Annotated in this window: 53 protein-coding genes, 1 tRNA gene and 1 pseudogene (1 of these 55 only partly in view); 34 read left to right on the top strand and 21 right to left on the bottom strand. The window is 68.7% G+C overall.

Going from position 1 to position 56,298, the window contains the following annotated elements; all coding sequences use genetic code 11:
• The 3 genes from modC to MKL11_RS17130 form a co-directional block, all read left to right on the top strand.
• A protein-coding gene (gene modC / locus MKL11_RS17140) for a molybdenum ABC transporter ATP-binding protein (RefSeq protein ID WP_243945399.1) crosses the window boundary here: on the top strand, positions 1–418 show its 3' end. It extends 689 nt beyond the left edge of the window; only the last 418 of its 1,107 coding nucleotides appear in the window; its start codon lies off the left edge, out of view; the stop codon is at positions 416–418.
• A 74-nt stretch (positions 419–492) separates the two neighbouring features.
• Positions 493–987 carry a TadE family protein gene (locus MKL11_RS17135; RefSeq protein ID WP_243945397.1) on the top strand — a complete coding sequence of 165 codons (495 nt, stop codon included), beginning with the start codon at positions 493–495 and terminating at the stop codon, positions 985–987.
• Positions 984–2,633 carry a TadG family pilus assembly protein gene (locus MKL11_RS17130; protein WP_243945396.1) on the top strand — a complete coding sequence of 550 codons (1,650 nt, stop codon included), beginning with the start codon at positions 984–986 and terminating at the stop codon, positions 2,631–2,633. Before MKL11_RS17135 ends, MKL11_RS17130 begins: the two co-directional genes overlap by 4 nt.
• A 162-nt stretch (positions 2,634–2,795) precedes the next feature.
• Here MKL11_RS17130 and MKL11_RS17125 read toward each other — a convergent pair whose 3' ends face one another.
• The gene (locus tag MKL11_RS17125) at positions 2,796–3,398 is read right to left on the bottom strand and encodes a PAS domain-containing protein (RefSeq protein WP_243945394.1); all 603 of its coding nucleotides are present in this window, start codon (positions 3,396–3,398) and stop codon (positions 2,796–2,798) included.
• 534 nt (positions 3,399–3,932) lie between these two features.
• On the opposite strand from MKL11_RS17125, the gene MKL11_RS17120 reads away from it, so the two are divergent.
• The 4 genes from MKL11_RS17120 to MKL11_RS17105 all read left to right on the top strand — a co-directional run bounded on the left by MKL11_RS17120 (position 3,933) and on the right by MKL11_RS17105 (position 6,828).
• On the top strand, positions 3,933–4,838 hold the full coding sequence (locus MKL11_RS17120; RefSeq protein ID WP_243945392.1) for an alpha/beta hydrolase: 906 nt from the start codon (positions 3,933–3,935) through the stop codon (positions 4,836–4,838).
• Between the two features lie 10 nt (positions 4,839–4,848).
• Positions 4,849–5,628, top strand: a complete 780-nt coding sequence (locus MKL11_RS33405; RefSeq protein WP_243945390.1) for an AraC family transcriptional regulator — start codon at positions 4,849–4,851, stop codon at positions 5,626–5,628.
• 107 nt (positions 5,629–5,735) lie between these two features.
• Positions 5,736–6,203: a DUF1348 family protein gene (locus MKL11_RS17110; RefSeq protein ID WP_243945388.1), complete on the top strand. Its 468-nt coding sequence runs from the start codon at positions 5,736–5,738 to the stop codon at positions 6,201–6,203.
• A 43-nt stretch (positions 6,204–6,246) separates the two neighbouring features.
• Entirely contained in the window at positions 6,247–6,828 is a 582-nt protein-coding gene (locus MKL11_RS17105; protein WP_243945386.1) for a TetR/AcrR family transcriptional regulator, read from the top strand.
• 9 nt (positions 6,829–6,837) lie between these two features.
• On the opposite strand, the gene MKL11_RS17100 is transcribed toward MKL11_RS17105, so the two are convergent.
• The 4 genes from MKL11_RS17100 to MKL11_RS17085 form a co-directional block, all read right to left on the bottom strand.
• Positions 6,838–7,998 (bottom strand): M20 aminoacylase family protein, encoded by a 1,161-nt coding sequence (locus tag MKL11_RS17100; RefSeq protein ID WP_243945384.1) that lies wholly within the window; start codon positions 7,996–7,998, stop codon positions 6,838–6,840.
• On the bottom strand, positions 7,995–9,272 hold the full coding sequence (locus MKL11_RS17095; protein ID WP_243945382.1) for a GNAT family N-acetyltransferase: 1,278 nt from the start codon (positions 9,270–9,272) through the stop codon (positions 7,995–7,997). Before MKL11_RS17095 ends, MKL11_RS17100 begins: the two co-directional genes overlap by 4 nt.
• A 136-nt stretch (positions 9,273–9,408) precedes the next feature.
• A complete protein-coding gene (locus MKL11_RS17090) occupies positions 9,409–9,846 on the bottom strand; it encodes a hypothetical protein (protein ID WP_243945380.1) in 438 nt (145 codons plus the stop codon).
• A complete protein-coding gene (locus MKL11_RS17085) occupies positions 9,843–10,679 on the bottom strand; it encodes an ArsA-related P-loop ATPase (RefSeq protein ID WP_243945378.1) in 837 nt (278 codons plus the stop codon). The genes MKL11_RS17090 and MKL11_RS17085 overlap by 4 nt, the downstream gene beginning before the upstream one ends.
• Before the next feature lie 1,052 nt (positions 10,680–11,731).
• Here MKL11_RS17085 and MKL11_RS17080 point away from each other — a divergent pair.
• Complete coding sequence (locus MKL11_RS17080; RefSeq protein WP_243945376.1) at positions 11,732–12,784, top strand: hypothetical protein; 1,053 nt, start codon at positions 11,732–11,734, stop codon at positions 12,782–12,784.
• A gap of 7 nt (positions 12,785–12,791) precedes the next feature.
• Here the strand turns inward: MKL11_RS17080 and MKL11_RS17075 are convergent, their stop codons facing one another.
• On the bottom strand, positions 12,792–13,523 hold the full coding sequence (locus MKL11_RS17075; protein ID WP_243945374.1) for a MarC family protein: 732 nt from the start codon (positions 13,521–13,523) through the stop codon (positions 12,792–12,794).
• 52 nt (positions 13,524–13,575) lie between these two features.
• Positions 13,576–14,310 (bottom strand): methyltransferase domain-containing protein, encoded by a 735-nt coding sequence (locus MKL11_RS17070; RefSeq protein ID WP_243945372.1) that lies wholly within the window; start codon positions 14,308–14,310, stop codon positions 13,576–13,578.
• A 181-nt stretch (positions 14,311–14,491) separates the two neighbouring features.
• Between MKL11_RS17070 and gloB the strand changes: the two genes are divergently transcribed.
• The 11 genes from gloB to lpdA all read left to right on the top strand — a co-directional run bounded on the left by gloB (position 14,492) and on the right by lpdA (position 27,741).
• The gene (gloB, locus tag MKL11_RS17065) at positions 14,492–15,268 is read left to right on the top strand and encodes a hydroxyacylglutathione hydrolase (RefSeq protein WP_243945370.1); all 777 of its coding nucleotides are present in this window, start codon (positions 14,492–14,494) and stop codon (positions 15,266–15,268) included.
• Between the two features lie 350 nt (positions 15,269–15,618).
• The gene (locus MKL11_RS17060; RefSeq protein WP_243945368.1) at positions 15,619–16,194 is read left to right on the top strand and encodes a TetR family transcriptional regulator; all 576 of its coding nucleotides are present in this window, start codon (positions 15,619–15,621) and stop codon (positions 16,192–16,194) included.
• 428 nt (positions 16,195–16,622) lie between these two features.
• Positions 16,623–17,585, top strand: coding sequence for a malate dehydrogenase (gene mdh / locus MKL11_RS17055; RefSeq protein ID WP_243945366.1), 963 nt, complete (start codon positions 16,623–16,625; stop codon positions 17,583–17,585).
• Between the two features lie 116 nt (positions 17,586–17,701).
• Positions 17,702–18,901 (top strand): ADP-forming succinate--CoA ligase subunit beta, encoded by a 1,200-nt coding sequence (gene sucC / locus MKL11_RS17050; RefSeq protein WP_243945364.1) that lies wholly within the window; start codon positions 17,702–17,704, stop codon positions 18,899–18,901.
• A gap of 560 nt (positions 18,902–19,461) precedes the next feature.
• Positions 19,462–20,346 (top strand): succinate--CoA ligase subunit alpha, encoded by an 885-nt coding sequence (gene sucD, locus MKL11_RS17045; protein WP_243945363.1) that lies wholly within the window; start codon positions 19,462–19,464, stop codon positions 20,344–20,346.
• A 158-nt stretch (positions 20,347–20,504) separates the two neighbouring features.
• Complete coding sequence (locus MKL11_RS17040) at positions 20,505–23,495, top strand: 2-oxoglutarate dehydrogenase E1 component (RefSeq protein WP_243945361.1); 2,991 nt, start codon at positions 20,505–20,507, stop codon at positions 23,493–23,495.
• Positions 23,496–23,588: 93 nt separating this feature from the next.
• Positions 23,589–24,911 (top strand): 2-oxoglutarate dehydrogenase complex dihydrolipoyllysine-residue succinyltransferase, encoded by a 1,323-nt coding sequence (gene odhB / locus MKL11_RS17035; protein WP_243945359.1) that lies wholly within the window; start codon positions 23,589–23,591, stop codon positions 24,909–24,911.
• A gap of 44 nt (positions 24,912–24,955) precedes the next feature.
• On the top strand, positions 24,956–25,207 hold the full coding sequence (locus tag MKL11_RS17030) for a DUF4160 domain-containing protein (RefSeq protein WP_243945357.1): 252 nt from the start codon (positions 24,956–24,958) through the stop codon (positions 25,205–25,207).
• Entirely contained in the window at positions 25,204–25,494 is a 291-nt protein-coding gene (locus MKL11_RS17025; RefSeq protein WP_243945355.1) for a DUF2442 domain-containing protein, read from the top strand. The genes MKL11_RS17030 and MKL11_RS17025 overlap by 4 nt, the downstream gene beginning before the upstream one ends.
• Positions 25,495–25,516: 22 nt before the next feature.
• Entirely contained in the window at positions 25,517–26,272 is a 756-nt protein-coding gene (locus MKL11_RS17020) for an SDR family oxidoreductase (RefSeq protein ID WP_243945353.1), read from the top strand.
• A gap of 68 nt (positions 26,273–26,340) precedes the next feature.
• A complete protein-coding gene (gene lpdA / locus MKL11_RS17015) occupies positions 26,341–27,741 on the top strand; it encodes a dihydrolipoyl dehydrogenase (protein ID WP_243945351.1) in 1,401 nt (466 codons plus the stop codon).
• Positions 27,742–27,764: 23 nt separating this feature from the next.
• On the opposite strand, the gene MKL11_RS17010 is transcribed toward lpdA, so the two are convergent.
• From MKL11_RS17010 to MKL11_RS17000, 3 genes are all read right to left on the bottom strand, one after another.
• On the bottom strand, positions 27,765–28,628 hold the full coding sequence (locus tag MKL11_RS17010) for a response regulator (protein WP_243945343.1): 864 nt from the start codon (positions 28,626–28,628) through the stop codon (positions 27,765–27,767).
• A 146-nt stretch (positions 28,629–28,774) separates the two neighbouring features.
• Positions 28,775–29,743: a tyrosine recombinase XerC gene (locus tag MKL11_RS17005; RefSeq protein ID WP_243945342.1), complete on the bottom strand. Its 969-nt coding sequence runs from the start codon at positions 29,741–29,743 to the stop codon at positions 28,775–28,777.
• 57 nt (positions 29,744–29,800) lie between these two features.
• Positions 29,801–31,339, bottom strand: coding sequence for a sensor histidine kinase (locus MKL11_RS17000; RefSeq protein ID WP_243945340.1), 1,539 nt, complete (start codon positions 31,337–31,339; stop codon positions 29,801–29,803).
• A 181-nt stretch (positions 31,340–31,520) separates the two neighbouring features.
• On the opposite strand from MKL11_RS17000, the gene MKL11_RS16995 reads away from it, so the two are divergent.
• Entirely contained in the window at positions 31,521–31,844 is a 324-nt protein-coding gene (locus MKL11_RS16995; protein ID WP_243945337.1) for a YnfA family protein, read from the top strand.
• A 7-nt stretch (positions 31,845–31,851) separates the two neighbouring features.
• On the opposite strand, the gene MKL11_RS16990 is transcribed toward MKL11_RS16995, so the two are convergent.
• Positions 31,852–32,424 (bottom strand): peroxidase-related enzyme, encoded by a 573-nt coding sequence (locus MKL11_RS16990; protein ID WP_243945335.1) that lies wholly within the window; start codon positions 32,422–32,424, stop codon positions 31,852–31,854.
• 141 nt (positions 32,425–32,565) lie between these two features.
• Here MKL11_RS16990 and ruvC point away from each other — a divergent pair, with 141 nt between their 5' ends.
• On the top strand, positions 32,566–33,189 hold the full coding sequence (gene ruvC / locus MKL11_RS16985) for a crossover junction endodeoxyribonuclease RuvC (RefSeq protein ID WP_243945333.1): 624 nt from the start codon (positions 32,566–32,568) through the stop codon (positions 33,187–33,189).
• A 28-nt stretch (positions 33,190–33,217) separates the two neighbouring features.
• Here ruvC and MKL11_RS16980 read toward each other — a convergent pair.
• Positions 33,218–33,301: transfer RNA gene (locus MKL11_RS16980), tRNA-Tyr, on the bottom strand.
• 409 nt (positions 33,302–33,710) lie between these two features.
• Between MKL11_RS16980 and MKL11_RS16975 the strand changes: the two genes are divergently transcribed.
• The 4 genes from MKL11_RS16975 to MKL11_RS16960 all read left to right on the top strand — a co-directional run bounded on the left by MKL11_RS16975 (position 33,711) and on the right by MKL11_RS16960 (position 36,925).
• Positions 33,711–35,564 carry a DEAD/DEAH box helicase gene (locus MKL11_RS16975; RefSeq protein ID WP_409565873.1) on the top strand — a complete coding sequence of 618 codons (1,854 nt, stop codon included), beginning with the start codon at positions 33,711–33,713 and terminating at the stop codon, positions 35,562–35,564.
• Between the two features lie 22 nt (positions 35,565–35,586).
• Entirely contained in the window at positions 35,587–35,910 is a 324-nt protein-coding gene (locus MKL11_RS16970) for a hypothetical protein (protein ID WP_243945322.1), read from the top strand.
• Between the two features lie 339 nt (positions 35,911–36,249).
• Entirely contained in the window at positions 36,250–36,417 is a 168-nt protein-coding gene (locus MKL11_RS16965) for a hypothetical protein (RefSeq protein WP_243945320.1), read from the top strand.
• Between the two features lie 100 nt (positions 36,418–36,517).
• Positions 36,518–36,925 (top strand): DUF3597 domain-containing protein, encoded by a 408-nt coding sequence (locus MKL11_RS16960; RefSeq protein WP_243945318.1) that lies wholly within the window; start codon positions 36,518–36,520, stop codon positions 36,923–36,925.
• A gap of 40 nt (positions 36,926–36,965) precedes the next feature.
• Here the strand turns inward: MKL11_RS16960 and MKL11_RS16955 are convergent, their stop codons facing one another.
• Together MKL11_RS16955 and MKL11_RS16950 are read right to left on the bottom strand one after the other, a co-directional pair.
• Positions 36,966–38,042 (bottom strand): polyamine ABC transporter substrate-binding protein, encoded by a 1,077-nt coding sequence (locus MKL11_RS16955; protein ID WP_243945316.1) that lies wholly within the window; start codon positions 38,040–38,042, stop codon positions 36,966–36,968.
• A 101-nt stretch (positions 38,043–38,143) separates the two neighbouring features.
• On the bottom strand, positions 38,144–38,500 hold the full coding sequence (locus MKL11_RS16950) for a RidA family protein (RefSeq protein WP_243945314.1): 357 nt from the start codon (positions 38,498–38,500) through the stop codon (positions 38,144–38,146).
• Positions 38,501–38,680: 180 nt separating this feature from the next.
• Here MKL11_RS16950 and MKL11_RS16945 point away from each other — a divergent pair, with 180 nt between their 5' ends.
• Complete coding sequence (locus MKL11_RS16945) at positions 38,681–38,944, top strand: GlsB/YeaQ/YmgE family stress response membrane protein (protein ID WP_243945312.1); 264 nt, start codon at positions 38,681–38,683, stop codon at positions 38,942–38,944.
• Positions 38,945–39,023: 79 nt separating this feature from the next.
• Here MKL11_RS16945 and MKL11_RS16940 read toward each other — a convergent pair whose 3' ends face one another.
• The 3 genes from MKL11_RS16940 to rpsO form a co-directional block, all read right to left on the bottom strand.
• Positions 39,024–39,245, bottom strand: a complete 222-nt coding sequence (locus MKL11_RS16940; protein WP_243945310.1) for a YgaP-like transmembrane domain — start codon at positions 39,243–39,245, stop codon at positions 39,024–39,026.
• A 298-nt stretch (positions 39,246–39,543) separates the two neighbouring features.
• Positions 39,544–41,766 (bottom strand): polyribonucleotide nucleotidyltransferase, encoded by a 2,223-nt coding sequence (gene pnp, locus MKL11_RS16935; protein WP_243945308.1) that lies wholly within the window; start codon positions 41,764–41,766, stop codon positions 39,544–39,546.
• A gap of 206 nt (positions 41,767–41,972) precedes the next feature.
• A complete protein-coding gene (rpsO, locus tag MKL11_RS16930) occupies positions 41,973–42,242 on the bottom strand; it encodes a 30S ribosomal protein S15 (protein ID WP_007560136.1) in 270 nt (89 codons plus the stop codon).
• 261 nt (positions 42,243–42,503) lie between these two features.
• Between rpsO and MKL11_RS16925 the strand changes: the two genes are divergently transcribed.
• From MKL11_RS16925 to MKL11_RS16905, 5 genes are all read left to right on the top strand, one after another.
• Positions 42,504–44,513 carry a hypothetical protein gene (locus MKL11_RS16925; protein WP_243945306.1) on the top strand — a complete coding sequence of 670 codons (2,010 nt, stop codon included), beginning with the start codon at positions 42,504–42,506 and terminating at the stop codon, positions 44,511–44,513.
• Positions 44,510–45,130 carry a hypothetical protein gene (locus MKL11_RS16920; RefSeq protein WP_243945303.1) on the top strand — a complete coding sequence of 207 codons (621 nt, stop codon included), beginning with the start codon at positions 44,510–44,512 and terminating at the stop codon, positions 45,128–45,130. The genes MKL11_RS16925 and MKL11_RS16920 overlap by 4 nt, the downstream gene beginning before the upstream one ends.
• Positions 45,131–45,409: 279 nt before the next feature.
• Entirely contained in the window at positions 45,410–45,814 is a 405-nt protein-coding gene (locus MKL11_RS16915; protein ID WP_243945302.1) for a hypothetical protein, read from the top strand.
• A complete protein-coding gene (locus MKL11_RS16910) occupies positions 45,811–47,265 on the top strand; it encodes a methyl-accepting chemotaxis protein (RefSeq protein ID WP_243945299.1) in 1,455 nt (484 codons plus the stop codon). Before MKL11_RS16915 ends, MKL11_RS16910 begins: the two co-directional genes overlap by 4 nt.
• A gap of 60 nt (positions 47,266–47,325) precedes the next feature.
• On the top strand, positions 47,326–48,741 hold the full coding sequence (locus tag MKL11_RS16905; RefSeq protein ID WP_409565872.1) for an amino acid permease: 1,416 nt from the start codon (positions 47,326–47,328) through the stop codon (positions 48,739–48,741).
• On the opposite strand, the gene MKL11_RS16900 is transcribed toward MKL11_RS16905, so the two are convergent.
• The 4 genes from MKL11_RS16900 to MKL11_RS16885 all read right to left on the bottom strand — a co-directional run bounded on the left by MKL11_RS16900 (position 48,725) and on the right by MKL11_RS16885 (position 52,341).
• Positions 48,725–49,135, bottom strand: coding sequence for a flagellar basal body rod protein FlgC (locus MKL11_RS16900; RefSeq protein ID WP_243945297.1), 411 nt, complete (start codon positions 49,133–49,135; stop codon positions 48,725–48,727). The two genes, MKL11_RS16905 and MKL11_RS16900, sit on opposite strands and share 17 nt — an antisense overlap.
• Before the next feature lie 150 nt (positions 49,136–49,285).
• Positions 49,286–50,146: a formyltransferase family protein gene (locus tag MKL11_RS16895; protein WP_243945295.1), complete on the bottom strand. Its 861-nt coding sequence runs from the start codon at positions 50,144–50,146 to the stop codon at positions 49,286–49,288.
• Positions 50,146–50,913, bottom strand: a complete 768-nt coding sequence (locus tag MKL11_RS16890) for an SDR family NAD(P)-dependent oxidoreductase (RefSeq protein WP_243945294.1) — start codon at positions 50,911–50,913, stop codon at positions 50,146–50,148. Before MKL11_RS16890 ends, MKL11_RS16895 begins: the two co-directional genes overlap by 1 nt.
• 120 nt (positions 50,914–51,033) lie before the next feature.
• Positions 51,034–52,341 (bottom strand): capsule biosynthesis protein, encoded by a 1,308-nt coding sequence (locus MKL11_RS16885; RefSeq protein WP_243945281.1) that lies wholly within the window; start codon positions 52,339–52,341, stop codon positions 51,034–51,036.
• Positions 52,342–52,688: 347 nt separating this feature from the next.
• Here MKL11_RS16885 and MKL11_RS16880 point away from each other — a divergent pair, with 347 nt between their 5' ends.
• From MKL11_RS16880 to MKL11_RS16870, 3 genes and pseudogenes are all read left to right on the top strand, one after another.
• Complete coding sequence (locus tag MKL11_RS16880; protein ID WP_243945279.1) at positions 52,689–54,185, top strand: capsular biosynthesis protein; 1,497 nt, start codon at positions 52,689–52,691, stop codon at positions 54,183–54,185.
• A gap of 212 nt (positions 54,186–54,397) precedes the next feature.
• Positions 54,398–55,891, top strand: coding sequence for an LTA synthase family protein (locus tag MKL11_RS16875; protein WP_243945277.1), 1,494 nt, complete (start codon positions 54,398–54,400; stop codon positions 55,889–55,891).
• Between the two features lie 206 nt (positions 55,892–56,097).
• Positions 56,098–56,298, top strand: a pseudogene (locus MKL11_RS16870) (sugar transporter); the annotation flags it as partial.

Here is a 56,298-nt window from a genome sequence, read left to right as displayed (position 1 = left end):
CGAGGCCGAGGCGGGTGCGCTCCTCGACATGGTCGTGGCCGGGACCGATCCGGAGACCGGGTTGACCCGGCTGGCGGGCCAGGCGGGACAGTTGCTGGTGCCGGGACTGGGCGCGCGTCCGCCCGGGGCGCGGCTGCGCGTGCGGATCCCGGCCCGCGACGTGCTGGTAGCGATCGAGCGTCCCCGAGGCCTCAGCGCGCGCAACATCCTGCCCGGCCAGGTCGTGACCCTGACCCCGAACGGTACCCAGGTCGCGGTGGAGATCGACTGCAACGGCGCCGTATTGGCCGCGCGCGTCACCGCGGCCGCGGTCCGCGAACTGGGCCTCGCGCCGGGGCGTCTCGTTCACGTCGTGATCAAGAGCGCCGCCTTCGATCCATCGGGGATCGGAACCGCGCGACCGGCGGTGGACATCTGAACCCTGGGTATTCGGCCCGAAACACAGGAATTCGGGCGATGAATACAACCTTTGATTAGAATATCGATGCGACCATGGGTTGTGCCGCGGCCGAGGCGGCGTGCATTCCGGAGGGCGTTTCGATGGGCTGGCTCCAGGTGCTTCGGCGAAACGGACGCTCCGGACTGGCCTGCCGGAGCGGCAGCTCGGCGGTCGAATTCGCCCTCGTCGCGCCGGTCGTCTTGATGCTGTTTGCCGGGATCACGGCCTTCGGCATCTGCCTGGGCGCCGCCCACAACCTCCGCCAGATCGCCGCCGAAGCGGCCCGCGCCTCGATCGCGGGCGTCACCGATACCGAGCGCGCGACCCTGGCGCAGACCATGGTGACCCGCAGCCTGAGCAGCGGCGCGATGTTTCGGCCGAACAGCATCAAGGTCCTGGTCGGCACCGATCCGAACGATGCCACGATGTACATTGTCACCGTCACCCTGGACGCCAATACGCTGGGAATCAACGTCTTCTCCAAGCTGATCCCGATGCTGCCGACCGTCCTGAGCAGCAGCATCAGCGTTCGGAAGGGCGGGCTGTGACCGGGTGGCGGGCCATATTCCGGGCGCGGCGCTTCGGCCGAGACCGCGGCGGCAACGTGGTGATCCTGGTGGCGCTCGGCAGCTCTCTGCTGATGGGCGCCGGCGCGGTCGGGATCGACCTGGGCCAAGTTTTCCAGGCCCGGCGCAAGGCGCAAGGTGCGGCCGACATCGCCGCGATGCTCGCGGCGGTCGACCCGACCAAGGCGGACACGGTCGCGCGGCAATCCCTCGTCGCTAACGGCTACGACCCGACGCGGGCGACGGTGGCGACCGGCGGCTACGATGCCAGTGCCGCCAACGTCGCCCCGGGCAGTCGCTTCAACCCTGGCGCGAGTCCCGCGAACGCCGTGCGGGTCGGCCTGTCGACCACGGTGCCGGTCACCTTCGGCCGGGCGATCGGATTGCCCGGGACCGTGCCGATCCGCGTCAGCGGCACCGCCGCCAGCGCGCAATTCGCGGCCTTCACCATCGGCTCGGGCACAGCGGCCTTGAGCGGCGGCATTGCCAACGCCGTGCTCGGAGCATTGCTCGGCGCCAAGCTGTCGCTGGGCGTGAGCGACTACAACGCGCTGGCCAGCACCAATGTCGACGGCCTGCGCGTCCTCGACGCGCTGGCGGCAAGCCTCAACCTGCAGGCGGCGAACTACACCGACATCGTCCAGGCGAATGCCAGCGTCGGCCAGCTGTTGATGGCGATGCGAGTCGCCGCACAGGGCAATTCCGCCGCGGTCACGGCCCTCTCGAGCATCCTCAATGCGCTGCCGAATGCCGGCAACCTCGTGTCGGTCGGGCAGGTCGACGCCCTGGGCGATGCGGCGGCGCTGGCCCCCGCGCGTGGCCTGGCCGGCCCGTCGCTGGACCTGATGGACCTCGTGGCCGCCACCGCGTCCCTGGCCAACGGGCAGAATCAGGTGGCGATCGATCTCAGCGCTACGGTGCCGGGGCTGCTCTCAACGCGCCTCACTTTGGCGATCGGCGAACGCCGCCGCAGTTCCGGCTGGGTCCGGCCGGGAAGCCCGAACGCAACGGTGCAGACCGCCCAGACCCGGTTGCTGATCGAGGCCACGATCTCGGCCCCGCTCGGGCTCGGGACCGTTTCTGTGCCGATCTACGCCGAGGTCGCCTCCGCACAGGCGACGCTGCGCACGCTCACCTGCTCGGGGGCCAGCGGAGGGCGCCAGGCCACCATCGATGCGCAGACCGGACTCGCGACCCTGGCGATCGCGGCGGTGAACCGCGCCGCGATCAACGGCGGCGGCACCAGCCCGGACCTGTCCCAGCCGGCCGTGCTGATCGCGCTACCCTTGATCAACATCTCCGGCCGGACGGTGACCACGATCGGCACGAATACGCAGACGCTCACCTTCACGGATGCCGACATCGCCAACCACACCGTGCACACGGTGTCGTCGACCAATATCGCGCAGTCGTTGACCGGCAGCCTGCTGGGCAATCTCAGCTTGAACCTGAACGGCTTCGGCCTGACTTCACTGCTTCAGACCTCGCTTGCCACGACGCTGAGCCTCGCCGCCGCACCCCTCGACCTGGTGCTCAATGCGGTTCTGCAGAGCCTCGGCCTGCGCATCGGCTATGCGGATGTCGCGATGGACGGCACCCTCTGCAGCCAAGCCGTGCTGGTGCAGTGAGCCGGCGATTCGGCGTCAGGTCGGATCGCTCCAGAGCCGTGCCCGATCGCCTTGCGATCGGGCACGGCTCTGAGGCCTTCCTTTAACGCGCTCGCTAACGCCAAGCCGGTATCCGCTTCGGCGGCGAGCGCTCGAAGCTGCGCGGCGCAGGCCTCTGGGCGCTCAATGAGCGCGCCGGGCTCCGATGCCGGCGGGCGTCTTGGCGATACTCTGTCCGAGGCGCAGCAGCAGCATGTCGACGATGAGCTGCAACTCCGAATCCGCGACGCCTCCGAGCGCATCGCGGCACTCGATGGCCCGATCGATCGCCACCGAGAGCGCGTCGAGCGGCTCGACAGGCGCAGGCATTTCCGGCTCGTCCTCGCGCCGATTGTCGGTCACGTCGATGATGAGGCCGTGCCCGGTCCGCCGGTTCGACCCGCCCGCCGGCACGCGGCCGCGGTCGAGGACCCACCGGACCTGACCGGCCGGCGAGAGCGTGCGGTACTCGGCCACGAACAGGCCTCCGCGCTCGCAGATCGCCTGGAAGTGCCTGACCACGGCCGGCCGGTCCTCGGGATGGATGCAGGATCTGGCGATCTCCAGGGGGATCGGCCGACCGGCGAGACCGGGATCGCCCGCCAGCACGTCGGCGGCGCCGGAATCCAGGATGCAGCGATCGGAACGGGGCGACCACGACCACGCACCGATGACGCCGGACGCGTCGAGGGCTGCCGACAGATCGACCGGCAGACCGCGCGTGCGCTTGATCGCGTCGACAACCATGGGCGATCTCCGAAACCGGCGTGCCCCTCGCACGCATCTTTCGCAGCCATACAACCCATGATGGAATTAAGAGGTGGTTAACTCAACAGTGCAACCTGGATTCTATGCAGGTCATTCTACTGATGGATCGAGATAATTCCGATCGACCGGCCGACGGCTCGCGATTTTCTAACGGACCCGCCAACGCGTACCGGTTGTACTGTCCGGCGAGCCCGTCAGCCGATCTGCGTGATCAGCGTGAATGCGCCGAACAGCAGCACCGCACCAACGACCACCGCGAGCAGGATCAGCGCGGCCCGCGATTCTTGAATGTCCGGCGCCATGATCCTCCCCAACGTCCTGCCCGTTCCAACGGTTCGCGGTCCGTACGTCTTTGAACGCCAGAGTTGCACCGATCGGCCCGGCTGTCGACGGCGCGGCGCAGGATCGGGCGACACGAAAGCTTTGGCTGATCAGGCGCATCTTTTGGCTGGTTTCGCGGCGCCGACCTATGGATTGTCCGGCACGATGCCTCGGCATTCCAGGGAGCGGCCAATGCGGAGCGATGTCGAGTTCTGTTCGGAGGAGCGGACCTTGCGCGGTTGGCTCTACCGGCCGGACGTGCGGGCGGACGCATCGGCGGCCGTGGTGATGGCCCACGGCTTCTCGGCGGTCAAAGAACAGTATCTCGACCGCTACGCCGAGGTCTTCCAGGCGGCGGGTCTCGGCGTTCTCGTCTACGATCACGCCCATTTCGGTGCCAGCGAGGGACTGCCCCGGCAGGAGGTCGATCCCGTATCGCAGAAGCGCGGATATCGGGACGCGATCAGCTTCGCGGAGACGATCCCGTGGATCGATCACACGCGCATCGGGATCTGGGGCACCAGCTACAGCGGCGGCCACGTGATCGAGGTGGCGGCGATCGACCGCCGGGTCCGCTGCGTGGTCGCACAGGTGCCGTCTATCAGCGGCTCGCTCTCGGCGCGGCGCAGGACCCGCTCCGATCTCGTGCCGGCCCAGCTCCGCCGGTTCGAGGCCGACCGCGCCGCGCGCTTCCGCGGCGAGGAACCGGCCCTGCTGCCGGCGGTGTCGGACGACCCGCTCCAGTCCTGCGCGATGCCGGGACCGGACGGTCACGCCTTCTTCACCGGCACGCGCGCCTTTGCACCGAGCTGGCGAAACGAAGTGACGCTGCGCAGTGCCGAACTGTCCCGCGAGAACGAGGCGGGGGTGCATATCGCCCGGATCAGCCCGACGCCGCTGCTGATGATCGTGGCCGAAGACGACGTCCTGACCGCCGCCGACCTGTGCCTGGAGGCCTATCAGCGCGCCCTGCCGCCCAAGGATCTCGTGATGGTGCCGGGCGGCCATTTCGACCCCTATCTCCGGAACTTCGACCGCACCAGCAAAGCCGCCCGTGATTTTTTCGTGGTTCATCTCGGCGCGGGCGCGGCGGTCTGACGACGCGGCCGTGTTCGGTCCCGCCTCCTTCCGCGGCCCGAAAGTGGTCTGCGTCGGCCGCGACTATCCGGATGGCGGGATCGTCGGCCCGCATTGTCACGCGCGTGCGCAACTGATCTACGCCACAGCGGGCGTGATGGAGATCCGCGCGGCTGGGAGTCTGTGGCTCGTGCCCCCGCAGCGGGCGCTTTGGGTGGGAGCCGGCGTCGATCACGCCCTGCACGCCCGCGGCGCGGTCTCGCTTCGGACCCTCTACGTCGCCGACCACGCCGTGTCGGCGGCCCTGCCGGACGTGCCGACCAGCCTCGCGGTGACCCCACTCCTGCGCGAGCTGATCCTCCGGGCAATCCAATGCGCCGGGGAGACCGACGAGGACGGCCGGCAAGGCCGCCTGTTCGATGTCCTGATCGACGAGGTCGCCGCGCTTCCACACTGCCCGCTCCGCTTGTCGATGCCGAGCGACCCGCGGCTTCGGCGCGTTTGCGAGGCCGTCCTGGCGAATCCGGCAGACCGCCGAGACATGGCGGCACTCGCCCGAATCGCCGGCGCCTCGCCGCGGACGCTGGCCCGGCTGGCCGAGCGGGATCTCGGGCTGCCATTCTCGGTCTGGCGGCAACAGGCGCGTATCCTGGCCGCGCTCCCCGTCCTGGTCGGAGGCGGGTCGGTGACGGAGGCGGCCTTCGCGCTGGGCTACGACAGCCCGAGCGCCTTCGCGTCCATGTTCCGCCGGATGGTCGGTGCGGCGCCGGCCACTCACCGGGCGCGAGAGGCCGATCCAGCGCGGCGGTGACCGCGGATGCCGCGGGCTCGTCCGCCGCAAAGACCATTCCCGTTGACTCGGCTTGTCCCCACGCGCATCTCTGTACCGATCGGTACAAAGATGCGAGGATACGCCCCATGTCGGACCGCCCGCCCTATCCGCCCTTCACTGACGAAAAAGCCGCCCAAAAAGCCCGCATGGCCGAGGATGCCTGGAACGGGCGTGATCCCGAACGGGTCTCGCTCGCCTACACGGCCGACAGCGTCTGGCGGAACCGCAGCGAATTCCTGTCGGGCCGCGAGGCCATCGTCGCGTTCCTCCAGCGCAAATGGGCGCACGAGCGCGAGTACCGGCTGATCAAGGAACTCTGGACCTGCGGCGGCGACCGGATCGCCGTGCGCTTCGCCTACGAGTGGCACGATGCGGCCGGGCAGTGGTTCCGCTCGTACGGCAACGAGAACTGGGAATTCGATGCGCACGGGCTGATGCGCCGCCGGATCGCCAGCATCAACGACCTGCCGATCGCCGCCGCCGACCGGAAATTTCATTGGCCGCTGGGCCGGCGCCCCGACGATCATCCGGGCCTGAGCGATCTTGGCCTTTAAAGCATCGTCCCGAAAGGTGGTCGCCGGCTTTCGGAGACAGACGATGCGAATCAACGAGGTGCCAGCCGCGGTGACGGGGCGGGCCGAGACGCTGCCGGCGCTCGCGGAGGTGTTTCGCGAGCACGGCTACGCGGGCGCCAGCCTGGCGCTGATCAGCACGGCCACGGGCCTGGGCAAGGGCAGCCTGTATCACCTGTTCCCAGGCGGCAAGGCCGAGATGGCGGCCTGCGTGCTCGAAGATATCGATACCTGGTTCGAGACCAACCTGTACCGCCCGCTGCGCGAACAGGATTCGCCCGAGACGGCAATCTCGGACATGTTCGATGCGGTCGAAAGCTACTTCCGGTCCGGGCGGCGGGTCTGCCTGGTCGGAGTCCTGGCGCTCGGAACGAGCCGCGACCTGTTCGCCGAGGCGGTGCGGGGCTACTTCGCGCGCTGGGTCTCCGCCCTGGCCTATGCCCTGCGGCGCGTAGGGGGCGATGGTCCGGAGGGTACTGCGTTGGCAGAAGAAACCGTCGCGCAGATTCAGGGGGCGATCGTGCTGGCGCGGGCGCTCGACGAGCCGGCGCTCTTCACCCGCGCCCTGGCCGCGCTGCGATCGCGGATCGCGACCGCAGCGGGCTGAAGTCCAGCCTCAAGCGGCGGTGCGGCTCTCGACCATCCGGGCCAGGAAGGCACTGCCGATCGGGATGATGGAATCGTCGAAATTGTAGCTGGCGTTGTGCAGGCTCGGCCCGGGATTGGAACCGAGCCAGACATAGGCGGCCGGCACCGCCTGGGCCATGTCGGCGAAATCCTCGCTGCCCATCTTGGGAACGGCGTTCGGCTCGACATTCTCGGGCCCGAGCAGCTCGGTCGCCACCGCGGTCGCAGCCGCCGCCTGCTCGGGGGCGTTCTCCAAGACCGAGAACACATCCTGGATGTCGACCGCGATCTCGGCGCCGTAGGCGGCCGCGAACCCGGCGGCGAGCTCGCGCATGCGGGCGCCCGCCAGCGCCCGGATCTCCTTGTCGAAGGTGCGGATCGTGCCGGCCAGATGCGCCGTCTCGGGGATGACGTTGTAGGCCGTGCCCGCCGTGATCCGGGTGATCGACAGAACGATCGACTTCAGCGGGTCGACATTGCGCGAGACGATCGACTGGAGCGCCTGGGCGAGGCTTGTGGCGATGATGATCGGGTCGTTGCCCGCATGCGGCTGAGCGGCGTGGGCGCCGCGACCGCGGATGCGGATGTCGAAGAAGTCGGCCGCCGCCATGACCGGCCCGGGGCGCAGCTTGATCCGCCCGTGGCCGCCGCCCGGCTGGTTGTGCAGGCCGTAGATCTCGTCGCAGGGGAATTTCTCGAACAGGCCGTCCTTGAGCATCGCCCGGGCGCCGCCGCGGCCCTCCTCGGCGGGCTGGAACACGAACACCGCCGTGCCGTCGAAATCGCGGGTCTCGGCGAGATAGCGCGCGGCGCCGATCAGCATTGTGGTGTGGCCGTCATGGCCGCAGGCGTGCATCTTGCCCGCATAGGTCGAGCGATAGGGGAGGTTGGTCTCCTCCTCGATCGGCAGGGCGTCCATGTCGGCGCGCAGGCCGATCCGGCGGCCGTTGTCGGTGCGGCCCTTCAGGAGCCCGACCACCCCGGTACCGCCGATGCCGCGATGCACCTCGCAGCCGAACTGTTCCAGCAGTTCGGCGACGATGCCGGACGTGCGAACCTCCTCGAAGCCCAGCTCCGGATGGGCGTGGAGGTCCCGGCGCATGGCCGTCAGTTCGTCGGCATAGGTCTTGATGTGGTCGATCGGGCTCATGTGTTCGGGCTCTCGGGGGCAGGTCGTGCGGGTTCTGCCGCACCGTCGCAGGCTCCGGGCGCGCGGACCTCGTCCGTCCGCCGAAACGGCGTCAGCGTGTCGAGGGCGTCCACCGCCTCGGCGACGTGGGCGCGCTCCCGCTGCAAGTAATCGGCCACCGCGCGGCGGAAGGCCGGGTCGGCGATGTCGTGGGCGGAGTGCATCAGCACCGGCTTGTAGCCGCGGGCGAGCTTGTGCTCCCCCTGCGCCCCGGCCTCGACCCGCTTCAGGCCGCGGGCGATCGCGAACTCGATCGCCTGATAGTAGCAGACCTCGAAATGCAGGAACGGATGGTCCTCGACGCAGCCCCAGTTGCGCCCGTAGAGCGCCGTGTCGCCGATCAGGTTGATCGCCCCGGCGATGTAGGCGCCGTCCCGTTTCGCCATGATCAGCAACACCCGGTCGGCCATGCGCTCGGACAGGAGCGAGAAGAACCGGCGGTTGAGGTAGGGCCGCCCCCATTTGCGCGCGCCCGTGTCCATGTAGAAGGCGTAGAACGCGTCCCAATGGGCCTCGGTGATGGCGGCGCCGGTCAAGTGTTCGACGGTGATCCCGGGCGCGAGCGCATCGCGGCGCTCCTTGCGGATGTTTTTTCTTTTTCGGGACGCGAGGGCGTCGAGGAAATCGTCGAAGCGCGCGTAGCCGGCATTCTCCCAGTGAAACTGCTGGTCGGTCCGCTGCAGGAAGCCCGCGGCCCCGGCCCGGTCCCATTCCGCCTCGCGCATGAAGGTCACGTGGATCGAGGACGCCTTGGTCTCGCCCCGCAGCGCCCGCAGGCCGGCGACCAAACCGGCTGTAGCCTCGTCCGGATCGGCGCCCGGGGCGATCAGGAAGCGCGGGCCGGTGACGGGCGTGAACGGCACGCTCACCTGCAGCTTCGGATAATAGGAGCCGCCGACCCGCTCGTAGGCGTCGGCCCAGCCGTGATCGAATACGTACTCGCCCTGGCTGTGCGACTTCAGATAACAGGGCGCAACGCCGAGCAGCGCGCCGTCGCGCTCCACCGCCACGTGGAGCGGCAGCCAGCCGGTCTTGCGCGCGACACAGCCGGAATCCTCCAGGGCAGACAGGAAGGCGTGCGAGACGAACGGGTTGTGGGTCTCGTCGCCCGCCGCCAGGGTCTCGGAGGAGAAGGCGCAGGCATCCCAGGCCACTGCGCCGATCTCCTTCAAGCCAGTCATCGCCCGCACGGTGAGCGTGGGGGTCTCCGGCGCCGGCCCGGGTGCTTGCTTCATGGGTCCAATCTAGCCGGGGCAGCCGGAGGGGCAAGCGGGCGGATGCGCGCGGCTGCCTGGCGCCCTTGTCAGATGGGCGACGGCGTCACGTGAGACGCCCCGACGCTAGGGTCGCCACGGCCGTTGAACGTCGACGTCAGCGTGCAAGCCCGGACGGGGGGGTTCCCGTCATCCGGCGCTCCGAGGCCTCCAGGGCAGCGGCGAACCGGGCCTCGCTGACCGTGTATTGATGCGACAGGTTCACTAGGCTGAGGATGATCCAGACGCTCCCGAGCACGCTGGCGACCACCACACCGAGCAGCACGTAGATCGTCCGGGTGTTGCGGCGCAATTCGACCGACAGGTCTTGAGCGAGTTCGCGGTTGCCCTGAGAGAAAGCATCCCTCGAGGCAACCAGCTCATTGTGCATCTCGCTGATGACGTGGGTGGCATTGTACAGCAGCAGCAGGTGGACGACGAAGTCGTCGTCCGTCGTGGTGTTGAGAGCGGCCGCAACGCGCACGGCGAGCTGCCGCTCCCAAGGCAGGAGTTCCCGGCCGTGAACCGTCCGGTAGAACCGCTCGAGGTTGTTCACGGACGGAAGGCCTCGCGCCAAGCCGTGTGGAAGTTGCGCCGCAGGCGCCGACCCTCGACACGAAGGCGCATTGGCGCGGTGGTCGCCAGGTCGAGCCAAGTCGTGTGCTGGATCCGCAGCGCCTCGATCAGGCGCTCGCCGATCCGCTCGATCTCGGTGGCGCGGAAATTCGGCTGCGCCCGCAGTTGCCGCACCACGTCGGAGGCCTCCAGATAGTCGAAGTTGGTCGCCTGGGCGGTGTTCTTGGCCAGGATCGCCCGGTCGGCTTCGAGCAGCAGCGGCCGCAGTTCCCGGAGGACGTCCAGGGCGGTGGGATCGACGGCGCCAGCGGCAACGACCACGCAGAGGCGGATCTTCTCCTCGCGGCAGCTCTCGACGATGATCTCGGTGCTGCGCCGGGTCGTTTCGGTGTCGCCGGCCGGGAAGTCGACCACGACGAACCGCTCGGCGGCGTCGGACACGCGCTCGATCAGGTCCTGGACCAGGGTCGGGTCGACGCGGCCGGTGGAATCCTCCGCGCGCAGGCGCTGCCGGAAGCACGACACGCCCGGGCGGCGCGGCACGAAGTTCTGGCTGCCCGGATCGGTCTCGCGCATCAGCGCCGTGTGGAAGTGCCGGTTGGCCGGGTCGGTGTCGACCGCCAGGACCGGGCCGACCTCGGCGGCGAGATCGGCGATCTGCAGGGCGATGGTCGTCTTGCCGACGCCGCCCTTGCCGCCCAGGCACAGGATTAGGACCTTCGTGTTCCCCGGGCCGAGGAGATCCTGTTGGATGTCCTGAAGCTCGGACGGGGTGTACCAGGCCGGAACCTTGAGCTGCGTGGCATCGGTCATGAAAAGTCTCCTTGGCTTGAAGGGCACAGGGCGGCGTCCACGCGTGCGTCGCTGCGGCGCGCGGAGACGGTCCTGCAGGGGTGTCAGGGTTGGCGTCGTCGGTCCGGGCCCGGCCAGAGCGTATGAGAGGCGGACATCCCAGCGCATCCCGCCGCCGTTCGGCAGGCGGTGCTCAGGTCCTGTGATGGCGCCCGGACGCCGATGACGCGGCTTCGCGCACGAGGACAGGGGACTCTCAAGCAGCCGATCCGATCGCGCGCCGGCCGTCGACGGTATCGGCCGCCTCGATCCGCGGTCCGCCGCAAAGCCGCAGCCGGATGATGTTCCACCGGGGCATCACGCCGTGCAGGTCGGGAGCCGAAATGTTCGCCCTCTTCACACCTTGGACTCCGTTGCCGGCCCGGTGCCGCGGCGGGACCGCGTCCGTTGTTCGTCTTGCCGGGGTCGCGCAGGGCAGAGAGTTCGCCCAGCTCCACACGGGAGGCAAGCCTATAAGCAACGATGTTGAGAGCTTATCCGCAATTATGCTCGCAGAACATAAGAATCGTTTCCGAAAAATTTTTGCAAAAAAGCGGTTTTTCGACCAAGTTCTGAACCTATTGGCCGATAGATCTAGATAATTACTACAGGTCAATCGATCGAGATCGCGTCAAAGACGAATAATCGTCAATGCGATTGCAAGTTCAGCCGAGTCGTCGGAGCGACAGGGCTCATGCCGCCGGCTGTCGAGGAAGAGCCCCGTGCCGACCGGACGCGATGCGGCCTGCGATGGCGATGGCGATGGACATCCGAACGCGGACCGCCTCGGGTCGACCTGAGAAGGGCTCTCGCGCCGCGCCTCATCGCCCGTATGCGGACGGAACCCGGAACAGGTCTTTCATCCCGACTCCGAATCCCGACCCATGACGCAACCGGTCATCGCCCAAGTTGCGCGCGCAATCCACAGCGTTAACCTTCCACCCATATTCGTTAACAAACCATTGGCGGGGATCCTATTAATCTATCTAAATAGACCGGTAACCACGGTGTCTTCATGCACCGGCGAGGCTCCGATGCTGACATTCAAGAGTAAGCGAACACCCGTCGGATACGCTCTCGCCGCGGCCGGAGCGGTCAGCCTCTCGGCCACCGGGGAGGCCGAGGCCCACGTCAAGTGGTTCTGCGCCTACGACGTCGCCGGGCAACCGCAGGGCCTCGAACAGGTGCTCTGCACGAATTTCGAAGGGCTGACCGTGCTCGCCCTGGTCTGCCTGATGTTCGGCTGCCTCGCCGAAGGAACGCCACTCGGCGGCGCCCTGCTCAACGCCCTCGACCGCGTGACCACCCGGATCCGGACCGATACCGAGCTGCTGGTCCGCGCGACCCTCGGCTTCTTCTTCGTGTCGCTCTGGGAACTCGGCGGCATCATCCTGACCCCGGAACTCAAGACCGATGTCGCCTGGATCCCGTGGTTCCAGCTCGCGCTGGCCGCCTGCCTGATCTGGCGGCGCACCATGCCGCTCACCGGGCTGGGCATCGTCTTCCTGTTCAGCTTCGCCACCGCGCAATACGGCGTCTTCCACCTCGCCGACTATCCGATCTTCTTAGGGGTGGCCGTCTACCTGATCTGCCGCGGCCTCGACCTCACGCCCTTCGACATCCGCCCCCTCGACCTCGTGCGCTGGACCGCCGCGATCACGCTGATGTGGGCCTCCATCGAGAAGTGGGCCTATCCGGAATGGACGGCGCCGCTGCTGGCCGCCAAGCCGCAGATGACGCTCGGCGCCACCCCCGAACTGTTCATGCAGGCCGCTGGCGTCATCGAGTTCACCCTGGCCTTCGCGCTGCTCTGGACCCCGCTGGTCCGGCGTTCCGCGGCGATCATCCTGGCGGCGATCTTCGTCTCGGCGGTGTTCGAATTCGGCAAGGTCGACGCGATCGGGCATTCCGGGATCATCGTGGTGCTGCTCGCCATCGCGGCCGATGATGTCCGGATGGCGGTCCGTGCCCGCCACGTGGTGCTGGCGCCGGCCTGGTACGGGGCCGCTCTCGCGATCTTTCTCTTCCTCTACTACGCCGGCCACGCGGCCCTGTTCGGTGGGCTGAGCGCGCTGCCGGTGATCTGAGGGACCGTCATCGCGCCGCGACCAGCGGCGCCAACACGTCGGTCAGACCGGTGATCAGGATCTGGGTCCCGACGCAGAGCAGCAAGAAGGCGAACAGGCGCCCGGTCACCCGCGCTCGGGCCGGGCCGATCAGCGCCACCACCCGGTCGGCGGAGGCGTAGATCAGCGCCACCGCCAGCGCCACGACCAGCGCCGCAAGGGTGACGCCGATGAAGAAGCCGAACCGATCGGCGTAGGCGGCGGGCCGGTTCGCCCCCAGGGTGATCGCCACCGCGATGGTGCCGGGACCAGTGGTGAACGGCAGGGTCAGGGGAAAGAACGCGATCTCGGCCAGAGGACCCGGCGCCGGGTCTCGGCTCGTCTCGATCAGGGTCGTCGAATCACGATCCTTGGAGCTCCGATCCTTGGAACCCGACGCCTCGGCCTGCTTGCGCGCCTCGCGGGCCTCGGGCCGGTTGAGCTGAGTCCAGGCCGAGGACATCACCACCAGCCCGCCCGCGATCCGCAGGGCCGCCAGGGTGACCCCGAAGAAGTTGAGGATCGGCGTGCCGGCCCAGAGGGCGCCGAGCATCACCAGGGCGGCGTAGACACCGATCTTGCGCGACAGCAGAACCCGCTCGGCATGGCTGTAAGCGCCGGTCACCTGCGCGAAGATGAAGGCCCCGCCGATCGGGTTCACGATCGCGATCAGGCCGGAGAGGGCGAGCAGGAACTGCTGGACGGTGAAATCGACGCTCATGAGGCCTGCCGCCTAGAGCAAGCGGGCTCCGACGGCCAGCGTCTCGAGCGCGTCAGCCCGGGGAGGGCGCCGGCACCAGCACCCGAGCCGGCGACAGCCGGCGGGCGCGACGCACCTGCTGGACCGCTACCGGGCGGTAGAGCTGCTTGGTCGCGTGGACGACGTGCAGGCCGGCAAACGGCAGGGCCAGGCCGGAGCCGAGCCGCTCCCAGGCGGGTCCCGTGCGCAGCATCAGCCGCGAGCGCACCGGCGGCATGTACAGGGTCTCGGCCCAGCCCTCTGGGGAGAACAGCGTGTCGCGCATCAGCCGTCCGAGCTGCGAGCGGCTGTAGGGCTGGCCGTGGCCGAACGGCGTCGCCTCGCGCCGGGCCCACACTCCGCGCCGGTTGGGCACCACCAGGATCATCCGGCCGCCCGGGGTGAGGGTGCGCCAAACCTCCTGCAGCAGCTCCGTCGGGCTCTCCACCGATTCGAGCGCGTGGACCAGCACGACCCTGTCGATGGCGGCCTCGGGCAGCGGCATCATGGTCGGGTCGGCCAGCGCCGTGCAGGAGCGGCCGGTCCCCGGCCAGTTCACCACGCCTTGCGTCGCCGGCATGAAGGCGAGGGTGCGCTCGGCGATGCAGTGGATCGGCCCGAGATACGGCGTCGCGTAGCCGATCCCGAGGACACGCAGCCCCGAGACCGAACCCAGGAACCCGTGCAGGGCGCGGGCGACGACGCGATGCGTCTCGGCGCCCAAGGGGCTGGCATAGAAGGCCCGCAGACCGTTGACGTCGAGACGCATGAAGAACAGGACCGAGTCCGGAACGACGATTCTGACTCAATGGTGGGCCGCGCTGCCCGCGGCAAGCTTCGTAGAGAGTTAATACCGAAGGAACCGGGCTTGCTCGCCACCGGTTCACGGCAGCAGATTTCGCGCTTCGCTGCGCCTTGCGAATCTTCGCGCCTCCTGACGAGGGACTCCAATGGCTGCCGAGACCGAGATCCGAACCTTCCTGTGCCGCAGCGACAACATCGGCGTCCTGATCCGCGATCCGGCCACCGGCGCCTGCACGGCGATCGACGTGCCGGAGGCCGGCCCGGTCTTGAAGGCCCTAAACGAGACCGGCTGGCGCCTGACCGACATCCTCGTCACGCACCGGCACGGCGACCACATCGAGGGTATCCCCACGGTGAAGCGCGCCACCGGGGCCCGGGTGGTGGCCCCCGCCAAGGCCGGCGGTGCAATTCCGGACGTGGATGTCACGGTCCGCGAGGGCGATACTGTGCAGGTCGGCGGGCTCGCGGCCCAGGTCTGGGAGACCCCCGGCCACTGCGCCGACCACATCACCTACTGGTTCGCCGACGCCGGCCTCGTCTGCTCGGGCGACACGCTGTTCACCCTCGGCTGCGGCCGCGTGATGGAGAGCCCGCCCGAGACCCTGTGGCGCTCGCTGCGGCGATTCGAGGACCTGCCCGACGCCACGCGGGTGTTCAGCGGCCACGACTACGTCCTGTCCAATGCCCGTTTCGCCCTGGCTGCCGACCCAGACAACCGCGACCTGTTGGCGCGCAAGGCCGAGGCCGAGCGGGCGAAGGCTGAGGGCCGATTCCTGATTCCCTCGACCATGGGTGCCGAGCGGGCGACCAATCCATTCCTGCGCAGCAACGTACCGACCTTGGCCAAGTCAGTGGATTTAGCGGCCGGGACAGATCCGGAAGCGGTCTTTGTTGCGCTGCGTGCGTGGAAGGACCGCTTCTAAGGACGGTGATAACCAAGAAAATTTTGTTGCGTTCTCAAGCCGAACTGACACATACCCTGTGCAAGCGGTACCAATCCGCTCAGTCAACGGGCTCCCGGGGGGAAGCCGTAACGTCAACGCGAAGCGCCGGGACGCTTCCGCCGGTCTGATGGGGGTCCGTCTCGCCCTACCACCTGTCCACCTCCCGCCTTCCGCTTCCGTTCCTTAAGCCAGAGTCCGACGGGGCCAGGGAAGAGGCGCTCAGCGCAAAGACCAGGATTCCTGCAGCAGACACGACCGCCAGTGACGCGCTTCGCGACACCGGCGAGGTAGTGGCCCCGTCGCGTCCACGGGCACCGGTCGCTGCCGATGTGCGGTTGCTTGGCATCGCCACCGAGCACTTGTCCCGTCTCGGGCCCAAGCGCGTGACGGTCGTGGCCGTCGCGGCGGAAGCCGGGATGACGCACGCCAACGTCTACCGCTACTTCCCGTCGAAGGACGCGCTTCTCGACGCGGTAGCCGGCCGATGGCTGCGCGACGTCGAAGCCCGGCTCGCCGGCATCGCCGACGCGCCCGATCCGGCCGATGATAAGATCGAGCGGTTGCTCACTGCCCTCGCGACGGTTCAGCGCGATGCCCTGTTCGACGAGCCGAACCTGTTCGCGGTCCATCTCGACGCGACGGTGTCGGCACGGCCGATCGCGCGGCGGCACCGGGTCCGCCTGCGCAGCCTGGTCGAGCGTGTGGTCGAGGAGGGCATCACCTCGGGCATTTTCTCGGCCCGGGACCGGGAACGGGCGATCGCCTACATCTTCGATGCGAGCTATCGGTTCACGCATCCGCTGGCGATCCAGCACGATGCGGAAGTGCCGCGCGACCTGATCGAGGCCAGGTTCGGAGCCGTCATCCACGCGATCCAGCGGGTCCTGCGCTCCGGGATCCTCTGAACCCCCGGGTCGCAGCTTCTAAGTGGTCGGCAATGCATCTCGATGCCCGGACATCGCGTCCGGGCCTTTCGCATTTCAGGTGCTTCAACGACGGTTCGATCCACAGCGCGGGACCGCGCCGAAATCGACGAAATGACAGGCCCACGGTTCTGTCATCTGAGCGTTACTACGCCGACGAGGCAGCGTGCACTGCACCTAAAACCCTCTCCGCATTGGCGTTTCATCACCCGGGCCGGCGACATCCAAGCGCCGGCGGGACCCGAGCGGGCACGTCCCCAACCGCCCATCGGGTTGAAGCGACGAGGCTTTTCGGCCACACAGCCGCGCAGATTCCCGAGCGGCGAATCCCGCGCCGGAGCTGACAACCGGACGGTCCTGGCACATCGCCGATCCCACCGAAGACGACACGCAGCGGAGATTGATCCGACATGGCTCGCAACAAGATCGCGCTCATCGGTGCCGGCCAGATCGGCGGCACCCTGGCCCTCCTGGCCGGCCTGAAGGATCTCGGCGACGTGGTGCTGTTCGACATCGTCGACGGCGTGCCGCAGGGCAAGGCGCTCGACATCGCCGAGGCGGCCCCGGTCGAGGGCTTCGACGCGAGCTACGCGGGCGCGAGCGATTATTCCGCCATCAAGGGCGCCGACGTGGTGATTGTCACCGCCGGCGTGCCGCGCAAGCCCGGCATGAGCCGCGACGACCTGATCGGCATCAACCTCAAGGTCATGCAGGCCGTGGGCGAGGGCATCAAGAGCTACGCCCCGGACGCCTTCGTGATCTGCATCACCAACCCCCTCGACGCGATGGTCTGGGCGCTGCAGAAGTTCTCGGGCCTGCCCACCAACAAGATCGTCGGCATGGCCGGCGTGCTCGACTCGGCCCGCTTCCGCCATTTCCTCGCGGAAGAGTTCAAGGTCTCGGTGGAGGACGTCACCGCCTTCGTGCTCGGCGGCCACGGCGACGACATGGTCCCGCTCACCCGCTACTCCACGGTCGCGGGCGTGCCGCTGACCGATCTCGTCAAGCTCGGCTGGACCACCCAGGAGAAGCTCGACGCCATGGTCGACCGGACCCGCAAGGGCGGCGGCGAGATCGTCAACCTGCTCAAGACCGGCTCCGCCTTCTACGCGCCGGCCGCCTCCGCCATCGCCATGGCCGAGAGCTACCTGCGCGACAAGAAGCGGGTCCTGCCCTGCGCCGCCTATCTCGACGGCCAGTACGGCGTGAAGGGCATGTTCATCGGCGTGCCGATCGTCATCGGCGCCGGCGGCGTCGAGCGCGTCCTCGAAGTCACGTTCGACACGGCCGAGAAGGCCATGTTCGAGAAGTCGGTCGCCTCGGTGACCGGCCTGATCGAAGCCTGCAAGACCGTCGACAGCAACCTCGCCTGATCTCGGGGCGAACTGCGAATAGGGCATAGCGAAGAGTGGCCCGGTCGAGGCCGCTCGCTCCCTGAAAACTATTCGCGATCCGCTACCCCCTCCTCGCTCCTCCGTATGAGGTCCCGATGAACATCCATGAATACCAGGCCAAGGCCGTATTGAAGGAGTTCGGCCTGCCGGTCTCCCGCGGCGTGGCGATCTTCGACCCGTCGGAGGCAGAAGCCGCCGCCAAGGAACTCGGCGGCCCGGTCTGGGTCGTGAAGAGCCAGATCCATGCGGGTGGCCGCGGCAAGGGCACCTTCAAGGGCGCCCCCGAGGGCGCGAAGGGCGGGGTGCGGGTCACCAAGTCCATCGACGAGGTCAAGCAATATGCCGGCGAGATGCTTGGCCAGACCCTGGTGACGATCCAGACCGGCCCGGCCGGCAAGCAGGTCAACCGCCTCTACATCGAGGAAGGTGCCCAGATCGCGGAGGAATTCTACCTCTCGATGCTGGTCGACCGCACCTCCGGCGGTGTCGCTTTCGTGGTCTCCACCGAGGGCGGCATGGACATCGAGGCGGTCGCCCACGACACGCCCGAGAAGATCCACACGATCCCGGTTGATCCCGCCACCGGCGTGATGCCCCATCACGGCCGCGCGGTCGCCAAGGCGCTGGGCATCACCGGCGCCCAGGCCAAGGACGCTGCCTCGCTCACGGAAAAGCTCTACGCGGCGTTCATGTCCAAGGACATGAGCATGCTGGAGATCAATCCGCTGGTGCTCACCGCCGACGGCCACCTCAAGTGCCTCGACGCGAAGATCTCGTTCGACTCGAACGCGCTCTACAAGCACGCCGACATCGTCGCCCTGCGTGACGAGACCGAGGAGGACGCCAAGGAGATCGAGGCGTCGAAATACGACCTCGCCTACATCGCGCTGGACGGCACGATCGGCTGCATGGTCAACGGCGCAGGCCTGGCCATGGCGACGCTGGACATCATCAAGCTCTACGGCGAGAGCCCGGCCAACTTCCTGGATGTCGGCGGCGGCGCCTCCGAGGAGAAGGTGACGGCGGCATTCAAGATCATCACCGCCGATCCGCAGGTGAAGGGGATCCTCGTCAACATCTTCGGCGGGATCATGAAGTGCGACGTCATCGCCCGCGGCGTCATCGCCGCCGTCAAGGCGGTGGGCCTGCAGGTGCCGCTGGTGGTGCGCTTGGAGGGCACCAACGTCGAGCAGGGCAAGGACATTATCCGGGGCTCCGGCCTCAACGTGATCCCAGCGGACGACCTCGACGACGCCGCCCAGAAAATCGTCGCCGCCGTGAAGGGCGGCAACTGACAGTGGACGCGCTTCTGCTGGCAGTTGCCGTATCTCTGTCTGCTCCGGCAGCAGAGGTGCGCGATAAGTCTGACCTCGTCCCCCTGTTTATCGACACGTGCATGGGGGACGGGCCGGCACTCACGGCGGTCGACACAGCAGCGGCATCGCACGGCTGGCAGCGGAATGAGGCGATGTCCGGCGAGTTGAGCAGAATGCCGACTCAGTCCATCCTTAGCACGGCTTGGAAAACAACATCGAGCGAGGCTGCTGACTCTCCTTGGATCGAAATTGGCGCATCCAGGATTACCGACAGAATGCCGCTGGAGAAAAATCCAAGTGAGACGTGCGCCATCGCCGTGAATAAATCTTATACGAGCGGTATGGTGGATCAGCTTGAGGTTGCTCTTAATACACAGCACGACACCAGGAACAATTTAGCAGACCAACAGCCGACAATCACGTGGCGCCTTAGAACCGATCCACTTGACTTTGTTCAGCTCAGTGAGGGCCGTACGCAATTGGGGATCGTGACATCGATTACACGCGGTCGAGTTCGAATTCAGAGGACGCCATAGCTTATGTCCATTATGATCGATGCCAACACCAAGCTCATCTGCCAGGGCTTTACCGGCAAGAACGGGACCTTCCACTCCGAGCAGGCGATCGCCTACGGGACCAAGATGGTCGGCGGCACCAGCCCCGGCAAAGGCGGCGCGACCCATCTCGGCCTGCCCGTGTTCGACACGGTGGCGGAGGCCCGCGAGGCCACCGGCGCCGACGCCTCGGTGGTCTACGTGCCGCCGCCCGGCGCCGCCGACGCGATCTGCGAGGCAATCGCGGCCGAGATCCCGCTGATCGTGTGCATCACGGAGGGCATCCCGGTGCTCGACATGGTGCGGGTGAAGCGGGCACTCACCGGCTCGAAGTCGCGCCTCGTCGGCCCGAACTGCCCGGGCATCGTCACCGCCGGCCAGTCGAAGATCGGCATCATGCCGGCCAACATCTTCCGGCAAGGCTCGGTCGGGATCGTGTCGCGCTCGGGCACCCTGACCTACGAGGCGGTGTTCCAGACCTCCAATGCCGGCCTCGGCCAGACCACCGCGGTGGGCATCGGCGGCGACCCGGTGAAGGGCACCGAGTTCATCGACGTGCTGGAGCTGTTCCTCGCCGACCCGAAGACCGAGTCGATCGTGATGATCGGCGAGATCGGCGGCTCGGCGGAGGAGGAGGCCGCGCAGTTCCTGAAGGACGAGGCCAAGCGCGGGCGCAAGAAGCCCATGGTCGGCTTCATCGCCGGCCGCACGGCGCCTCCGGGCCGCCGCATGGGCCATGCCGGCGCGATCATCTCGGGCGGCAAGGGCGGCGCCGAGGACAAGATCGCCGCCATGGAAGCGGCCGGCATCCGCGTCTCGCCGTCCCCGGCCCGGCTCGGCTCGACGCTGGTCGAGGTCCTCAAGGGCTGAAGGCCGCGCGTCTGCGTCGCGGCCGGCGCAGGGCCGCGACCCCCATATCGACGGAATGGGACGGTCTGCCGCCCCGGTTCAATTTCAGGGCGATCCGCCCCGCGAGCGGGTCGCCGGAAGGGCAGGTGAGCCTGCCCGCGCGACAGGATGAACGGACCATGGCACGCCAGGACGTGAACGAAGCGCTCCTCGAAACCTCGTTCCTCTACGGCGCCAACGCCGCCTATATCGAGGAATTGCAGGCGGCCTATGCCCGCAATCCGGCCTCGGTCGATCCGGAGTGGCAGACCTTCTTCAAGGGCCTGGGCGAGGACGAGACCCTCGTCGAGAAGAACGCCGCCGGGGCCTCCTGGGAGAAGCCCAACTGGCCGGTGCCGCTGAACGGCGAGCTGGTCTCGGCGCTCGACGGCAATTGGGGCGCGCTGGAGAAGGCGATCGGCGACAAGATCGTCGCCCGGGACGCCAAGGAGCCCAAGCCCGGCAAGCCGGTCGACAGCGTCGCCACCACGACGGGCGTGTCGGTGGAGCAGGCGACCAAGGATTCCGTGCGGGCGATCATGCTGATCCGCTCCTACCGCATGCGCGGCCACCTGCACGCCAAGCTCGATCCGCTGGGGCTCGCCCCGCGCGGCGACCACGAGGAGTTGCACCCGCAGCATTACGGCTTCACCGAAGAGGCCGACTGGGATCGCCCGATCTTCCTCGACAACGTGCTCGGCCTGCAATTCGCGACGATCCGCGAGATCGTCGACATCCTGGAGCGGACCTACTGCCAGACGCTCGGCGTCGAGTTCATGCACATCTCCGATCCCGCCGAGAAGGCGTGGATCCAAGAGCGCATCGAGGGCAAGGACAAGGAGATCTCCTTCACGCCTGAAGGCCGTAGGGCGATCCTCAACAAGCTGATCGAGGCCGAAGGCTTCGAGAAGTTCCTGGATCTCAAGTATACCGGCACCAAGCGCTTCGGCCTCGACGGCAGCGAGGCGATGATCCCGGCCCTGGAGCAGATCATCAAGCGCGGCGGCGCCTTGGGCGTCCGCGAGATCGTGCTGGGCATGGCCCATCGCGGCCGGCTCAACGTGCTCACCAACGTGATGGCGAAGCCGTTCCGGGCGGTGTTCCACGAGTTCAAGGGCGGCTCCGCCTCCCCGGCCGAGGTCGAGGGCTCGGGCGACGTGAAGTACCACCTCGGCGCGTCCTCGGACCGCGCCTTCGACGGCAACAACGTCCACCTGTCGCTCACCGCCAACCCGTCCCACCTCGAGATCGTCGATCCGGTGGTGCTGGGTAAGGTTCGGGCCAAGCAGGATCAGTGGGCCAAGCCGCATATCCAGCGGTCGAGCGTGCTGCCGCTGCTGATCCACGGCGACGCCGCCTTCGCCGGGCAGGGCGTGGTCGCGGAGTGCTTCGGCCTGTCGGGCCTGAAGGGCCACCGCACCGGCGGCTCGGTGCATTTCATCATCAACAACCAGATCGGCTTCACCACCGATCCGCGGTTCTCGCGCTCGTCGCCGTACCCGTCCGACGTGGCCAAGATGGTCGAGGCGCCGATCTTCCACTGCAACGGCGACGACCCGGAGGCCGTGACCTTCGCGGCCAAGGTGGCGGTCGAGTACCGGCAGAAATTCGGCAAGCCGGTCGTGATCGACATGCTGTGCTACCGCCGCTTCGGCCACAACGAGGGCGACGAGCCGGCCTTCACCCAGCCGAAGATGTACCAGCGGATCCGCAAGCATCCGTCAGTGCTGGAGACCTATGGCCGCCGGCTCGTGGAGAACGGCACCCTCGACCAGGAGGCCCTGGACGCTCGCAAGGCCGAGTTCCGCCAGCTGCTCGACAGCGAGCTCGACGTCGCCACCAACTACAAGGCCAACAAGGCCGACTGGCTGGACGGCCGCTGGTCCGGCTTCAAGGCCGTGCACGAGGATGTCGACGATCCGCGCCGCGGCCGCACCGCGGTGCCGGCCGAGACCCTGCAGGAGATCGGCCGCAAGATCACCCAGGCGCCCCCCGGCTTCCACCTGCACCGCACGATCCAGCGGTTCATGGACAACCGCGCCAAGGCCGTGGAGACCGGCGCCGGCATCGACTGGGCGACCGCGGAGGCCCTGGCCTTCGGGGCGACCCTGCTCGACGGCAACCGGGTCCGGCTGTCCGGCCAGGATGTCGAGCGCGGCACCTTCTCGCAGCGCCACGCCGTGGTGATCGACCAGGAGAACGAGCAGCGCTTCACGCCGCTCAACGCCATCCGCGACGGCCAGGCCTCGATCGAGATCATCAACTCGATGCTCTCGGAGGAGGCGGTGCTCGGTTTCGAGTACGGCTACTCGCTGGCCGAGCCGAACGCCCTGGTGCTGTGGGAGGCCCAGTTTGGCGACTTCGCCAACGGCGCCCAGGTGGTGGTCGACCAGTTCATCGCGAGCGGCGAGCGCAAGTGGCTGCGCATGTCCGGCCTCGTGCTGCTCCTGCCGCACGGCTACGAGGGCCAGGGGCCCGAGCACTCCTCGGCCCGCCTGGAGCGCTACCTCCAGGCCTGCGCCGAGGACAACATGCAGGTGGCCAACGTCACCACCCCGGCGAATTACTTCCACATCCTGCGCCGACAGCTGAAGCGGGACTTCCGCAAGCCGCTCGTGCTGATGACGCCGAAGTCGCTGCTGCGCCACAAAAGGGCGGTCTCGACGCTCGACGCCCTGGCCGAGGGTTCGACCTTCCACCGCGTCCTCTGGGACGATGCCGAGGAGGAGGGCGCCCCCAACAAGCTGGTGCGTGACGACAAGATCCGCCGCGTCGTGCTGTGTTCCGGCAAGGTCTATTACGACCTGCTGGAGGAGCGGGAGAAGCGCGGCCTCAACGACGTCTACCTGATGCGCGTCGAGCAGCTCTACCCGTTCCCGCTCAAGGCGCTGGCCACCGAGATGGGCCGGTTCCGCAACGCGGACGTGGTCTGGTGCCAGGAGGAACCCAAGAACATGGGGCCCTGGTCCTTCGTCGAGCCCTATCTCGAATGGGTGCTCGGCCAGGCCGGCTCCGCGGTGAAGCGCGCCCGCTACGTCGGCCGCCCGGCCTCCGCGTCCACGGCCGTGGGCCAGATGTCGAAGCACCAAGCCCAGCTCCAGGCGTTCCTCAACGAGGCGCTGGCGGTCTGATTCCTCAAGACCTGGGGGCGGCCTCCCCGGGCCGCCGCCGTCATTCTCCAGGCCGTCCGGCACGGCCCAACCGATCCGGAAGTGCAGAACACCATGGCTACCGATATCCTCGTCCCGACGCTCGGCGAATCCGTGAGCGAGGCCACCATCGGCCGCTGGTTCAAGAAGCCCGGCGACACGGTCGCGGTCGACGAGCCGATCGTCGAGCTCGAGACCGACAAGGTCACCCTGGAGGTCAACGCCCCGGCGGCCGGTCAGCTCGGCGAAATCCTGGTCAAGGACGGCGAGACGGTGGAGCCCGGCGCACTGCTCGGCTCGATCGTCGAGGCGGGGGCATCGGCCGGCGGCGGCAAGAAGGCGCCGGCCCCGAAAGCGGTCGCCGAGACCAAGTCCGAGAGCCGCAGCGAGGCGCCGGCCCCCGCCCCGAAGACTGAGGCGCCGGCCCAGGAATCCTCGGCCGGTTACGGCAACCACGGCGACGCGGGCGCCCCCGCGACCCAGCAGCGCCCGGCCGACGACAACGGCCCGGCCGTGGCCAAGCTCGCCCGCGAAAGCGGCGTCGATCCCTCCGGCATCAACGGCTCCGGCAAGGACGGCCGCGTCACCAAGGGCGACATGCTCGGCGCGATCTCCAAAGGACCGGGACCGGCCCCGGCCGCCCCCGCCAAGGAGGCCCGCCCGACCCTGCCGCGTGCGCCCTCCGCGCCGGACGATGCCGCGCGCGAGGAGCGCGTGCGCATGACGAAGCTGCGCCAGACCATCGCGCGCCGCCTCAAGGACGCGCAGGACACCGCCGCGATGCTGACGACGTTCAACGACGTCGACATGTCGGCCGTGATGGCCCTGCGCAGCCAGTACAAGGACATCTTCGAGAAGAAGCACGGCACCAAGCTCGGCTTCATGGGCTTCTTCACCAAGGCGGTGATCGGCGCCCTCAAGGACGTGCCGGCGGTCAATGCCGAGATCGACGGGCAGGATCTCGTCTACAAGAACTACTACCACATCGGCATCGCGGTCGGCACCGATAAGGGCCTGGTCGTGCCGGTGGTGCGCGACGCCGACAACCTGTCGATCGCGGGCATCGAGAAGACGATCTCCGGCTTCGGCAAGAAGGCCCGGGACGGCAAGCTGTCCATTGAGGACATGCAGGGCGGCACCTTCACGATCACCAACGGCGGCATCTACGGCTCGCTGATGTCGACCCCGATCCTCAACGCCCCGCAATCGGGCATCCTCGGCATGCACCGCATCGAGGAGCGTCCGGTGGTCCGCGCCGGCAAGATCGAGGCGCGGCCGATGATGTATCTCGCGCTGTCATACGACCATCGGATCGTCGACGGTAAGGAGGCCGTGACCTTCCTGGTGCGGGTGAAGGAGGCGCTGGAGGATCCGGCCCGGCTCGTGCTGGACCTCTAAGCGGGATCCACGGATCCAGAGAGCGGCGATCGGTGAGGTAGACTATGCCGGTTGTCGCCAAAGTGGACGGAGTTCAGATTCTCTTCTACGCCAATGAGCATCCGCCGCCTCACTTCCATGCAAGGATCGCCAAGCATCAGGCGGTCATTGATATCGAGACACTGAGCGTGATCGAAGGCTTCCTCCCCATCGCCAAACGCAGGAGCATTCTATCCTGGGCGGCGACGCGGACCGACGCGTTACATGCCGCGTTCATGCAAGCGACGTCTCACGGGAAGGTGGAGCGGATCGCATGAAGCGGCTGCCACGCGTCGCCTCGGCGGAGGCCGTCATTCATGGCGTTCTCAAGCTTGCCTTCGTGGACGGGTATGAGGGCGTCATCGATCTGCGGCCTCTGTTGGCTAACGGTAAAGTCTTCGCATGGCTTCAGGACAGCGAAAATTTCAAAACCGTGCGTGTTGAGGAGTATGGCCACGCAGTGTCTTGGACGGATGACAGCGGGTACCTGATCGATCTCGGTGCGGACTCTCTGCGGCGCGATTGCGAGCGGCAGGCAGAGATACACAAACTGATGGTCGGCTGATGACATCAGGGGGAGCGAGCAAATGAGCGGGAACTCCAATCCGGTTGCCATCGTCACCGGAGGCAGCCGCGGCATCGGGCGGGCGGTGTCGCTGCTCCTGGCGGAACGCGGCTACGCGATCTGCCTGAGCTACGTCTCCGACTCGGCCGCGGCCCAGGCGGTGGTGGATGCGATCACCGCCAAGGGCGGCACCGCACTGGCAGTGCGCAGCGATGTCGGCGACGAGGCCGACGTGATCGCCCTGTTCCAGGCCGCCGACAAGCTCGGCCGGCTCGCGGCGCTCGTCAACAACGCCGGCGTGGTCGACCTGAAGTCCGACGTCGCCGACATGAGCGCGGCCCGGCTTCAGCGGATGATGAACACCAACGTGGTCGGCAGCTTTCTGTGCGCCCGCGAGGCGGTGCGGCGGATGTCGACCAAGCGCGGCGGGGCAGGGGGCGCCATCGTCAACCTGTCCTCGGTGGCGGCCCGCCTCGGCGGCCCCGGCCAGTTCGTCGACTACGCCGCTTCGAAGGGCGCGATCGATTCCCTGACCGTCGGCCTCGCCCGCGAGGTCGCCGGGGAGGGGATCCGCGTCAACGCGGTGGCGCCCGGCATCATCGCCACCGAGATCCACGCCAGCGGCGGCGAGCCAGACCGGGTCGAAAGACTCGGGCCTGGCGTGCCAATGGGCCGCGCCGGCACCGCCGAGGAGGTGGCCGCGCCGATCGCGTGGCTCATCTCAGAGGAGGCCGCCTACACCACCGGCGCTATCCTCGACGTCGGCGGCGGCCGCTGAACCCACCCTCTCAAACTCTCTTCTCTCCGACCGCCTCAGGCGGCATGACCGACCGGAAGCGAATTCTCATGTCCTACGATCTCGTCGTCATCGGCACCGGCCCCGGCGGCTATGTCTGCGCAATCCGCGCGGCCCAGCTCGGCCTGCGGACCGCCGTGGTCGAGAAGCGCGCGACCCACGGCGGCACCTGCCTCAATGTCGGCTGCATCCCGTCGAAGGCGCTGCTTCACGCTTCCGAAGCCTATGAGGAGGCGACCAAGCATTTCGCCGATCTCGGCATCGAGGTCAGCGGCGTGAAGCTCGACCTCAAGAAGATGATGAGCTTCAAGGCCGAGGGCGTGGCCGGGAACACCAAGGGCGTGGAGTTCCTGCTCAAGAAGAACAAGGTCGACACCTTCCACGGCACCGGCAAGATCGCGGGTGCCGGCCGCGTCGAGGTCGTGTCAGAGGATGGCGGCAACCAGATGCTCGAAACCAAGAGCATCGTCATCGCCACCGGCTCGGACGTGACGCGCCTGCCGGGCGTGACCATCGACGAGAAGGTGGTGGTCTCGTCCACGGGCGCGCTCGAGCTCGACCGGGTGCCGAAGAGGCTTCTGGTGATCGGGGCCGGCGTGATCGGGCTGGAACTCGGCTCGGTCTGGCGCCGGCTCGGCGCCGAGGTCACCGTCGTGGAATATCTCGACCGGGTGCTGCCCGGCATGGACGGCGAGGTCGGCAAGCAGTTCCAGCGGATCCTGACCAAGCAGGGCATCCTGTTCAAGCTGTCCACCAAGGTGACCGGCGTCGAGGTCGGCAAGAAGGGCGCGAGCGTCACCGTGGAGCCGGCCGCAGGCGGCGAGAAGGAGAGCCTGCAGGCGGACGTCGTCCTCGTGGCGATCGGCCGGGTGCCCTACACCGAGGGCCTCGGGCTCGACACGGTGGGCGTGCAGCGCGACGACAAGGGCCGAATCCTCACGGATGCCCATTATGCCACCAACGTCACCGGCATCTACGCGATCGGCGACGTGATCGCCGGGCCGATGCTCGCCCACAAGGCCGAGGACGAAGGCGTCGCGTTGGCCGAGACGCTGGCCGGCCAGTCCGGCCACGTCAATTACGGGGTGATCCCGAACGTGGTCTACACCTTCCCGGAGGTGGCCTCGGTCGGCAAGACGGAGGAAGAGCTGACGAAAGACGGCATCGCCTACAACGCCGGCAAGTTCCCGTTCACCGCCAACGGCCGGGCCAAGGCCAACGGCACCACGGACGGCTTCGTGAAGGTCCTGGCCGACGCGCAGACCGATCGGGTGCTCGGCGTGCACATCGTCGGGGCGGATGCCGGCAACCTGATCGCCGAGGTCGCGGTGGCGATGGAGTTCGGCGCCTCCTCCGAGGACATCGCCCGGACCTGCCACGCGCACCCGACGCTCACCGAGGCGGTGAAGGAAGCGGCGCTCGCCGTCTCCAAGCGCGCGATCCACGTCTGAACCGATCAGGATCCGGCGCAGGATCAGGCGATCTTGCGCCGGGCCTTCGGGAGGTCGGCGATCCGCAGGAGCGCGCTCGGCGCCGGCGGCGCGGTAAGGGCGTTCAGGAGATACGGCCGGCGCAATCCCAGCGCGTTATGCAGCGCCAGGTCGATATCGCGGGCGTAGAACGGCATCCGCAGCACCGCGTCGACCCCGAAATAGCGTCCCGCCTGTGCGACCGGCTCCAGCTCGGATGTAGTGAGCAGGGTGATCCGGGTCGGGAGGCCGAGGGGCTGGATCTGGCAGGCGAGTTCCATCCCTTCGATGCCGCCGAGCTTCACGTCGAGGAAAGCGAAGTCGTAGGTACCAAGCTTGAGCTGGCTCAAGGCGTGACGCCCGCAATTGGTCTCCTCGAGGGCGATCGCAAAGCCGCTGCGCGCCACCACCCGACTGATCGCCGTGCACCCGGCGGGGGACGAGCAGGCGAGCAGCGCCCGAGTCGGGGTACGGCGGCGGGCGTCCGCGTGTAGGAGCTGCTCGATATGGCCCGGATCGAGTGGCGTCTTCAGCACCTCGTAGGCGCCCAGACTCTGGGCGATATCCTGCCAATGCGCCAGCACGCGCGTTGCGACAAGGACCAGGCAGGGCGGCTCGGCGCCCGCCCGACGCGCCACCGCGACGGCCTCGGGCCCGCTCAGATCTTCGAGCTGGAGGCCCACGAAGGCGAGGCTGGGGCGTTTCCGGAGAAGGATGTCGCACAGCGCCTGACCCGACGTGGCCTCATCGATCACGGCCTGCGGGTCGAAGCGCTCGACGATCGCCTTCAGGGCGGCACGGCGCCCCGCATCGCAATCCGCGATCACGACACGTGCAGACGACCGCGCCTCATCGAGCTCCATGGCCATGCCCCGGCAATCCCATTCCCCGGCGTCGAGAATGGATGCAGATCATGACGAAGCTCTTAAAAGGCGGCTTAATAGGCCGCTGCAGGTGATATTCTGCTCATCTTATCGCTGAAATCAGCTCTCAGCACTGGTGTCCCGCCGCTAGATTAGCGGCCAGCTCTTGGATGCGCCGCCGTGTAGGCGCTCATCAGCCGGGCGGCGTCGACCTGGGTGTAAAGCTGCGTGGTCGACAGGGAGGCGTGGCCGAGCAATTCTTGGATCGCCCGCAATTCGCCCTGGCGGGCGAGCAGATGCGTCGCGAAGGAGTGGCGCAGGGCATGCGGGGTCGCGCTCTCGGGCAGGCCGAGGGCGCCCCGGGCCCGGGCCACCGTGTACTGGATGATGCGCGGCGAGAGCGGGCCGCCCCGGGCGCCGACAAACAGCGGCCCCTCCGGCGGCAGCGGCAGCGGGCAGGCGGCGACGTAATCGGCCACCGCCCGTGCCACCACCGGCAGGATCGGCACCATGCGCTGCTTACCGCCCTTGCCGAGCACAGTGACCTGATCGCTGCCCGGAAGCGGGGCATCGCGCCGTGTCAGGCCCAGAGCCTCGGAGATGCGCAGGCCCGCGCCGTAGAGCAGCGCCAGGACCGCCGCATCCCGGGCGAGCACCCAGGGCTCGCGCTCCTCGCCGGCCCGGATGGCGGTGTCGGTGAGCGCCACCGCGGCGGCGACGGGCATCGGCCGGGGCAGGCGCCGCGGGACCTTGGGCGCCCGGACGCCGCCGAGCGCCGAGACACTGCCGTAGCCCTCGCGCTCCAGGAACCGCCCGAACGAGCGCAACCCCGCCAGCATCCGCATCAGCGAGCGTCCGGACACCTCGTCGGCCCGGCGGGCGGCCATGAAGGCGCGGATGTCGCGCACCTTCAGGGCCACCAGCATCGGGATGGTCGGTGTGCCCTGGCGCGATGCGAGGTGAACCAGGAACTGGCGCAGATCGCGGCTATAAGCCTCGACGGTGTTGGGCGACATCCGCCGCTCCCGCGCCAGTCCGTCAACCCAGGCATGGACCGCCTCGCGGAGGCGCGCATCGCCCGGAATCAGGATCAGGTCGTCGGCCGTCTCACGCGCGCTCATGGCACCACTCGAGCGTTTTTTCGTTGTCGGGGGCTTAACGCCTCGCCGACCGGCCGCTCAGTTCAGGATCCCGTCCTTGCCCTGGAACCCGGACAGGGGCGCGGTGAGAACGCAGTGCAGGCCGGTCTCCCGGTATTCCAGAACGACGTCGCCGGCGACGGTGCCCGCGAAGGCGCGCTCGATCAGCCGGGTGCCGAAGCCCTTGCGCGAGGGGGGGGGCACCGGGGGGCCATCGGACTCGATCCAACTGAGCCGGAGCTGCGGGGCGCCTGCCAGGGCCTCGATCTGCCAGGTGACGCCGACATGGCCCGCTTCGACCGAGAGGGCGCCGAACTTGGCCGCGTTGGTCGCCAGTTCGTGGATCATCAGCGCCAGCGCGAGGGCCGCCTTCGGCCCGATATCGAGGGCCGGCCCCTCGATCCGCAGGCGGCCGGCACGGGCATTGTCGTGGAGCGCCAGCGCGCCGCGGATCACTGCCTCCATGCCGGCCCGCTCGGCATTGCCGGCGAGCAGGATGTCGTGCGCCTTGCCCAGCGCCAGCAGGCGCTGCAGCAGGGCGTCGCGCGCCGAGGTGACGTCGGGGGCGTCGCGCAGGGTCTGCGAGGCGATCGCTTGGACCATCGCCAGGGTGTTCTTCAGCCGGTGGCTGAGTTCCTGGCTGAGCATCTCCCGATGCGCATCGGCCTCGGCCTGCTGGGTCGCATCGAGCATCACGCCGGTCATTCGGGTGGCCGTGCCCTCCGCGGTGCGGACGATGATCGCCCGGTTGAGGACCGTGGCATAGGTCCCGTCGGCCCGCCGGAACCGGTATTCCTCGCTCCAGCGCAGGGGGGCGCCCTCAAGGGCCGCCTGGACGCTGCGGCGGACGCGGTCGCGATCCTCGGGGTGGATATGCGCGTACCACCAAACGTTGCTCGGCTCGATCTCGACCGGCCGGTAGCCGTAAAGCGCCGACAGCCCCTCATCCCAGTGGATCCGGCCCGTCTGCGGGTTCCAGTCCCAGATCAGATCCGTGGTCGCCCGCGAGGAGAGGCGGTAGCGCTCCTCCGAGACCGCCAGGGCGTCGCGCACCTGGCGCTCGGCCGCCAGGGCGGCCTCACGCTCCCGGACCGCGCGGCGCAGCTCGAGCTGCGCCATCGCCTGCCGCGCCAGCGCCCGCAGGGCGAAGGCCTGATCCGCCTCCAGACCATCGGGCCGAGGCTCGGTGTCGATCACGCATAGGGTCCCGAACGGGACGCCATCCTCGGACCGGAGCACCGCGCCGGCATAGAACCGGATGAACGGCGCCCCCGTCACCAGGGCGTTGTCGCGGGTCCGCGAGTCAGCGCTCAAATCGGGGATGACCATCAGCCCGTCCTCGGAAGCCAGCGCATGGACGCAGACCGACTGGCTCAGGGGCGTCTCGCAGGCCGGGAACCCGCACCGGGCCTTGAACCATTGCCGGTCGGCCGCGACGAGACTCACCAGGCCGACCGGCACCGCGCAGATCTGCGTCGCCAGCGTGACGATGTCGTCGAAGCCCGGCTCGCACGGCGTATCGAGGATGCCGTAGCTGTGCAGGACTTGGAGGCGGGCGGTTTCGATCGGGTCTGACATGGCCGGGGGCGGTGGATCGGGCAGCGGGGCCCGGGAAGCACGCGGAGGCGATCGCGAGCGGTCTTAGCCTATCTCGAGCGCATGAGCATCTTGCACTTACGGCTCATCTCTTCGGTTGCAGCATATTCGATCGGTTTGTCCATCGCGGCTCGCGTCACGCCGATCCTCGTGCCAAGCTGGATTGATGACGCTCCTCGCCTATGCCGGTGCCGCCCTGGCGGAGATCGCCGGCTGCTTCGCGTTCTGGGCCTGGCTCCGGCTCGGCCGGTCGGCCTGGTGGGCGCTGCCTGGCATCGCTTCCCTGGTCGCGTTCGCCGGCCTGCTGACCCTGGTGGACAGCCCGGCGGCGGGGCGCGCCTTCGCGGCCTATGGCGGGGTCTACGTCGCGGCCTCGATCCTGTGGTTGTGGCTCGCGGAAGGCCAGCGGCCCGACCGCTGGGACCTCGGGGGCAGCACGCTCTGCCTGGCCGGCACGGCGATCATCCTGCTCGGGCGGCGGGGGTGAGGCGGTCTCAGCGCCCCAGTGTGTAGAACTCGTCGTTCGGCCGCAGCTCCGCCACGCTGGCGAGCCGGTTCGACAGGGCGAACAGGGCGGTGATCGCCGCGATGTCCCAGATGTCGTCCGGGCTGAAGCCGTGGCTTGCCAGCACGGCGTGATCGTCGGAACCGACTGCGTGGGCCTCCTGCGCCACCTTGAGCGCGAAAGCCAGCATCGCGCGCTGGCGCGGGGTGATGTCGGCCTTGGCGTAGGCGACGGCGATCTGGTCGGCCAGCAGCGGGTTCTTGGCCCGGACCCGCAGGATCGCGCCGTGGGCGATCACGCAGTAGAGGCAGTTGTTGGCCGCGCTGGTGGCGATCACGATCATCTCGCGCTCGGCCTTGGTCAGGCCACCGGGCTTGTCCATCAGCGCGTCGTGATAGGCCATGAAGGCGCGGAACTCGTCCGGGCGATGCGCCAGCGCCAGGAAGATGTTGGGCACGAAGCCCGCCTTCTCCTGCACCAGGGCAATGCAGGCACGCAGGTCTTCGGGCATCTCGGACAGCTTCGGCATCGGGAAGCGGCTGATCGGCAGGTCCGCGCTCATGGTCGTGCTCCCGTCATTCCGTGCCCTTGGTGAAACCGGGCGTTCACGATACGTACGGCAGGCTCGGGCCGATCGTCGAGAGCCTCATCCCAACGGCGATTCCAAAGCTCGGGATCCGGCAGAGCAGAACCCTGGAGCGTCATGAGCAGCATCGTCCGCATCCTGGGGATCGATCCGGGGCTCCGCCGCACCGGCTGGGGCCTCATCACCGCGCAGGGCAGCAAGCTGACCTACGGCGATTGCGGGGTCGTGACCTCGGACGGGGACCTGCCTTTGGCCCTGCGCCTGCGCGAGTTGTTCGAGGGGATCGGCCGCATCGTCGACGCGCAGACGCCCGACGAGGTCGCCGTGGAGGAGACCTTCGTCAACAAGGACGCCCAGGCGACGCTCAAGCTCGGCCATGCCCGCGCCATGGCGCTGGTGGTGCCGGCGCTGGCTGGGCTGCCGGTGTTCGAATACGCCGCCAACCTGATCAAGAAGACCGTGGCGGGCTCCGGCCATGCCGAGAAGGTGCAGATCCAGGCGATGGTGCGCTTCCTGCTGCCGAAGGCCGAGTTCCACGTCGCCGACGCCGCCGACGCGCTGGCCATCGCGATCACCCATGCCAGCCACCGCGACGCGCACGCGCTGCGCAAGACACACCTACCGGAGGGCAAGAAGCGCAGTCTCACCGGGCAGGCAGCCGTGGGCCAGGGGCTCGCCGGGAAGGGTTTTTCGGCCGCCGCTGCCGCGCGCATCGAGGCAGCCCTGGCGAAGCAGGGCTGATCGGGCAGGGCAGGATTTTCAGGAACCTTGGTGGGGGAAGTAGGACTCGAACCTACGAAGCTTACGCAGCGGATTTACAGTCCGCCCCCTTTGCCGCTCGGGACATTCCCCCAAGGCGGGTTTTTCGCCCGCGGCGCCCTTATGGTGAGGGGCCGGCCGGGTGTCAACGCTTGTCGTGGTGCGATCCTGCCTCCCGGGCCGCGTTTGCGACGCTTCTCCGGGGCTAAGGCTTCGGCGCCGCTGCGCGGCTCGTCCCGTGCTGGGTCCCGGATCAGGTTCCGCTTCGCTCCACCTGTCCGGGAAAGGGGCGGTGCAGGATGAAACGCTACGCCCTTTCCCGGGCGCATGCAGCGCCAGCGGAATGCGACCCGGGACCCTGCCTAAGACGCGCCGCGCAGCGGCTCATTCTGACCGCGCCCTGAGCGCCCGGGAAGAAAACACGAACGTTCCGTGTCCCCAGGGATTCACAAAGGAATCGGGATCGGCCACGGTGCGGGCATGTCGCCCTGCTTCGCCGGCCATTGACCCGTCCCGCCCCGTCCCTGCGGTCCCACCAGCGTACGTTGATGGCCCTCGTGGCGGCCATGGCGAGCGGGGAGGCGGGGCATGTCCGGAAGATCCTGGCGGCGGTGACGCCGGGGGGCGGCAAGTCGCTGCTGCCGGTGATCGCGGCGCACACGCTGATCGCGGCGGGCCGGGTCGAGCGCGTGGTCTGGGTGGTGCCCCGGGATTCCCTGCGGCTCCAGGCCGAGGAAGCCTTCGCCGACCCGCTCTGGCGCGCGGCGTTCGGGCATGGGCTGAGTGTGCGCGCCGCCGATAACGAGCGCGACCCGGCCCGCGGACTCTCCGGCTACGTCACCACCTATCAGGCGGTGGCCGCCGCCCCGGCGTTGCACCTCGCCGAGGCGCGGGGGCACCGCACCCTGCTGGTGGTCGACGAGGTGCACCACCTGCCGGTCCCCGGGCGTCCGGGGGCGGAGGACGCCTCCGCCGAGGAGGAGGCCGAGGCGGGGGCGTGGTCCCGGGCGATGCTGCCAGTGATGGAGGCGGCCGAGATCGGCTTGTTCCTGTCCGGCACCCTGGAGCGGGCCGATGGCCGGCGCATCCTCGGCCTGCCCTACCGGCCGCCCGCCCTCGGCCGCGGCCCGGAACTCGACCTCGACGCGCCGGGGCTGGCGGTGATCGGCTATTCGCGCTCGCAGGCCTTGGCCGAGCGGGCGGTGCTCCCAGTCACCTTCGGAGCGATCGACGGCGAGGCGAGCTGGCTCGAAGGCGGACGGATTGCCGGCGACAGCCCCCGGGTCGGGCCGCACCGGCTGGGCGCCGGATCGGTCCGGGTCACCACCCGGCCGGCTTTGTTCACGGCCCTGCGCACCGGCTTCGCGCGGGATCTCTTGAGCGAGGCGTTCTTCGCCACCAAGCGCCTGCGCGCCCGGCGCCGGCTCGAACGCGACCTGCCGCCCGGCGAGATGGCCCGGGGTCTGGGCAAACTCCTCGTGGTCGCCCCGGACCAAGCGAGCGCGCGCACCTACCTGACGACCCTGCGCAGCTGGATGCCGGCCAGGCAGGGCGAGCGCGATGTCCGGCTGGCGACATCCGGCCAGGGCGACGCCCATGCGGCCCTGGCGGCGTTCCGCCTGACCGCGGAGCCGGCGGTGCTGGTGACGGTGGCGATGGCCTATGAGGGGCTCGACGCCCCCGAGGTCGCCGTGGTGGCGGCCCTCACTCATATCCGCTCCCGGCCCTGGCTGGAGCAGATGCTCGCCCGGGCCACCCGGGTCGATCCGCATGCCGGCCCCTACGACAACCAGCAGGCGCTGGTCTTCCACCCGGACGACCCGCTCTTCGCCCGGTTCCGCCTGGAACTCGAGACCGAGCAGGGCAGCAGCGTCCGGCCCAAGCGCGAGCGGCCGGCCAGCGCCATCGTCCCGGAGCGGACCCCGTGGCGCGACGAGGATCCCGGCGGGATCACGCCGCTGGAGAGCAACGCGATCGGGCTGCGCTACGCCCTGCTGCGCCCGCGGCTCGCCGAGCCCGCCCCCGTGGCGCCGGCGCCGGAACCGCCGTCCGTCACCGAGCGGACCCTGCGCCAGCGGCTCGCGGTTGCGGTGGCGAGCCAGGCGGTGGAGGACGAGGCGTCTCTGCGCGTTCCCCGCGGCGGCAACCTTGCGCATCGCTACAACGCGGTGCTCAAGCGTGTGCTCGGCAAGGGCCGCGCGACCATGACCCTGCCCGAACTCGAAGCGGCGCTAGCCTGGCTTGAACGCAACCGGCTCTCGGACCATCTCGACCGCCTCGACGGCGATACCCGCTACGCGTGGTCCGCCCGCCAGCGCCGCGGCCGCTGGCAGCCGGAGCGCGCGGCCGGGCGTTGATCCGTCGCGAGAGGAGGTCGCCATGACCGGGACCCTACCGGCCGATTTCGCGGCGGCGCTGACCGAACCCGAGCCGCCGTCCGCCTGGCCCGCGCCGCGCGCCGCTCTCTGGTGGCTGGCCAAGCACGCGACGGAAACCCCGGACGCCGCCTGGACGCGGGCACATGCCCTGGTGCAAGACGCCCCCGGGTCCGACGCCGCCTGGGTGCACGCGCATCTCCACCGGATCGAGGGCGATGCCGGCAATGCGCGCTACTGGTACGACCGCGCCGGTCGCCCCGTATCGCGCGAGACGCTCTCCGAGGAGCGGACGGCCCTGATCGCGGCCCTGTCGAGCGGCGGTTGATCATCGGACCGCCGAGGCTCGCAAGGTCTCAGTCGCGCCTCGGAGGTGCCGAACGTTCCCGTGCAACGTGCCAGAACGACGGGATCGGGCGTTCCATAACACGATCGGGCGGTGCGCGACGGCCAGGACTTCAATATCGTCGCCGATTATCGTTAATGCGAGACTCGAGACCATTGATATACGCGCCTCTACACAGGCCGAAATCAGACACGGCGCTCCGCTCGCTTGTAACGACAATTTTGGTCCGTATGGATTCCCCGTTGACTACGTGGTATTTTACGTCCAACAGCGGCGAAATCTGATTATGGGTAGACGTGTCGATCCCGGATCACAAGGAACGTGCTGGTTATCGTGATGAGCTTGAGCTGTTTAGTCTTCAGTGTCGGCCTGGCGGGTCTTTCGCTGCGCCACCCCGCCCGTGCGGTCGTCCTCGAACGCTGGAGCGGGATCTGCCTGGTGCTCGGCCTGTCCCTGCTCGGGGTCGCCCTGCACGGCGTCCGCTTGTAGTCTCAGCACTGCGCAGACCGATTCTCGGAACGCCCGGGCCGACAACCGGTTGACAGCCCGCCCGGCGCGCAGGTCGGGCCTCGATTATCGGAGCGGACCTATGAGCCTCCTCGGCAGCATCGTCGGCAAGATCCTTCATCCGTTCGGCGGCGGTTCCGCGGACGCCGCACCCTCATCCACGTCGGGCTCCTCCAGCGGCTCGGCCGGTACGGGCACCGCGTCGGCCCCCGGCGGCGCGGGCGGCGGCGAGCCCGTGGACGTGGCGGCCGTGCTCACCGGCCTAGCCGAGAAGAACGGGCAGACGCTCGATTGGCGCCACTCGATCGTGGACCTGATGAAGCTGCTCGGCCTGGATTCGAGCCTGTCGGAGCGCAAGAAGCTCGCCGACGAGTTGCACTACACCGGCGACAAGGAGGACTCGGCCTCCATGAACATCTGGCTGCACAAGCAGGTGATGCAGAAGCTCGCCGAGAACGGCGGCAAGGTGCCGGAAGACCTCAAGAACTGAAGCTCAGCACGGCCCGGCGTTTGATCGCGCCGGGCCTCCCTCAGCGTCCGGTGCGGACTCGGGTCCAGAGCCGGGTGACGTAGCGCTGGGTGCGGTCGTCCCAGGCGGTGTTGATCGACAGGCGCTGCATCGTCGTCTCATCGGGGTAGATGCCGGGATTGTTCAGAATCTCGGGCGTCACGAATTTCTTCGCCGCGAGATTGCCGCTGGCATAGGCCACGAAGTTGGTATTGGCCGCCGCCACCTCGGGCCGCAGCATGTAGTCGATGAAGGCCAGGGCCTCGGCCGGATGGGCGGCATCCCTCGGAATCGCGAAGGTGTCGAACCACATCAATGCGCCCTCCTTGGGCACGACATAGGCGATCTCGATCCCGTTCTTGGCTTCCTCGGCCCGGCGCTTGGCCTGCATCACGTCGCCTGAATAGCCCACCGCGATGCAGATATCGCCATTGGCGAGCGCCTGGATGTATTCGGAGGCGTGGAATTTTCGCACGCTGCCGCGCACCTTGTAGAGCGCGTCGGTCACCAGGGTCAGATCGTCCCAGCGCTTGGAATCGGCCTTCGCCCCGAACACCGGCAGCATGCTGGGAATCAGATCCTCGGGTGAATCGAGCATCATGATCCCGCAATCCTTGAGCTTGTTGGCGGATGCGGGATTGAGGACGACGCTCCAGGAATTCAGCGCCGCGTTGGCGCCTAGGCGCTCGCGCACGGACGCGACGTTGTAGCCGATGCCGGTGGTGCCCCACATGTAATCGACCGCAAACGTATTGCCGGGGTCGTACACGGCGAGCCGATTGGAAATCTCCGGCCAGAGATTGCCGAGGTTCTTGAGCTTCGACTTGTCAAGCGGCAGGAAGGCGCCGGCCCGGATCAGCCGCTGCAGGTAGGGCCCGGACGGCACGACGATGTCGTAGCCCGAGCGGCCCGCCAGCAGCTTGGTCTCCAGAATCTCGTTGTTGTCGTAGGTATCGTAGACGACCTTGATCCCGGTTTCCCGGGTGAAGGCGTCGAGCACCTTTGGGTCGATGTAATCCGACCAGTTGTAGATGTTGACGGCCCGCTCCTCCGCAGCGCGCACGGGCGCGGCGAGGGGGAACAGGGCTGCAACCAGCATTCCCACTGCCAGACGAAGGCCGGTCCGCCTCGGCGATGCGGACCGGCGCTGCGACGGGACGAGGCACCGGACTGGTTCGACCCGGCCCGTCCCGGCCCCGCTCACGCCTGCCTCGCGGCGACGACCACGATCTCGACCAGATATTGCGGATCGCACAGCCGAGCCTCGACAGTGGCGCGCGCCGGCGGATGCTCCTTCGATACCCAGGCGTCCCAGGCGGCGTTCATCTCGGCGAAATGGCCGATATCGGCGAGGTAGATCGTCGCCGACAGGATGTGATCCTTGTCGCTCCCGGCAACGGCGAGCAGCCGGTCGATCTGGACCAGAATGTTCTGGGTCTGCGCAGTGACACCGGTGCCGACCGGATCCGACGCCACTTGGCCGGCGAGGTAGATGGTGTTGCCGTGGACGGCGCCCTGCGACATCCGCGAGCCCGGTTCGATCCGTTCGATGCTCATCCAAGTCTCCAGCCGGCGAAAGCCGGTATCTGCCGTGGCAGCGGTGCGGCCGTAAAGGGCCGCGCGCCCACGCGCCGCGGGAACCCGCGGAAAATTCTCCCTGACCTGTGCAGTTGCGAGCAACCGTGGCCGGCTGCCGCGCGTTCATCCGGCATCGCTTGTCACGCTTCGGGGTTCGTCATGGGTATTCTCTGGACCATCATCATCGGCTTCCTCGCCGGAATCATCGCCAAGTTCTTGATGCCCGGACCGAATGAGCCGTCGGGCTTCATCCTCACGACCATTTTGGGCATCGTCGGCGCGTTCGTGGCGACCTTCCTCGGCCAGGCCATCGGCTGGTACGGACCGAACCAGGGCGCGGGCTTCATCGGGGCCGTCGTGGGCGCCGTGGTGGTGCTGTTCATCTACGGCATGATCGCCGGCCGCCGCAGCACGACCATCTGAGGGTTCTTCAGATCGCACAACGAAGAAGGGGCGCCCCGCGGGGCGCCCCTTTTTTGTGGCTTGATGGTTGGCCGAACCGTCAAAAATGATCTGCCGCTGCCTTCACGGCGCAGTGGCCGGTGGCGCCCCGCACGGCCAGTCCGACGCCGACGACCAGCGCCAGCAGGCTGAGGATCTTGTTCGGCCGGGGCTGCGCGGCCGCCGCGGCGATCCCGAGGCCCAGAGCGACCGATACCGCCCGTTCGGTGGTGGTCAGGTTCGGCTGCCCGCTGAAGATATCTTGGATCATGTCGTTGGCCATGAAAGAATTCCCGCTGTGAAGTCGCGGTGCGAACGCGGGCGCCGGGCCGGCGTTCCCGCGGGAGGCGTGCGGGCTGCGCAGAAGGCCCGGATAGCGTCCGTTTTCGAGCAGACGCGATCGACCGCGCGACGGTGAGCACGCTATCTCGATGGCCTGAGCCGGACCTGCCGAACAGGCACACGCGGAGGCTCCGGCTCGACGGGGTGATCCGGCCTATGAAAAAGGCGCGGCCCCGGGGGACCGCGCCTCTCATCTCACGACCGCGCCGGCCCGAACCGGCGCGGGACAGTCATAAAAATCACTCGCCGGCGGATTCGCGGCGGCGCTCGCCCCGGTGGCGGCCGCCATTGTCCTCGCGCCGAGGCTCGCCGTCTCGGTCGCCGCGGCTGGACTCGCGCTCGGCCTTGACCTTCTCGGTGATGTCCTCGCCGGTCTGCTGGTCGACGACCCGCATGGACAGGCGGATCTTGCCGCGGTCGTCCTGGCCGAGGAACTTCACCTTGACCTTGTCGCCTTCCTTGACGACGTCAGTCACCTTGGCAACCCGCTGGACGGCGAGTTCCGAGATGTGGACGAGGCCGTCCTTGGCGCCGAAGAAGTTCACGAAGGCACCGAACTCCATGCACTTCACGATCGTGCCGTCGTAGATCATGCCGTTCTCGGGCTCGGCGACGATCGAGCGGATCCAATTATAGGCCGCCTTGATCGCCTTGCCGTCGGCCGAGGCGATCTTCACGATGCCGGTATCCTCGATGTTGATCTTGGCGCCGGTCTTCTCGACGATCTCGCGGATCACCTTGCCGCCGGTGCCGATCACGTCCCGGATCTTGTCGGTCGGGATCTGCATCGTCTCGATGCGCGGCGCGTACTCGCCGAGCTCCGGACGGGCGTCGGTGAGAGCCTTGGCCATCTCCTGGAGGATGTGGGCGCGCCCGTCCTTCGCCTGGTCGAGGGCGACCCGCATGATCTCTTCGGTAATGCCGGCGATCTTGATGTCCATCTGGAGCGAGGTCACGCCCTCGTCCGTGCCGGCCACCTTGAAGTCCATGTCGCCGAGGTGATCCTCGTCGCCGAGGATGTCGGACAGCACCGCGAAGCGCTCACCCTCGAGGATCAGGCCCATAGCGATGCCGGCCACCGGACGGCGCAGGGGCACGCCGGCATCCATCAGCGACAGCGATCCGCCGCAGACCGAGGCCATCGAGGACGAGCCGTTGGACTCGGTGATCTCGGATACGACGCGGATCGTGTACGGGAACTCGTGCGCCGGCGGCAGAACCGGCCGGATCGCGCGCCACGCCAGCTTGCCGTGGCCGATCTCGCGGCGGCCCGGGGAACCCATGCGGCCGGTCTCGCCGACCGAATAGGGAGGGAAGTTGTAGTGGAGCAGGAAGCGCTCCTTGTAGGTGCCGTCGAGCGAGTCGATGAACTGCTCGTCCTCGCCGGTGCCGAGCGTGGCGACCACGAGGGCCTGGGTCTCGCCGCGGGTGAACAGCGACGACCCGTGGGCGCGGGGCAGCACGCCGACCTCAGAGACGATCGGACGGACCGTCTTCAGGTCGCGGCCGTCGATGCGCGAGCCGGTATCGAGCACGTTCCAGCGTACGACCTTCGACTGCGCTTCCTTGAAGGCGGCCTTGACCTTCTCGGCCGGGAACTTTTCCGCACCCTCAGAGCATAGGGCGGCCATCACCTTGGCCTTCACGGCGTCGACGGCGGCGTAGCGCTCCTGCTTGACCGTCTTGGTGTAGGCAGCGCGCAGCTCGGTCTCGCAAACCTCAAGGACGGCCTTCTCGACGTCGGCGTTCTCGGGAGCCTTAAAGTCGCGCGGCTCCTTCGCGGCCTTCTCGGCCAGGCGGATGATCGCCTCGATGACCGGCTGGAAATGCTTGTGGCCGAACATCACGGCGCCGAGCATCACGTCCTCGGACAGCTCCTTGGCCTCCGACTCGACCATCAGCACGGCGTCCTGGGTGCCGGCGACGACGAGGTCGAGGGAGGATTCCTCCTTGGTCTCAGTGACCAGCGGGTTCAGGCGGTAGCCGCCGTTGATGTAGCCGACGCGGGCGGCGCCGATCGGGCCCATGAACGGCACGCCCGACAGGGTGAGGGCGGCGGAGGCCGCGACCATCGACACGATGTCGGGATCGTTCTCGAGGTCGTGGGTCAGGACGGTGATGACGACCTGGGTGTCGTTGCGCCAGCCCTCGATGAACAGCGGGCGGATCGGGCGGTCGATCAGGCGGGAGACCAGGGTCTCCTTCTCGGAGGGACGGCCCTCGCGCTTGAAGTAGCCGCCGGGGATGCGGCCGGCGGCGTAGGCGCGCTCCTGGTAGTTCACGGTAAGCGGGAGGAAGTCGATCCCGGGCTTCGGCTCCTTGGTGGCGACCACGGTGGCGAGCACGGAGGTCTCGCCGTAGGTGGCCAGCACCGCGCCGTCAGCCTGGCGGGCGACCTTGCCGGTCTCGAGGACGAGCTTGCGGTCGCCCCACATCAGCTCTTCACGTTGAACGTCGAACATGCTTGTCTTGTCCTTGCCTTCGGCGGGCCTAGCCCGGCGCCGTCGGGGGCAAGACGGCGAGACATTTCTTCAACGAAATGTCTGGCGATCCTGCCCCGACGCTGGCGCCTCGAAGCGGCCCGTTTTTCGCGCGGCCGGACCCATTCCGGCAGCCCGAGATCGTGAAACGCGGCCCCGAGCCGGGCTCGGAACCGCGCGTGGTAGTTTTAGCGGCGGATGCCGAGACGCTCGATGAGGGCGCGGTAGCGGGCCTCGTCCTTGCGCTTGACGTAGTCGAGCAGCGAGCGGCGCTGCGAGACCATCTTCAGCAGGCCCCGGCGGGAATGGTTGTCCTTGCCGTGGGTCTTGAAGTGGCCGGTGAGGTTGGTGATCCGCTCGGTGAGGATCGCGACCTGGACCTCGGGGGACCCGGTGTCCTTGGCGTCCTTGCGGTGTTCCTTGATGAGCGCGGTCTTGCGCTCTGCCGTGATCGACATCGCATGCCTTTCGGGTTGTGCAGGTTCGGATGCGGCGCCCCGCTGGAGGGCGCGCAAACTCGGCGTTCGGCCGGTGCCGGGATGTCGTCCAGCACGGTCACAGCGCCAAGCGGCTCAAGCCCCGCCCGGTAAGCCGGGCTGAGGCTGCGCGATCCATACACGAAACCATCGGATAAACCAGCCCCGGGGCCAGGCAGCTCGCCGAGGGAAGGGTTAACACCCGCGTGCTAGCCGAGGGGCCGCACGAAGGGTGGCCCGGCGATGAACGCGAGTCTCACCGACGCGTGCGGCGTCCTCGCGGCGACGCTGCTCGGCGTCCCCCTGGTCCTGCTGCCGGGCTACACGCTGGGCAGCCTGACCGGTATTTTGGGGTTCCGCACCCTCGCCCCCGGCGGCCGTCTCCTCTGCTCCGCCCTGTTGGGACTCGGGCTGCTGCCGGCCCTCGACAGCCTGCTGGTCCAGGCCGCGGGGATCCCGGTCGCCGTGCTGGCGAACGGCGCGCTGGGGCTGGCGGCGCTGGTGACCGCGGTCCGCGAGTTGCGAGGCCGGATCGACCTCCCGGCCGCGGGGCGCGGGCTGGCGCTCGCTGCGCTCTGGCTCGGGATCGTCGCCTACGCGCTGATCGACATCGATACCGGCACGGGCCTGTACCAGCCGGTGACCGTCATCGACCTCGTCAAGCACGCGAGCCTGACCCGCTCGATCGTCGAGGCCGGCCTGCCGCCGGTCGATCCGTTCTTCGCCCGCCCTGAGCGGGCCGGCTACTACTACTTCTTCTACACGCTGTGCGCGCTCGTCGACTGGGCCGGCGGGGCGCTGGTCGACGGACGCACCGCGTTCGCCGGGATGGCCTTCTGGACCGGGATCGGCCTGCTCGGCCTGCTGGACCGGCTGCTCGCCGCCACCGGGCTGGTGCGCGACGTCGCCCCGCGCCGCGTGCGCCTGGCCACACTCCTGGTGCTGCCCGCGGGCGGCCTCGACATCCTGCTGGTCATCCGCAACCGGATCGAGACCGGCCTATGGATCCCCATTCCGGAATGGCTGAACGAGCAGGTGCTGAACTGGCCGAGTTCCCTGATCTGGGTTCCGCACCACGTCGCGGGCGCGCTGGCCGGCTGGCTGGGGCTGCTCACCCTCGCCGACGCTGCGGACGGGACCCGGCGCGCGCGCGGAACCACGGTCGCGGTGGCGGGCATCGCGTTCGCGGCCTGCGCCGGCCTGTCGGTCTGGGTCTGCCTCGGCACGGTCGCAGCGGCGGGGACCTGGCTGGCGCTGCTCGCCATCGAGCGGCGCTGGCGCGATGCCGGCCGGCTCGTCGCAGCCGGGGTCGTCGCCGCCCTCCTGGCCGCGCCCTACCTGTCCGGGCTCCTGGCGAGCCGAAGCGAAGCCGAGCAGGCGATCGCGTTCGCGGTCCGGAGCTTCGGCCCCCTGGAAGGTGCGGCGGACGGTCCCGCATTGAGCCTGCTCCGCCTGATCCTGCTGCCGGTCAATTACTACCTGGCCTTCGGGGTCTTTGCCGCCGGCGCGTTCCTGTTCTGGCGGATCGTCCCCCGGCGGGAGGCCCACGCAAGCGAGGCGGGGCGGCTGCTGACCATCGTGGCGGCCTCGTCCTTGCTCATCGGGGGCTTCCTGCGCTCGGCGATCCTCTACAACGACCTGGGCTGGCGGGTGGTGCTGCTGGCGCAGGTCGCCACCCTGATCTGGAGTGTGGCGGCCCTGACGCGGGGCGCAGGCGCGCGGCTCCGTCTGCCCGGTCTGATCGCCGTGCTGCTCCTGCTCGGCTACGCGACGACGCTCTACGGATTCGCCGGGATGCGGGCCTATCAAACCTCCTCCCACCCGAGCTTCGCCTTCCTCAACGGCCGCCCCGACATCGATCGCGCCCTGCGGGCGGCCTATGCCTGGGCCGGCGCGCATCTGCCCCGGGATCTGGTGCTGCAGGCGGCACCCGGCGCGCCGCGGGTGTTCGATTTCGGCCTCTATGGCTCTCAGCCGGTTGCAGTCGCCGATCGGGAAGCGCGGCTGTTCGGAGCCCCGGAGGCGGCCGTCGCGGCGCGGCTGGCGCAGGTCGAGCCGATGTTTCGTGATGCTCTCGACGCCGACGCGGTACGCCGCCGAGCCGAAGCGACCGGCATCGGCGCGCTGATCGTCACCGCGCAGGACGCACCCTGGAACAACCCGGATTCATGGGTCTGGCGCGGTCGCCCGCTCTACGCGTCGCCGCTGGTGCGGATCCTGTCCGTCGAGGACCTCGACGGAGCGCCGCGGTGACGGAGGCCACCCCCTCGCGCACGCGACAGGCGCTGCGCTGGCTCGCCGCCCAGGGTGCGCTGCATGGGGGTGCGCTTCTCATCGGCTTCGCCTGCTTCGTGCTGCTGTTCCGGACGGATCTCTGGTCCGACGTCACGATCCTGTTCTATCGCGGCCTGATCCTGCTGGTCGTGGCCTTCCTGATGACCGTGGTAACGACGGCGGCCCTGGCCGGGCTCGGCCGCGCCTGGGGCCTGCGCCGCCGCGACGCCCTCGGCGCCTGCGTGTTGTCGCTCGCCCTGAATCTGAGCGTCTTCGTGATCTTCCCAGTGACGGTCGACCGCTCGATCAGCGTGTTCCTGCTCGGGCAGTTGGCGGCCCATCCTGAGGAGCGCTTCAGCGCCGAGCGGGCACGGGCGCTGTTCGAATCCGTCTATCTCGGCGAGTTCCATCAGATCGAGCGCCGCCTGTCGGAGCAGACTGCCTCGGGCAATATCGTTCCGGACGGGGACGGCTACGTCATCACCCCGCAGGGCCGCGCCTTCATTCGGTTGTCAGGACTTGTGGCCGAGGTCTTCCGGACCGATCCCAGGATGATCGAGGGTCGGTCGCCCTCGCGGAGTTCACCGACACATTGAATCTGTTGGCGCGCGTTCTGCCCCATCTCAGACAGCGCGACTTACGCGAGCCCATTCGGCCAACACATCGCGATCCGTGACGTTCAAGCTGAAATTGCCATTCCGATTAGGCCAGAAGCATCGACTGTGATCGATGCCGCGGATAAAACGGCTCGACGTTGAATCTTGAAGCGGCTCATCAAATCGCGATAATTGCTCCTGGTGCTTTCATCAAAACCGATTTTAGACTTTAGGCACGAAACATTGATCCTGCATGAGCACCCGCATGACCCTTCGGTGATGCTTGAAGATATCGGCAGCGCACGTCTCAATCACGGAGCCGGCACCGGCCATGCAGTCGAGTGGGCGCTCGGAGGGTTCGGCTGCCTGGTCGCGGTGCTGGTGCCGTTTGCCGTCCTGGCGCTGCCCCAATCGGACGTGGTGGCGGTCGTCGGACCGCCGGGCGGCGGCGCTGCCGAGTCCGTCCGGATCGTCGCGGAAGCAGGCGGGACCCTTCTGAACCGTGCCGGCCCGGACAACGTCGTCCTGGCCCGCTCGGACCGGAAGGGCTTCGCCGGCCGCCTCTATGCCGCGGGAGCCTGCCTCGTCCTCGACGGCCGCCTCTCAGAAGGTTGCGGCCCATCCGCTGCCTCAACGCCTTCGCCGAACGCCACCCCGGCTACGGCCTGGAACTCGCCTCAATGAGTCATCTCGACATCCTGCAGCGCCGCTTCGCCCACTTCCTGATCCTGCTGCTCTGGGCCCACGTGTTGATCATCCGCGCATACGAGGCTGTTCTAAGCGAGGGCTTTCCCGCACTCAGCCCGATCGCTGGGGCCATTTGCCTCGCCGGCATCGTGACCACCCTGTGGCTGCGCGACCCCATGAGCGCGGCCACTCGCATCGTGAGCGGTGTGGCCTTCGTGGGCATGGCCGCACTCCTGCTGGTCGTCTGTGCCGGTCGTCCCTGGCAGATCGACATGCACATGTACTTCTTCGCCTGCCTGGCGATGCTGGCCGGGTGGTGCGACTGGCGCGTGTTCCTGACGGCGGCGGCGGCCACCGCCCTCCATCATATCGTCCTAGATCTCGCGATGCCGAGCCTTCTTTTCCCGGGCGAGACGGCCGATATGGGCCGGATCCTGCTGCACGCCGCGATGGTGCTCGCCGAGACGGCGATCCTGATCGCGGTCTGCCGAACCGTGGACAGCTCCTTCAAGGCGCTCGAAACCTCCGAGGCCGAGGTTCAGGCGCAGCTTGCCCGGGCCATGGAGCTGGAGCGCGAGGCTGCCGCGAACCGGTCTGTGATCGAGACCGCGCGCAAGTCCGGGACCGAGCAGCTCGCGCGCGCCTTCGAGGATTCGATCGGCGGCATCCTCGACCACGTCGCCGGCGCCGCTGGTGCCGTCCAAACGCGTGCCGCCGGCATGGCCTCGACGGCGGACCGATCTATCGGAGTGGCCTCCACCGCCGGCGACGTCGCAGGCAAGGTCCAGGGCGCCGCGCCGGCCGCCGAGGAACTGGGATCCTCGATCGGTGAGATCGGCCGGCAGGTCGACGTGTCGGCCGAGATGGCGCGCGAAGCCGCCGAGCAGGCCGCCGCGGCGACGCCCCTCGTCACCGAGTTGCGCACGGCCGCCGAATGCAACGGCGACGTGGTGGCGCTGATCTCGGACATCACCGCCCAGACCAACCTGCTCGCCCTCAACGCCACCATCGAGGCGGCCCTGGCCGGCGAGGCGGGCCGGGGCTTCGCGGTGGTCGCCGCCGAGGTCAAGGACCTCGCCGACCAGACGGCGCGTGCTGCGCAGGAGATCGCCGGTCAGGTCAACCGCATCCAGACCTCGACCGGGCAGGCAGTCGCCGCCGTAGACGGCATCACCGTCCGGATCCGCGACATGAGCGGCGGCGCCACGGCGATCACCGCCGCGGTCGAGGAACAGCGCGCAGTCACGCAGGAGATCCAGAGACACGTCTCGAAGGCCGCCACGGACACGAGCGACATCACCGCCACGCTGACGGATGTGACGGGTGACGTACAGGTGACGGAGTCCGAAGCCAGCCACGTCCTCGCCTCGGTCTCGGACCTGTCGAAGGAATTTGCGACCCTGCGCACCGAAGTCAGCCGCTTCCTGGATTGCGTGCGCGCGGCCTGAAGCACCGGCTCGCATCTTGCAGACCAGCCTCCCATCCGATCCACCCGGTGACCGAAGACCGTGAGCCTCAACATATCTGACACCGCCGCCATCGCCGGGACCGAGAGCCCGGCGAGCGGCAATCCCGGCCTAGCCCGGAGCCTCACCGCTCCGGGCCTCGTCGCCATCGGGCTTGGTGCCACGATCGGCGCGGGCATCTTCGTGCTGACCGGAACCGCCGCGGCGCAATATGCGGGTCCGGCGCTGAGCCTGTCCTTCGTGATCGGCGGCATCGCCTGCGGATTCGTCGGCCTGTGCTACGCCGAACTGGCCGCCATGATCCCGGAAGCGGGCTCGACCTACACCTACACGCGGGCGTGCCTCGGCGTGCTGCCGGCCTGGATCATCGGCTGGGACCTCGTGCTCGAATTCGCCATGGCGGCGGCCACGGTAGCAGTGGGCTGGTCAGGCTATGCCCAGTCGCTCGCGGCGGATTTCGGCCTGGCGCTGCCGGCCGCGCTGTCGGGGGCGCCGGGGGATGGCGGCTTGGTCAACCTGCCGGCGGTCATCATCGTGCTGGTGCTGACCGCGTTGCTGACACGCAAGACCCGGGACGCCTCCCTGGTCAACGGTCTGCTGGTGGTCGCCAAGATCGCCATCATCCTGGCCTTCGTGGGCGTCGGCGCGCTCCATCTGCAACCGGGCCTCTGGCACCCGTTCGTTCCCGAGAATGCCGGCGCGTTCGGTGCCTACGGCTGGAGCGGGGTGTTCCGCGGGGCCGCGGTGGTGTTCTTCGCCTTCATCGGCTTCGAGACCGTCGCGACCGCGGCGGGCGAGTGCCGGGCGCCCCAGCGCGACGCGCCGGTCGGGCTGATCGGCTCGCTGGCGATCAGCACGATCCTGTACGTCGCGGTGGCGGCGGTGCTCACCGGCCTCGTCCCCTACCGTGAACTCGACGTGGCCGACCCGATCGCCAAGGCGATCGACCGCCTCGCGATGCCCGGCCTCGCCATCGTGATCAAGATCGGGGCCCTGATCGGGCTGACCACCTCGACGCTGACAGCGCTCTACGGGCAGGGCCGGATCTTCTTCGCCATGGCCCGGGACGGGCTGCTGCCGCCGCTGTTCTGCCGGGTCGATCCGGCGACGCGGGCGCCGGTGGCGAGCCAGGTGGTGATCGGCCTGTTCACTGCGGCTTTGGCCGGGCTGGTGCCGATCGACATCCTGGGTGAGCTCGTCAGCATCGGCACGCTCCTGGCCTTCAGCCTGGTCTGCGCCCTCGTGCTGATCCTGCGCCGGACGGAGCCCGACCGGCCCCGGCCGTTCCGCGTGCCGGCGGCGCCGCTGATGGCCGGGCTCGGCATCCTGTCCTGTCTGGTGCTGATGGCGTCGCTGCCGGCGGATACCTGGATCCGTCTCGCGATCTGGCTGGTGATCGGGCTGGCGATCTATGCTGGATACGGCCGGCGCAACGCCCGGCTCACCCGAGTAGGTTGAGCGTCGCCTGGGTCACCGAATCGATCGAGGCCGAGGCGCTGAGGTTTAGCTCGTAGTTCCGGATCACGGTCTGCAGGTCGGCCGATTCCACCGCGACGTTGACGTTCGGCAGCCGGACATAGCCCTGCCGGTCGGCGGCGGCGTTGGACGGATCGTAGCGCCGGCGGAAGTCGCTGGAATCGCGCACGATGCGGCCCACCGGATCGCGCGGGCTGTCGGGATCGACCGGCTGGAACACCGCGATCTTCCGGGCGTAGGGCGTCCCGCTCGGGCTGGCCGGAGCGGAATCGGCGTTCGCGATGTTCTCGGAGATCGCCCGGATCCGCCCGCCCTGGATCTGGCGGCCGTAGGCCAGCGCGTCGGAGGCGACCTTGAGAGCGCTGGTATCCGGCATGCGGAGCGGGCTCGAACGGCGGCGGGGAAAGACTGTGCGAAGCTTTGCGAAACAGCCTTAAGACCGGGTTAAGAGCCTCTCACACAACGCCCTCTGCGCTGTCGTGTGCAGAGGGAGAGCATCCAGTGATCGGGCGTTGTGTGAGAGGCTCTAAGCCGCCCGGCCCGACAGGCTCACCGCCTCGCGCAGGTCCCGTCCGTCGGTGAGTCGCAGGCCCCTCCGGCGCAGGGAGGCCAGCAGCGCGCGGTCCGGGAACGGGCAATAGGGCAGAACCTCCGTGGTCCGCCCGTCGGGCAGGCGGTCCGTGCGGGCGATCGCGTCGAGCAGTTGGTCGAGCATACCGCGCCCATGGGCGTGCAGCGCTACGGCCGCCCGGGTGGCGGTGGTGTCGGCGGGCAGCGGCACGGCCTCCTGGGCGAGGATCGCCCCGGTATCGATCGTGGCAGCCAGCCGGTGCAGGGTCATGCCGAAGCTGCCCGGCCCATCGGCAAGCGCATGGATCGTTGGAACCGGACCGCGGTGGCGCGGCAGCAGCCCGGGATGGCCGTTGATGCCGCCAAGACGCGCCAGCCCGATGGTCTCGGCCTTCAGGATCTGGTCGAAGTGATAGGTCAGGATCAGGTCGGGGGCGGTTTCGCGCAACCGCTGCGCGACCTCAGGGCCGTTGACGTCGTCGACCGTCAGGATCGGGATGCCGAGGCGCCGGCACAGGGTCTTGAGCGGGGTCGATTCGGGCGCGTCACCGCTCCCGGCCATAGCCTGGGTCAGGGGCGCCAGCGGGCGCAGCAGGTCCGGAAGGCCGAAATTCACCGCGAGGTACGGGAGGATCCCGGCCCCGGAGCGGGCGAGATGGCGCCGGACCTGCCCGGTCAGGCCGCCGCTCGTCGGCCGCTCCGCGTTCGAGAGCCCGACGAAGGCGATGTCGGCCCGATGATCGGCCACGAACCGACGCACCACCCGGGCATTGGGCAGCGCCTCCAAGACGAACAGGGCGATCCGGGCGCGGGCCATCAGCGGCGCGGCCGGCGCTGGAACCGGAAGGCGTAGAGGCCGGCCCGGCGGATGCTCTCCGGCAGGAGCAGCACGGTCCTGGCCAGGGCCGCCAGCACGAACGGGAAGGCGATCACGTCGCGGTCCTTCGCGACGCCCTTGGCGATGTGCAGGGCGGCCTCGTCGGCGCTCATCTCCAGGGGACGCCAGCCCTTCAGCTCGCCGCCCATCGGGGTCTTCACGTAGCCCGGCGCCACGACGTTGACCTTCACACCGCGCGGCCCGACCTTCTGGCGCAGAGCCAGTCCGTGGGCGACCAGGGCGGCCTTGGCGCCGCTATAGGCCGGGGCATCCTGCAGGGGCGCGTAGGCCGCCAGCGACGATACCAGCACGATCTGCCCGCGCCCGCGCTGGAGCATCAGGGTCAGGGTTGGCAGCACGATGTTGAGTGAGCCCGTGTAGTTGATGTCGGCGGTCTCGAACGCCGTCGCCTCGGACTCGACCTCGCCCTTCTGGTTGCCGCCGTTCACCGCCGCGTTGGCGATGACGAGGTCCAGCGGCTGGGCCGCGTCGGATTTGTGGATCAGGTCGATCGCGGCGGCTCGGTCCCGCGTGTCGAGGCGCACGGGCTCCACCGTCGCGCCGCTGACGCGGCAATCCCGGGCCACGGCTTCCAGCCGCTCGGTGTTGCGTCCGACGAGGATGAGGCTCACGTCGGCACGCGCGTAATGGCGTGCGAGCGCAGCGCCGATACCGCTCGACGCGCCAGTGATCAGAATGCGGGGCATGGGGCGGGTGCTACGCCGCGAAGCCCGGACAAATCAAGGCCGGGAAAGGCTCACCGGCGATGAAAGGCGCACCCGGCCCCGAAAACTGTCAGCGCGAATCGACAGGTTTGCCGTTACGCTTCAATAGACAGGCGCGAGCTGTCCGTCGCTCTCGCCGCGCTCGCGGATCACCCGCGCGGCGGCCAGCATCGAATCAGGCAGGGCGGATTCCATGCGCGGCACCGAGCCGGCCACGGCCCGCTCGATCGCCCCCTTGGAGAAGAAGCCACCGTTCACCTGCGTCCGGTGCAGCACCACCCGGCGGAAATCGGCCATCAGGCCCATGTCGGGCGCGGTCGGGTTCGTCCAGAATCCGTCAAGGTCGCCCTGATGGGTCAGGCCGGCCATGTTGTAGATCGCGGTGCCGACCGCATGGGTCGGGCGGCCCATCTCCAGGGACAGCATACCCACCGTGGAGTTGACGATGACGACGCCGCGCGCGCCTTTGATCAGGGCCGGCAGGTCGCCGCCGTCGATGAAGTCGAGCCGGTCGCTGACGCCGTGGCGCCGGGCCGAGGCGCGGGCGAACTTGCGCCAGTTGATCAGACCACTGTCCAGGGGGTGCAGCTTCACCAAGAGCCGGGTCGGCGCCGAGGACGCGTCCGCGAAGGACTTGATCACCCGGTCCATGAAGCCCTCCACGCCGAGGAACGGCGAGTGGACCCGGATCTGGTAGTCGCTGTCGAGCTGGAGCGGCAGCAGGAAATAGTCGCAGCCGACCGCCCGGTAGATCTCGTCGCAGCGGGCCGCCTCGCGGCGGGTGTGGCCGCGCCGGGTGAACTTCTTGATCCAGCCGGCATACTCGGCCGCGATATGGGTCGGCCGGTGGCTGCGGAAATGCGGAAAGAGATAGGGAAACGCGATGTTGGCGACGTTGTAGCCGACATCCCAGACGCTGCGGCGGGCCATGTCGCCGGTCGATGGCATCGCCCGGCCGGGTTGGGGCAGGCGCCGCGCCAGAGCGCGAACTTCGGCGGCCGTGCGCGGCAGAGACGAGAACCCGTTCACGCCGCCGAGCTCGCAGGTGATCCAGTTGGGGCGGATATAGCCTTCCTCGAACACGTGGACGCGCAGGCCGCGGACCTCGGCGATCATCCGGGCGGCCCGGTGGAACGGCCGGCAATCGCCGAACAGCACGATGTCGGTGACGGCTTCGCGGTCGAGATACGATTCGAGATAGGTGCCCCACGCCTCGCGGCGGCCGCGGTAATTGTCCGCCGTTCCGTTCCAGAACAGCCAGTCGCCGGGGCAGAGGTTGATGCGGCGGACTTCGTGTCCCCGGGCGCGCAGCGCCTTGCCGAGATCGGAGAAGAACGGGGAAGCGATGCCCTGCAGGAACAGAAAGGTCGCAGGGCGGTCGCGGAGGGCGTCGGGGGCGGTCTTTTGCATTCCGCGGCGCTTCTATCCTTGACCCTCGGCCGGACGGATCCGGACCGGAAAGAGTAAACAGAGTTGGCACGCAGCAACACGGCCCGGCAATCCGAGGCCGCGCCGCAGGGCGGCGTTTCCGCTCCGGCGTGGCCCGTCAGCAACGGTCACGCGTTCGCGGCCACTGCTCGGATTGAAGGGGCAATCGCGGCGACGATATGTCCAAATCCTTTCCAAGCCGTGACGCTTGGGTGATCGCTGCGATTGTCCCCGCCATCCGGGCGATTCCGTGTCGGCCATCCCATCCGGGCGAAAATGCGCTACAGGCGGCCCGAACAAGTCAGCTGACCGGAGCCGGGCACCCCATCATGTCCCTTGAACCGATCCCGTCGCTCTACGCGACCGGCCGGACGATCCGCCGCCTGCGGGCGGAGATCGAGGCCGCGACGGGCTTCGCCTTCGGCCGGGTCCGAACCGGCGCGGTCGGCGCCGTGTGGGTGGCGGAGAGCCTGCCCGCGCGCCTGCTCGCGTTGACCGGGCGGCGCCGGCTGGTGGTCGCGCCGGGTCCGTTGCTCAGCCCGTACGACAGCCCGGCGACAGGGTTTGCGTCCTTGCAACTCAGCCTCGACGGCAAGCCGCTCGGCGGGGAAGGCGGCATCCACTATCTCGATCCCTGGACCCGCCAGCCGATCGGCCGCGAGGCCTGCGCCGCGCACGTGGCTTGGCTCGCCGAGCGGTTCGCCGAGAACGACCGGCGCGTCGTCTATGTCGGCATGTCGCGCTGGAAGCGCCCGGCGCTGGACGTGCTCGGCACCGGTCCCGCCGGGCGCCCGGTCCACACCATGACGGCCGAAGCCGCGGTCGAGGCCGGCCGGCGCCATGACGGCCGGATCCTCGCCTGGGCGACCCGCGCCCCGGGCAAGCTGGAAGACGCCTGCGCCCAGGCCGGCCTGCCGCTCGCCCGGGTGGAGGACGGGTTCCTGCGCTCGGTCGGCCTCGGGGCGAGCCTGCAGCCCGGCGCCTCCATCGTGGTCGACGACCTGGGCATCTACTACGATCCCCGCCGGGAGAGCCGCCTGCAGCGGCTGCTGGCCAAGTCGGCCTTCCCGCCCGAGCTGGTCAGCCGGGCCAAGCGCCTGCGCGAGGAGGTCGTGGCGCGTCGCCTTAGCAAGTATAATGTCGGCCTCGACGCCGCCGCCCTCGACTGGCCGACCGGCCGGCGGATCGTGCTGGTGCCCGGGCAGGTCGAGGACGACGCCTCGGTGCAGCACGGCTCGCCGCTGGTCCGCTCGAACCGGGCGCTGCTGGAGGCCGCGCGCCGGCGCAACCCAGACGCCTTCCTGCTCTACAAGCCCCATCCTGATGTCGAGGCGGGTTTTCGCCCGGGCATTATCCTGGAGGCCGAGGCGCTCACCCTCGCCGACCGGATCGTGGGCGGCATCAGCATTGTCGACCTGCTCGACCGGGTGCACCATGTCGAGACCATGACCTCGCTCGCGGGCTTCGAGGCGCTGATCCGCGGGCTCAGCGTGGCGACCCATGGCCGCCCGTTCTACTCGGGCTGGGGCCTGTCGGAGGATCTGGCGCCGGGGGCCGACCGCGGCCGCAGACTCACGCTCGACGAGTTGGTCGCCGGCGCGATGATCCTCTATGCGCGCTACCTCGATCCGGTGGCGATGAAGCCGTGCAGCCCCGAGCACTTGCTCGACCGACTCTGCGCCGCCCGGGAGGCCGCGCCGCGCAGCGCGCTCTCGATCGGCCGCACCGCCCATCTCGTCATGCGGGCGCGCTACGGCCTGTTCAATCCGATCGTGCGGGCGCTCCGCAGCCGCCGCGGCGTCGGCCGCGAGGCGGGACCGCGCTAGGCGAGGGCGCAATCGTGGCATCCGCAGGCCCGTTTTTTTCGTGCGATCCCAGAGCGTTGGAGCCGGATTCCGTCGCTCCGGGTGAGACGTCGGCTGCCAAGGATCCGCATCAAGACGCGCCGCAAAGCGCCTGTTTCACCGGGTTTTTCCGCGCCGGGTCGCATCCGGTAGCGGCCGCCGGCGCGCGCGCGCCTCGTCCGAGTTCCTGAACCTTGACCACGTTCCTCATCGCCACCGCGCTGACCCTCACGATCTGCCTCGCCCTGGAGGTCTTCATCGGCGATTCGCTCGGCCCAGCGAGCCTAGCCCCGCGCGACCTCGCCCTGCGGTTGCTCGGCTACCTGCTGATCCTGCTGTTCTGGTTCGCCTTCTCGTGGCGGCCCTGGCTCGCCGGGCTGACCTGCGTGGTCTCGGCGGCGGCGCTGATCTATGTCAGCCGGGCCAAGCGCTCGGTGATCGGCGAGCCGCTCCTGTTCAGCGATTTCGTCCTGCTACCGCAGGTGCCGCGCCACCCGCAGCTCTACTACATCCCGCCGCTCTGGGACCCGCGCATCTCGGTTCCGGTGGTCCTGACCCTGATCGCGACGGTGATCTGGTACCGGACCGAACCGAGCGTCCTGCCGGAGGCGCCGATCCCGCGCATTGCGGCGATGCTGGGCCTGCCCCTAGCGCTCTGGTTGCTGGCTCGTGCCGCGTCCCGGCCGCCGCTGGCGGCGCTGGTCACGCGCTGGTTCCCCGACCCGGACCTGGAGGCGGATGTCGCCCGGGTCGGGCTGCCGACGAGCCTGCTCGGCTACACAGCCCGGGCGCTCGCGGGCAGCGCCCCGGTTCCGGATGCGCCGACCCTGCCGCCCGGCCCGGGCGACGACGTGGTCGTGGTGATCCAGCTCGAATCGTTCATCGACCCCGAACGCCTCGGCGGCCGGCCGCTGCCGGCTATGGAGTTGTTCCGCACCCGCGCCGCGCAATACGGCCGCCTGCGGGTCCCGGCCCACGGCGCCTACACGATGCGCAGCGAACACGCCGTGCTCACCGGTCGACCCTCCGACAGTCTCGGCTTCGGCCGGTACGATCCCTACACGTCCCGCAGCGGCGACGAGCCGACCAGCTTGGCCCGGCTGGCCAGTGGCCGGGGCTACGAGACTCTGTTCCTGCACCCGTTCCACAGGGATTTTTTTCGTCGAGCCAAGGTCATGCAGGCCTTCGGCTTCACCGATCTGGTGATGGGCGAAGCCTTCGGGGGGGCGCCCCGGGTCGGCCCCTATGTCGGGGACGTGGCGCTCGGCGAGCGCCTGCTCGACGAGGTCCGGGGCCGGCGCACGCCGCTGTTCCTGTTCTGCGTCACGATGGAGAATCACGGGCCGTGGAAGCCCGGGCGGCTGCCCGAGATCGACGAGCCGGAGGCGCAGTACCTCCACCACGTCGTCAATACCGGTCGGATGATCGAGAACCTCGTGGCGGGACTCGAAGCCCTGGCCCGGGAGCGGGGCCAGACTGTCACCCTCTGCGTGTTCGGCGACCATGCCCCTTCGCTGCCGACCTGCAAGCCGGGCTTCGGCGGTCAGGCGACCGATTACGCGCTGTTCCGGTTCGGCGGCGCGCCCGTCCCGCCGCGCCGCCTGGACATCACCGCCGACGCCCTGGGGCGGGATTTGCGCGCGACCCTGGCCCGCGCACTTGCGGAGACACCAGCAAGGACGCGATAAGGTTAAGCTTGACCGGTTCGAGCTTGGCCGTGCCACGCTGGTGTCGCATTGCCGGCGGATAGCGAAGGCTGTCCCAGAAGCGGGCTCCGCGAGGTGCCCGCCCGTTCGACGCGGCCGTTAAAGTGATCGCAGCGTTTGGCGGTCACCATGTATGTCCCGGCCCGAGCCAGCGATGGCGCGGAGGCCGGCGAGGAGAAGTCTCTGTGATGCTGCGTAAGACGGCGCTCTCCGCGCTGATGGCCGCCCTCGCGGCGGGATCTATCGGCGGCTGCACGTATCTGCCCGCGGCGGGGCCGACGGCGAGCGCGATCGAGGCGGGCGCGGAGGTTGCGACCGCGGACGGCGGCGTGCTCGCCCGCTACGAGATCATCGACGTCACGCCCGCCGTGATCGAGGCCCTGCGCGGA

The organism is Methylobacterium sp. J-077 (assembly GCF_022829365.1).
In the GTDB taxonomy this organism is placed as follows: Bacteria; Pseudomonadota; Alphaproteobacteria; order Rhizobiales; family Beijerinckiaceae; genus Methylobacterium.
Note: the sequence above shows the minus strand (reverse complement) of the source record. Positions and strands in the feature narration are given on the sequence as shown.

Bases quoted from the DNA above. Each gene is read 5' to 3' on its own strand.
- MKL11_RS17135 (WP_243945397.1), top strand. From the start codon at position 493: ATGGGTTGTGCCGCGGCCGAGGCGGCGTGCATTCCGGAGGGCGTTTCG.
- MKL11_RS17125 (WP_243945394.1), bottom strand. From the start codon at position 3,398: ATGGTTGTCGACGCGATCAAGCGCACGCGCGGTCTGCCGGTCGATCTG.
- MKL11_RS17120 (WP_243945392.1), top strand. From the start codon at position 3,933: ATGCGGAGCGATGTCGAGTTCTGTTCGGAGGAGCGGACCTTGCGCGGT.
- MKL11_RS17110 (WP_243945388.1), top strand. From the start codon at position 5,736: ATGTCGGACCGCCCGCCCTATCCGCCCTTCACTGACGAAAAAGCCGCC.
- MKL11_RS17105 (WP_243945386.1), top strand. From the start codon at position 6,247: ATGCGAATCAACGAGGTGCCAGCCGCGGTGACGGGGCGGGCCGAGACG.
- MKL11_RS17100 (WP_243945384.1), bottom strand. From the start codon at position 7,998: ATGAGCCCGATCGACCACATCAAGACCTATGCCGACGAACTGACGGCC.
- MKL11_RS17095 (WP_243945382.1), bottom strand. From the start codon at position 9,272: ATGAAGCAAGCACCCGGGCCGGCGCCGGAGACCCCCACGCTCACCGTG.
- MKL11_RS17085 (WP_243945378.1), bottom strand. From the start codon at position 10,679: ATGACCGATGCCACGCAGCTCAAGGTTCCGGCCTGGTACACCCCGTCC.
- MKL11_RS17080 (WP_243945376.1), top strand. From the start codon at position 11,732: ATGCTGACATTCAAGAGTAAGCGAACACCCGTCGGATACGCTCTCGCC.
- MKL11_RS17075 (WP_243945374.1), bottom strand. From the start codon at position 13,523: ATGAGCGTCGATTTCACCGTCCAGCAGTTCCTGCTCGCCCTCTCCGGC.
- MKL11_RS17070 (WP_243945372.1), bottom strand. From the start codon at position 14,310: ATGCGTCTCGACGTCAACGGTCTGCGGGCCTTCTATGCCAGCCCCTTG.
- gloB (WP_243945370.1), top strand. From the start codon at position 14,492: ATGGCTGCCGAGACCGAGATCCGAACCTTCCTGTGCCGCAGCGACAAC.
- mdh (WP_243945366.1), top strand. From the start codon at position 16,623: ATGGCTCGCAACAAGATCGCGCTCATCGGTGCCGGCCAGATCGGCGGC.
- sucC (WP_243945364.1), top strand. From the start codon at position 17,702: ATGAACATCCATGAATACCAGGCCAAGGCCGTATTGAAGGAGTTCGGC.
- sucD (WP_243945363.1), top strand. From the start codon at position 19,462: ATGTCCATTATGATCGATGCCAACACCAAGCTCATCTGCCAGGGCTTT.
- MKL11_RS17040 (WP_243945361.1), top strand. From the start codon at position 20,505: ATGGCACGCCAGGACGTGAACGAAGCGCTCCTCGAAACCTCGTTCCTC.
- odhB (WP_243945359.1), top strand. From the start codon at position 23,589: ATGGCTACCGATATCCTCGTCCCGACGCTCGGCGAATCCGTGAGCGAG.
- MKL11_RS17030 (WP_243945357.1), top strand. From the start codon at position 24,956: ATGCCGGTTGTCGCCAAAGTGGACGGAGTTCAGATTCTCTTCTACGCC.
- MKL11_RS17025 (WP_243945355.1), top strand. From the start codon at position 25,204: ATGAAGCGGCTGCCACGCGTCGCCTCGGCGGAGGCCGTCATTCATGGC.
- MKL11_RS17020 (WP_243945353.1), top strand. From the start codon at position 25,517: ATGAGCGGGAACTCCAATCCGGTTGCCATCGTCACCGGAGGCAGCCGC.
- lpdA (WP_243945351.1), top strand. From the start codon at position 26,341: ATGTCCTACGATCTCGTCGTCATCGGCACCGGCCCCGGCGGCTATGTC.
- MKL11_RS17010 (WP_243945343.1), bottom strand. From the start codon at position 28,628: ATGGCCATGGAGCTCGATGAGGCGCGGTCGTCTGCACGTGTCGTGATC.
- MKL11_RS17005 (WP_243945342.1), bottom strand. From the start codon at position 29,743: ATGAGCGCGCGTGAGACGGCCGACGACCTGATCCTGATTCCGGGCGAT.
- MKL11_RS17000 (WP_243945340.1), bottom strand. From the start codon at position 31,339: ATGTCAGACCCGATCGAAACCGCCCGCCTCCAAGTCCTGCACAGCTAC.
- MKL11_RS16990 (WP_243945335.1), bottom strand. From the start codon at position 32,424: ATGAGCGCGGACCTGCCGATCAGCCGCTTCCCGATGCCGAAGCTGTCC.
- ruvC (WP_243945333.1), top strand. From the start codon at position 32,566: ATGAGCAGCATCGTCCGCATCCTGGGGATCGATCCGGGGCTCCGCCGC.
- MKL11_RS16970 (WP_243945322.1), top strand. From the start codon at position 35,587: ATGACCGGGACCCTACCGGCCGATTTCGCGGCGGCGCTGACCGAACCC.
- MKL11_RS16960 (WP_243945318.1), top strand. From the start codon at position 36,518: ATGAGCCTCCTCGGCAGCATCGTCGGCAAGATCCTTCATCCGTTCGGC.
- MKL11_RS16955 (WP_243945316.1), bottom strand. From the start codon at position 38,042: ATGCTGGTTGCAGCCCTGTTCCCCCTCGCCGCGCCCGTGCGCGCTGCG.
- MKL11_RS16950 (WP_243945314.1), bottom strand. From the start codon at position 38,500: ATGAGCATCGAACGGATCGAACCGGGCTCGCGGATGTCGCAGGGCGCC.
- MKL11_RS16945 (WP_243945312.1), top strand. From the start codon at position 38,681: ATGGGTATTCTCTGGACCATCATCATCGGCTTCCTCGCCGGAATCATC.
- MKL11_RS16940 (WP_243945310.1), bottom strand. From the start codon at position 39,245: ATGGCCAACGACATGATCCAAGATATCTTCAGCGGGCAGCCGAACCTG.
- pnp (WP_243945308.1), bottom strand. From the start codon at position 41,766: ATGTTCGACGTTCAACGTGAAGAGCTGATGTGGGGCGACCGCAAGCTC.
- rpsO (WP_007560136.1), bottom strand. From the start codon at position 42,242: ATGTCGATCACGGCAGAGCGCAAGACCGCGCTCATCAAGGAACACCGC.
- MKL11_RS16925 (WP_243945306.1), top strand. From the start codon at position 42,504: ATGAACGCGAGTCTCACCGACGCGTGCGGCGTCCTCGCGGCGACGCTG.
- MKL11_RS16915 (WP_243945302.1), top strand. From the start codon at position 45,410: ATGCTTGAAGATATCGGCAGCGCACGTCTCAATCACGGAGCCGGCACC.
- MKL11_RS16910 (WP_243945299.1), top strand. From the start codon at position 45,811: ATGAGTCATCTCGACATCCTGCAGCGCCGCTTCGCCCACTTCCTGATC.
- MKL11_RS16900 (WP_243945297.1), bottom strand. From the start codon at position 49,135: ATGCCGGATACCAGCGCTCTCAAGGTCGCCTCCGACGCGCTGGCCTAC.
- MKL11_RS16895 (WP_243945295.1), bottom strand. From the start codon at position 50,146: ATGGCCCGCGCCCGGATCGCCCTGTTCGTCTTGGAGGCGCTGCCCAAT.
- MKL11_RS16890 (WP_243945294.1), bottom strand. From the start codon at position 50,913: ATGCCCCGCATTCTGATCACTGGCGCGTCGAGCGGTATCGGCGCTGCG.
- MKL11_RS16885 (WP_243945281.1), bottom strand. From the start codon at position 52,341: ATGCAAAAGACCGCCCCCGACGCCCTCCGCGACCGCCCTGCGACCTTT.
- MKL11_RS16880 (WP_243945279.1), top strand. From the start codon at position 52,689: ATGTCCCTTGAACCGATCCCGTCGCTCTACGCGACCGGCCGGACGATC.